Here is a 56,945-nt window from a genome sequence, read left to right as displayed (position 1 = left end):
GGCGTCCAGGCCGGCCGCCAGCAGGCGCAGGCGGGCGTCCTCCTTGCCCAGCGAGCCGACCTCGCGCAGGAACGCCCCCAGCGCCCGGCCCAGTTCCAGCGGGCGGCCCAGCTGGTCGCCCTTCCAGAACGGGAGCCGGCCGGGGACGCCCGGCGCCGGGGAGACCAGGACGCGGTCGCGTGTGATGTCCTCGATGCGCCAGGAGCTGGTGCCGAGCGTGAAGACGTCCCCCACGCGGGACTCGTACACCATCTCCTCGTCGAGCTCGCCGACCCGGCCGCCGCCCTTCTTCGGGTCGGCGCCCGCCAGGAACACCCCGAACAGGCCCCGGTCCGGGATCGTGCCCCCGGAGGTGACGGCGAGCCGCTGGGCGCCGGGGCGGCCGGTGATCGTGCCGGTGACGCGGTCCCACACCACGCGCGGGCGCAGCTCCGCGAACGCGTCGGACGGGTAGCGGCCGGCGAGCATGTCCAGGACGGCCGTGAAGGCCGACTCGGGGAGCGAGGCGAAGGGCGCGGCGCGGCGCACCAGGGCGAGCAGGTCGTCGAACTGCCAGGTGTCCATCGCGGTCATCGCGACGAGCTGCTGGGCCAGGACGTCCAGCGGGTTGGCCGGGACCTTCAGGGACTCGATGGCGCCGGTGCGCATCCGCTCGGTGACGACGGCGGCCTGGACGAGATCGCCGCGGTACTTGGGGAAGACCACGCCCGTGGAGACCGCGCCGACCTGGTGGCCCGCGCGGCCCACGCGCTGCAGTCCGGAGGCCACCGAGGGCGGGGACTCGACCTGGACGACCAGGTCCACCGCGCCCATGTCGATGCCGAGTTCGAGGCTGGAGGTGGCGACCACGGCCGGCAGGCGGCCCGCCTTGAGGTCCTCCTCGACCAGGGCGCGCTGCTCCTTGGAGACCGAGCCGTGGTGGGCGCGGGCGATGACGGGCGGGGCGCCCTGGGCCGCGCCCGAGCCGCCCATGAGCTCGGCGGGGGCGTGGTGCTCGTCGAGGGGGCGGCCGGTGGCCCGTTCGTAGGCGATCTCGTTGAGGCGGTTGCAGAGGCGTTCGGCGAGGCGGCGGGAGTTCGCGAAGACGATCGTGGAGCGGTGGGACTGGACGAGGTCGGCGATCCGCTCCTCGACGTGCGGCCAGATCGACGGACGGTCCGCGCCCTCCGGGCCGTCGGCGACCGGGGAGCCGCCCAGTTCGCCCATGTCCTCCACGGGGACGACGACCGAGAGGTCGAACTCCTTGCCCGACTCCGGCTGGACGATCTCCACCTTGCGGCGGGGGGAGAGGAAGCGGGCGACCTCGTCGACCGGGCGGACCGTGGCCGAGAGGCCGATGCGGCGGGCGGGCCGGGGGAGGAGATCGTCCAGCCGCTCCAGGGAGAGGGCGAGGTGGGCGCCGCGCTTGGTGCCCGCGACCGCGTGCACCTCGTCGAGGATCACCGTCTCCACGCCGGTCAGCGCGTCGCGCGCGGCCGACGTCAGCATCAGGAACAGCGACTCCGGCGTCGTGATCAGGATGTCCGGCGGGCGGGTGGACAGGGCGCGGCGCTCGGCGGCGGGGGTGTCGCCGGAGCGGATGCCGACCTTCACCTCCGGCTCGGGCAGGCCGAGGCGTACCGATTCCTGGCGGATGCCGGTCAGCGGGCTGCGCAGGTTGCGCTCCACGTCGACGGCCAGGGCCTTCAGGGGGGAGACGTACAGGACGCGGCAGCGCTTCCTGGGGTCGGCGGGCGGAGGCGTCGAGGTCAGCTGGTCGAGTGCGGCGAGGAAGGCGGCCAGGGTCTTGCCGGAGCCGGTGGGGGCGACGACGAGCACGTCCGAGCCCTCCCCGATGGCCTGCCACGCGCCCGACTGGGCCGCGGTGGGCGCGGGGAACGCCCCCGTGAACCAGCCGCGGGTCGCGGGGGAGAAGCCGTCCAGGGCTCGGTGCGCGTTGCTGGCCATGTGTCCATCGTGCACCCCGGCACTGACATCGGGGGGCGGGGTGCGCTCCGGCCCCACGGCCGGTGACAATGGCCGTATGGCCGATGCGGGAGGGGAACGCGCTCGGCACTGGCGGTACGCCGGGCTGCCCGGTGTCGATCTGCTGCGGGCCCGGTACATCCGGAAGACGTTCGTGCGGCATACGCACGAGAACTTCGTGATCGCCGCCATCGCCGACGGCGTGGAGGTCTTCCAGCACGGCGGGGAGGACCGGTACGCGGGGGCCGGAGCGCTCGCCCTGGTCAATCCGGACACGCCGCACACCGGGCGGGCCGGGGCGCCCGAGGGATGGCGGTACGGGGCCGTGTACCCGTCGCCCGAGGTCGTGGCCGGGATCGCCGCCGAGACGACCGCCCTGCGGGGCACGCCGGGGTTCGTCAGCCCGGTGGTGGACGATCCGCACACGGTCGCACTGGTGCACCGGGTGCTGCGGGCCGCCGACGAGGGCGACGCGCTGGCCGCCGACACGCTGCTGCGGGTCGCCGTCACCCGGCTGCTGCGGTCGAACGGCGGGGCGCTGCCGCGGCGGGAGGTGCGCACGGCGGGGGCCCGGATCGCGGCACGCGCGCGTGCGGTGCTGGAGGAGCGGATGGCCGGACCGCCGACCCTGGAGGACCTGGCCGGTGAGCTCGGGACCGGCCCGTTCGCGTTGTTGCGCGCGTTCCGGGACGCCTACGGGATGCCGCCCCACACCTGGCTCACGGACGCGCGGGTGCGGCGGGCCCGGCGGCTGCTCGACGGAGGGGCGACGCCCTCTGAGGCCGCCGCCGCCGTGGGGTTCGCCGACCAGCCGCACCTGAACCGGCACTTCGCGCGGATCGTCGGCGTGCCTCCCGGGGCGTACCGGAGGGAGCGCAGGAACGTACAAGACACGCCGGGACGGCTCTCGTAGCCTCCGGTGCGTGACAGAACAGCCAGCTCTCGCGGAGGCAGGGGCGAGACCGGACGGCACCGTCGTCCGGGACGCCCTCGGTGTCGGAGTCGCCGTCGGACTGTCCGGGTTCGCCTTCGGGGTGACCTCGGCCGGCAGCGGGCTCTCGGTGACGCAGACGTGTGCGCTCAGTCTCCTGGTGTTCACCGGGGCGTCCCAGTTCGCGCTGGTGGGGGCGCTCGCGGCCGGAGGCGGTCCGCTCACGGCGGCCGCCGGGGCCTTCTTCCTGGGCGTGCGCAACGCCTTCTACGGGCTGCGCCTGTCGCAGGTGCTGGCCCTCCCGCGCGCGGTGCGGCCGTTCGCCGCCCAGTGGGTCATCGACGAGACGGCCGCCGTCGCCCTCGCGCAGCCCACGCGGCGGAACGCGCGGACCGGGTTCGTCGTGACCGGGCTCAGCCTGTATTTGTTGTGGAACCTGACCACGCTGTTCGGCGCGCTGGGGGCCGAGGCCCTGGGGGACACCGACGCGTGGGGTCTGGACGCGGCGGGGCCCGCCGTCTTCCTGGCGCTGCTCGCGCCGATGCTGAGGACCGGCGTGGAGCGGACGGTCGCCGGGCTCGCCGTCCTGCTGGGGCTCGGCCTGCTGCCCGTCCTGCCCGCCGGGGTGCCGGTGCTGGCGGCCGCGCTCGCGGCGCCGGCCGTGCTCTGGGCACAGGGCCGTCGCCGCGGCACGGCCGGGGGAGAGCGGTGAACGTCTGGATCGCCGTCGCAGTGACCGCTCTCGGGTGCTACGCCGTCAAACTGGCCGGGTTGCTGGTGCCCCCGGGCGTCCTCGAGCGGCCCCTCGTCCGGCGGCTGGCCGCCCTGCTGCCGGTGGCGCTGCTCGCCGCTCTCACGGCCCAGCAGACCTTCGGCGACGGGCAGGAGCTGGTGCTGGACGCGCGGGTCGCGGGAGTCGGTGCCGCCGCTGTCGCACTGGTCCTGCGCGCGCCCTTCCTGGTCGTCGTCGCGGTGGCCGTGGGGGTGACCGCGGGGGTGCGGGCCCTGGCCGGGTGACGACCGGGCGGGCCCGGGTCCGTGACGGTCAGGTGAGGGCGCGGCCGTACGCCCCCAGGGTGCGCAGCGCCTCGATGGTCGCCATGGGGCGCGCCTCCAGCGCGGGAGCCGGGGCCCAGCGGTGCCGGCGGACGGGCCAGCCACCGTCCTGCTGCTGCTGCGAGGCCAGGAAGTCCAGGGAGCGGGACATCTCGTCGTCCGTGAACCACGCGCGCGCCAGCGAGTGCGGTGTCCTGGCGAAGTCGTGCGGGAAGCGATGCCCGTCCGGGGCGTGGCCGGGCGGCACCGGGAACGCGTCGAGGCCGTCCGGGTCCAGGGCGGCGAGCCGGTGCTCGCGCACCAGGCGGCCCAGGCGGTCGGCGGCCGCCTGGGCACGCGGGCGGTCGGGAGCGGAGTCCACGAAGGCGACGGCGGCCTCGATCTCGTACGGGTGCGGCTCCTTCAGGGACTCGACGGCCTGCCAGCAGAAGTCGGTGGCCCGGAACAGCCAGGCGTGCCACACCTCGTTGCGGTGCAGCAGGCCCACCACCGGGCCGGTGGCGAGGAGTTCACCGGGAGGGTCGTCCGTGATCGGGACGAAGGGGGCGGCCGGGTAGCCGCGCTGGCCGGGGTGGACCGCCGGGAGGGCGCCGTCCGCGGTGGACACGGAGGTCAGGTAGCGGCACACGCGCTCCGCGCGCTGACCGCCGCAGCGCCCGACGGCGTCCAGGACGCGCAGGGCGCGCGCGGTGTGCAGGGGCTGACTGACCGGGCCGCGCAGATCGGGTTCCAGCGCGTGACCGTACCCGCCGTCGTCGTTGCGGTAGGCGTCCAGCGCCGTCTCCACGGGGTCGGCGCCGCCGCCCCGGAAGTGGTGCGCGAAGAGGCGCTGCTCCAGCACGCGCGCGGTGAGCCACACGAAGCGTTCGGCGCGGGCGAGCGGGGTGCGCGCCGGGGGCGTGCAGGGGAGGGGGGAAGCTCCTGATTCGGGCATGCGACAGACCGTAGGGCGGAAAGCGGTGCCGGCAGGCGCTCCCGGTCCGGGCCCACCCCCGGGAGCGGGATACTGGGTTCATGCGGTTGACGGTCTTCTGGCAGCGGATGGCGGACCACTTCGGTCCCGGCTACGCCGACACCTTCGCGCGCGATCACGTCATGACGGAACTCGGCGGGCACACGGTGCACCAGGCACTGGACGCGGGCTGGGAGGCCAAGGACGTGTGGCGTGTGGTGTGCGCGGTCATGAACGTGCCGCAGGAGAAGCGCTGACCGGTCACGAAGATCGAGGGGCGGGGGTCCGCCGCCGGTGGCGTGGGCCAGACTTGAGCCGTGGCACCCACTGACGAGCCCGGGCAGGCAGCAGCCCCGCACGCATCCCCGTTCGGTACGACACCGCCCGCCCGGCCCCCGGCCGGCGGCGCCGCCGGCCCGAACGCCCGCATGCCGCGCTGGCTACCGCGCGCGATGGTGCTCGCGCTCGCGCTCATCGCCGTGTTCCAGCTCGGCAGTTGGGCGTTCCACCAGCTCACCGGCCTGCTGATCAACGTCCTCATCGCGTTCTTCCTGGCGCTCGCCGTCGAGCCCGCGGTGAGCTGGATGGCCTCGCGCGGGATGCGCCGGGGGCTGGCCACCTTCCTGGTCTTCATCGGCGTGATGATCGTGGCGGCGGGGTTCGTCACCCTGCTCGGGTCCATGCTGGCGGGCCAGATCATCAAGATGGTCGAGGGCTTCCCGGATTACCTGGACTCCGTCATCAACTGGGTCAACACGCACTTCAAGACCGATCTCAGGCGCGTGGACATCCAGGAGGGCCTGCTGCGCTCCGACTGGCTGCGCACCTACGTGCAGAACAGCGCCACCGGTGTCCTGGACGTGTCCGCCCAGGTCATCGGTGGCCTCTTCCAGCTGCTGACGGTCGCGCTGTTCTCGTTCTACTTCGCCGCGGACGGTCCGCGGCTGCGCCGCACGATCTGCTCCGTGCTGCCGCCCGCCCGGCAGGCCGAGGTGCTGCGCGCCTGGGAGATCGCCGTCGACAAGACCGGCGGCTACCTGTACTCGCGCGGGCTGATGGCCCTGATCTCCGGTGTGGCGCACTACGTGCTGCTGCAGGTCCTGGGGGTGCCGTACGCGCCCGTGCTCGCCGTGTGGGTCGGCCTGGTGTCGCAGTTCATCCCCACCATCGGCACCTATCTCGCGGGCGCCCTGCCCATGCTGATCGCCTTCACGGTCGACCCCTGGTACGCGCTGTGGGTGCTGATCTTCGTCGTCGTCTACCAGCAGTTCGAGAACTACGTGCTGCAACCCAAGCTGACCTCGAAGACCGTCGACATCCACCCCGCGGTCGCCTTCGGTTCGGTCGTCGCGGGCACCGCGCTCCTCGGTGCCGTCGGCGCGCTGATCGCCATTCCCGCCATCGCCACGCTGCAGGCGTTCCTGGGCGCGTACGTGAAGCGGTACGACGTCACGGACGACCCGCGTGTGCACGGCCACCGCAGATCGGGGAACGGTCCGAGCCTCGTCGCGGGCGTGCGGCGGCTGTGGGCACGGCGGCCTGGAGCGGTGCGCTCCGCGGGCGGGGGGTCCGGGGAGAGCCCCTCCTGAGGCGCCGGCCCTCGCGGGAGTCCGTGGGGGCGGGGCGTCACGGCGGGACCGCGACGCCGCCGAGGAGGTGCCTGGTTGGTGCGGCCGGGCGCTCCGCTCGCCCGAGGACATGCCCGGTCGGTGCGGCCTGGCGCTCCGCTCGCCGCGGTGCTGCCGACCGCCCGGGGAACCGGGTGGCGGAGGCCTTCCCGGAGGTGGTGCGGGCGCTCCGGGGTGCCGCGTGGCGCGCTTGACACCAAAATCGAACATCTATTCTTATGGAGGCTCCGGTGAGGCTTCCGATGGGCGTTTCGACACGGTTTCGGTGGAGAAGCGCCCCAGTTATCCACAGGCCGGACGTGCGTCAGGGCGCATTGTCAGTGGCAGGCGTTAGCGTCTTTGACGTGAAGCGATCGACTCAAGCAAATCGGGTGGAACCCATGGCAGGAACCGACCGCGAGAAGGCGCTGGACGCCGCGCTCGCACAGATTGAACGACAATTCGGCAAGGGCGCGGTCATGCGCATGGGCGAGCGGTCGAAGGAGCCCATCGAGGTCATCCCGACCGGGTCGACCGCGCTCGACGTGGCCCTCGGCGTCGGCGGCCTGCCGCGCGGCCGTGTGGTGGAGATCTACGGACCGGAGTCCTCCGGTAAGACGACCCTGACCCTGCACGCGGTGGCGAACGCGCAGAAGGCCGGCGGCCAGGTCGCCTTCGTGGACGCGGAGCACGCCCTCGACCCCGAGTACGCGAAGAAGCTCGGCGTCGACATCGACAACCTGATCCTGTCCCAGCCGGACAACGGCGAGCAGGCTCTGGAGATCGTGGACATGCTGGTCCGCTCCGGCGCCCTCGACCTCATCGTCATCGACTCCGTCGCCGCGCTCGTCCCGCGTGCGGAGATCGAGGGCGAGATGGGCGACAGCCACGTGGGTCTGCAGGCCCGTCTGATGAGCCAGGCCCTGCGGAAGATCACCAGCGCGCTCAACCAGTCGAAGACGACCGCGATCTTCATCAACCAGCTGCGCGAGAAGATCGGCGTGATGTTCGGCTCGCCCGAGACCACGACCGGTGGCCGGGCGCTGAAGTTCTACGCCTCGGTGCGCATCGACATCCGCCGCATCGAGACCCTGAAGGACGGCACGGAGGCGGTCGGCAACCGCACCCGCTGCAAGGTCGTCAAGAACAAGGTCGCGCCGCCCTTCAAGCAGGCCGAGTTCGACATCCTCTACGGCCAGGGCATCAGCCGTGAGGGCGGCCTGATCGACATGGGCGTGGAGCACGGCTTCGTCCGCAAGGCCGGCGCCTGGTACACGTACGAGGGCGACCAGCTCGGCCAGGGCAAGGAGAACGCCCGCAACTTCCTCAAGGACAACCCCGACCTCGCCAACGAGATCGAGAGGAAGATCAAGGAGAAGCTGGGCGTCGGCGTGCGCGCCGAGGAGCCGGCCGCCGAGCCGGGCACGGACACCGCGGTCTCCGCCGCCCCGGCCGACGCCCCGGCGCCGGTGCCCGCCCCGGCAGCGGCCAAGGCCACCAAGTCCAAGGCCGCGGCGGCCAAGAGCTGACCCGTGACACGGCGAAGCGACTGGGCCGAGTACGAGTACACCGGGTCCGGTGCCCCACGGGGGAGGGGCACCGGACCCGGTACGGCCCCGGCCGCGGACGGTGACGAGGCCTGTGGGCACGGCGGCCAGCACGACGCCTGCGCCCCGGACGAGCACTACGACGAGGGCCCGGGCGGCGGCCGGCGTCATGACGGCGGGGCGCGTCGCGCGGACGGCTCACGAGGAGGTGGCTCGCGTGACGGCGGGTCGCGTCGTGGGCGCGGGCGCCGGCGTGCGACCGCCGAGGACGCAGGCTCCCCCTCCTCGTCGAGGGCCGAGCAGGGGGAGTCTGCGGCCGCGGAGGACCCGGTCGAGCAGGCCCGGGCGATCTGCCTGCGTCTGCTCACCGGGACCCCGCGGACGCGGAAGCAGCTCGCGGACGCCCTGCGCAAGCGGCAGATCCCGGACGAGGCCGCCGAAGAGGTGCTGTCCCGGTTCGAAGAGGCCGGCCTGATCGACGACGGCGCCTTCGCCGACGCCTGGGTGGAGTCCCGGCACCACGGCCGGGGACTGGCCCGGCGGGCGCTCGCCCGGGAACTGCGGACCAAGGGCGTCGACTCCACACTGATCGACGCGGCCGTCGCCCAGCTCGACTCCGAGCAGGAGGAGGCGACGGCGCGCGAGCTCGTCGCCCGCAAGCTGCGCTCCACCCGGGGGCTCGACCGCGACAAGCGGATCCGCCGTCTCGCGGGCATGCTCGCCCGCAAGGGCTACCCCGAGGGCCTGGCGCTGCGTGTGGTCCGGCAGGCGCTGGAGGAGGAGGGCGAGGACACGGAGTTCCTCGACGAGGGGTTCTGACCGGCGGATCGGGGCGGATGTCCCTGCCGGACGGCCCGGCACTCCCAGCCGGGCCGGGCTTCGGTCCGAGCTGGTCTCCGCCCGCTGCCCGTGCCCGGCACGGTGGACTGCCGAGGGCCGCTCCTCACGTCCGGAACCCACCGGGAAGCAGCCCCTCCCGTCGGCCGTGCGGCCCGTCACGTCCGCGTCGCCACCGCCGCACCGCCTACGGTGACCCGAGCCGGCCGTCCCGCGGCACCGCCGTCACCGGCAGCCCCGCCGCCCGCCACGCCTGGAAGCCTCCGACCAGATCGGTGGCCCGGTGCAGGCCCAGCCGGTGCAGGGACTCCGCCGCCAGGCTGGAGGCGTAGCCCTCGTTGCAGATCACGACGACGCGCAGGTCGTGGCCGGTGGCCTCGGGGAGGCGGTGGCTGCCCTGCGGATCGAGGCGCCACTCCAGCTCGTTGCGCTCGACGACGAGGGCGCCGGGAATCAGGCCGTCGCGTGCGCGCAGGGCCGCGTACCGGATGTCCACCAACAGCGCCTCACCGCGCCGGGCGGCCTCGTACGCCTCGCCTGCCCCGACCCGCCGGTAGCCGGCGCGGACCCGCTCCAGCAACGCGTCGATACCCACCCGCTCCTCGCTCACTGCCAGTCCTCCGGGCGCTCGACCTGCTCCAGGCGCAGGACCGGGCCGCTGCGGCTGTAGCGGCGGATCTGCGGAAGGGGCGGGTAGTAGGCGTGCACGGAGATCGCGTGCCGGTCGGGGGAGTCGTTGAGCACCTCGTGGACGTGGTGGCGGCCGAAGGCGCGGCCCTGGCCGGCCGGCAGCCGGCGTTCCCGGTCCACGCCCTCGGTGAGTTCCAGGGTCTTCCAGCCGTCGGTGGGCAGCCGCGCGGCGAGCGAGTTCTCCTTGAGCTCACCCGAGGCGGTCACGAAGGCGCCGACGGAGTCGGCGTGGTCGTGCCAGCCGGTGCCCGTGCCGGGCGGCCAGCCGATCAGCCAGGCCTCGCTGCCCCGGGGGCCCTCCAGCCGCACCCAGGTGCGGCCCTCCGGATCGAGCGGAAGCGAGGCGATCAGCTCGGCGTCGGCGGCCGTGCGCCGGACGAATTCCAGGAGGTCGGCCTGGGTGGGAGCGGAGACAGCGGGGGACGCGGAAGGAGACGCGGAAGGGGACGCGGAAGGGGACACAGACATGGATACCGTCCTGAAGAGGGTTCGCGACGGGCACGCGGCGGCCCGGAAGCGGCGCGCGCCGGAAGAAGGGATGCGAATTCAGCAGGACGGGCGACACACGCAGCCCGCATAGCGGACGAGGTCCATATGGACCCTCCGCCACAGGCGCACACAGGTGTCGATCACGATCCGGAGTACACCATGCCGGTGCGAACCGGTCAACTCGCTGTCACTATGCGGACGCACGGTCACAGCGGGCACGCGGGCGGGTCCGGTCAGCGGGAGCCGGCCGAAGCGTCCGCTCCGGTTTCCGCGCCGGCCTGAGCCGCCGGGCCGCCCAGCGTGGCCTGCGCCGCCGCGTACAGGTCGTCGGGGCGCGCCCCGTTCAGCGCGGTGACGAGGTGTCCGTCCGGGCGTACCAGGAGCACCGTGTGCGCGGCGGCCCCCGGGTAACTCTCGGCGACGAGCAGCTCGGCGGGGTGCGGCAGCGCCGCCACCGCGGCGGCGAGCCGGGGCATGATGCCGGCGCTCATCCAGTGCCGGCGCTCCCACACCCCCGTGCCCGGCGCGATCAGCACCGCGAGCAGCGCGCCGCGGCCGAACCGGTCCCGCAGCCGCACGAACGAGCCGTCCTCCGCCGTGACCCGCACGTCGACGACCTGCGCTCCGGGCGGGGTGGCCACGGGGACCTCGCCCTCCGGCCGCCGGGGTGCGAGCGGCGAGCCGGCGTACGTCCCCGGCGCACCCAGCGGGCCCTGTCCCAGGTGGCCGTCGGCGAGCAGGGCGTCGTGGTTGCGGGCCGAGCCGGGGACGTACGCGCGCAGCCCCCCGCCGCCGCGCAGCAGCGGCAGTGCCTGGTCGGCGGCGCGCAGCCGGGCGGCGACGACCGCGCGCCGCTCCGCCTGGTAACTGTCCAGCAGTGCCTCGTGCGGCCCGTGGTGCCAGGCCACGGCCAGCTTCCAGGCGAGGTTGTCGGCGTCCCTGAGCCCTTCGTCGAGCCCGTGCGTGCCCAGCGCGCCGAGCAGGTGCGCCGCGTCCCCGGCGAGGAACACGCGTCCGACCCGCCAGCGGCGCGCCAGCCGGTGGTGGACCGTGTGGACCCCGGTGTCCAGCAGTTCGTACCAGGGGGTCGCCTCGCCGGTCCAGCCGACGAGGGTCTCCCGGATCCGGGCCAGCAGCAGTTCGGGCGTGACCAGGTCCTTGCCCGGCGGCAGCAGCCAGTCCAGACGCCACACGTCGTCCGGGAGGGGACGTGCGGTGATCTCCCCGGCGAAGGGGCCGGAGGTGCGCCACGGCGGCATCCGGTGCAGCAGGGCCTCGTCCTGCCACGGGAGGTCCGTGCGCAGCGCGGCCACGGCGTGACGTTCCACCGCCGTGCGGCCCGGGAAGCGGATGTCCTGGAGCTTGCGGACGGTCGAGCGCGGGCCGTCGCAACCGACCAGGTAGCTGCCGCGCCACCAGGTGCCCCTGGGGCCGCGGGTGTGGGCCGTCACGCCCGAGGACTCCTGCTCCAGGCCGTCCAGACGGCTGTCCACGGCGACCTCGACGAGGGGTTCGCCGGCGGCGGCCGCGCGCAGGGCCTCCGTCAGGACGTGCTGCGCGATGTGCAGGGGAGAGGCCTCGGCGTCGTCGAACGCGATCTCACGCATCACCTGCTTGCGCCGCACCGACCGCCATCCGGCCCAGCGGGCACCGGCCTCGGTCAGCGGCGCACCGGTGAGGCGTGACACGAGGGCCGCGGTGTCCTCGCGCAGGACGACGGTGCGCGCGGGACGCGGCTCGTCCTTGCCCGGCCCTTCGTCCAGGACGACGCACGGCACCTCTTGGCGCGCCAGCGCCAGGGCGAGCGTGAGCCCGACGGGCCCCGCTCCGACGATGATCACCGGGTCCACGGTGCGGCGCCCCCTGCTCGTGGTGACGTCGTGGATGACGAGGGTGAACAGGAAGGTGGAGCAGGGTGCACGATCACAGAACGTATGCAACCTATTGCCGGTGCTTGCGTCAAGCGACGGAGGCAGTGGCGATCATGCCACTGCCTCCGTGTCCTTCGTTCGAGCCGGCCGGGTGTCAGACGGTGCCCTTGGCACCGGTTCCGTGTGTGCCCCCCACCTCGGCCGCGTTGAGCTCGTCGACCTCGCCGGCGCCGACGACCGCGCCCGTGCCGCGCTTGCTGCGGCGCAGCCTGGCCTCCAGCCAGGAGGCGAAGGAGGTGAGGAGGAAGTTCAGCACGATGAAGATGACCGCGACCACGATGAAGCTGGGGATGACGTTCGCGTAGTTGGCCGCGAGGGTGCTGCGCGTGTTCAGCAGCTCGGTGAACCCGAGCATCACGCCGCCCAGCGCGGTGTCCTTCACGATGACGACCAGCTGGCTGACGATGGCCGGCAGCATCGCCGTGACGGCCTGCGGGAGCAGGATGCTCCGCATCGTCTGGCCCTTGCGCAGGCCGATCGCCATGGCGGCCTCCGACTGCCCCTTGGGCAGGGAGAGGATGCCGGCCCGGACGATCTCGGCGAGGACCGAGGCGTTGTAGAGCACCAGGCCGGTGACGACCGCGTACAGGGGCCGGTCCCCGCTGGCGACGTTCGTGGAGCGGTCGTAGAACTCGTTGGCGAACAGCATCAGCAGCAGCACCGGGATCGCCCGGAAGAACTCGACCACCGCGCCGGCCGGGACGCGCACCCAGCGGTGGTCGGACAGCCGGGCGATGCCGAGGACGGCGCCCAGCGGGAGGGCGATCACCATGGCCAGCGCCGCCGCCTTCAGCGTGTTGCCCAGGCCCGGCAGCAGGTACGTCTCCCAGGCCGCGGACGTGGTGAACGGCTCCCACAGGGACCACTTGAGCTGGCCCTTGTCGTCCATCGTCTGCCAGACCCACCACAGCAGCAGGGCGAGCAGGACGAAGAAGACCACCGAGAGGAGCAGGTTGCGCCGCTTGGCCCTCGGGCCGGGGGTGTCGTAAAGGACGGAGCTCATCGCTTCACCGCCAGTCGCTTGCTCAGCCAACCGAGGATCAGGCCGGTGGGCAGGGTCAGTACCACGAACCCGAAGGCGAAGATCGCGCCGATGAGCAGCGTCTGTGCCTCGTTCTCGATCATTTCCTTCATCAGGAGGGCGGCCTCCGCCACGCCGATCGTGGCCGCCACGGTGGTGTTCTTGGTCAGCGCGATCAGCACGTTGGCCAGCGGTCCGATGACCGAGCGGAACGCCTGCGGCAGCACGACCAGCCGCAGGACCTGGCTGAAGCTCAGTCCGATGGCGCGCGCGGCCTCGGCCTGTCCGACGGGCACCGTGTTGATGCCGGAGCGGATCGCCTCGCAGACGAAGGCCGCGGTGTAGGCGGAGAGGCCGAGCACGGCGAGCCTGAAGTACTTGACCTCGAAGTCGTCGGGTGCGCCCATCGTCACGCCGAAGATGTCGGCGAGGCCGAGCGAGGTGAAGACGATGATGACGGTCAGGGGGATGTTCCGGACGATGTTCACGTAGGCGGTGCCGAACCCGCGCATCAACGGAACCGGGCTGACCCGCATGGCCGCCAGCAGGGTGCCCCAGATCAGGGATCCGACGGCCGAGAAGACGGTGAGCTGCACCGTGACCCAGAAGGCGCCCAGCAGGGTCGGGTCGTCATAGTCTGAAAGAAAGTCGAACACGATCTCCCGCGCTTCCGGGTGTGTGACGTACGTGGCGGACGTGGTGCGCCGCCGCCGGAGAAGGGACGGACGGCGGCGCACCTGCGGATCCCCGCTGTGACCGCGGGGATCCTGCGTCGGCGGAGTCCCGCGTTACTGGACGATCTGGCCGATCTTCGGGGCGGGCTCGTTCTTGTAGCCCGCGGGCCCGAAGTTCTCCTCGACGGCCTTCTTCCAGGAGCCGTCGCTGACCATCTTCTCCAGGGCGTCGTTGATCTTGTTCACGGTCTCGGTGTCGCCCTTCTTCACACCGATGCCGTAGTTCTCGTTGCTGAGCTTCAGACCGGCGAGCTTGAACTGGCCCTTGTACTGCTCCTGCGCGGCGTAACCGGCGAGGATGGAGTCGTCGGTGGTCAGTGCGTCCACGGCGCCGCTCTGCAGAGCGGACAGACACTCCGAGTAGCCGCCGCGCTGGTTCAGCTGGGCCTTCGGCGCGAAGTCGTTCTTGACGTTCTGCGCCGAGGTCGAGCCGGTCACCGAGCACAGCTTCTTGTCGTTCAGGTCCGTCGCCTCGGTGATGTCCGAGTCCTTCTTGACCAGCAGGTCCTGGTGCGCCAGCAGGTAGGGACCGGCGAAGTCGACCTTCTGCTTGCGCTCGTCGGTGATGGAGTAGGTCGCCGCGATGAACTTCACGTCGCCGCGGGACAGCGCGTTCTCGCGGTCGGCGCTCTTGGTCTCGACCCACTCGATCTGGTTCGGCTCGTAGCCCAGTTCCTTGGCCACGTACGTCGCCACGTCCACGTCGAAGCCGGAGAAGGAACCGTCCGGCTCCTTCAGGCCCAGACCCGGCTGGTCGTACTTGATGCCGATCTTGATCTTGTCGCCGCCGCCCGAGCCCGAGCCGCCGTTGTCGCCGCCGTCGTCGCCGCCGCAGGCGGTGGCGGTCAGGGCGAGGACGACAGCGGTGGCGGCCGCGGCGGAAACCTTGCGGAGCTTCATGGTGAACATCCTTTGCCGTGAAGAGAAAGCCGTGTTGCGGGTGACGCGAGCCGTCGCGGACGCGACGGGCGCCTCAGTGGTGCAGGATCTTGGACAGGAAGTCCTTGGCGCGGTCGCTGCGCGGGTTGCTGAAGAACTGGTCGGGCGTGGCCTCCTCGACGATGCGGCCGTCCGCCATGAACACCACGCGGTTCGCGGCCGATCGTGCGAAGCCCATCTCGTGGGTGACGACGATCATGGTCATGCCGTCGCGGGCGAGCTGCTGCATGACCTCCAGAACCTCGTTGATCATCTCCGGGTCGAGCGCGGACGTCGGCTCGTCGAAGAGCATGACCTTCGGCTCCATGGCCAGGGCCCGCGCGATGGCGACACGCTGCTGCTGGCCGCCGGAGAGCTGCGCCGGGTACTTGTCGGCCTGCGCGGCCACGCCGACCCGGTCGAGCAGGGCACGGGCCCGCTCCTCGGCCGCCTTCTTGTCCTTCCTGCGGACCTTGACCTGGCCCAGCGTCACGTTCTCGAGCACGGTCTTGTGCGCGAAGAGGTTGAAGGACTGGAAGACCATCCCGACGTCGGCCCGCAGCCGCGCCAGTTCCCTGCCCTCGGCGGGCAGCGGCTTGCCGTCGATGGTGATCGTGCCGGAGTCGATCGTCTCCAGGCGGTTGATGGTGCGGCACAGGGTGGACTTGCCGGACCCGGAAGGTCCGATCACGACGACGACTTCACCGCGGGCGATGGTCAGGTTGATGTCCTGGAGAACGTGCAACGCGCCGAAGTGCTTGTTGACGCTCTTCAGGACGACCAGATCGCCGGTCGCGGCCACGTCTTCCTTGGCCACCGATACTTCGGTCATCGCTCTCAGGCTCCGTCCTCCTCGGTTTCGGAGGACAGTAGTAACCCTCTACGACCTGCGTCATTACTCTTGAGGGGAATCTGAGCATCACGATCCGATAGCAATCGGATACGTGTCGTAGCACTTATGAGCAGGGCTCATATCGGCCGGATAACGGTAGCGGCGCGCAACCGGAACCCTCTTGACGCCGTCCTCGTCCATCAGCGTCACTGCACAAGGTGCACGCGCGCGTGCACGCGTTTTTGTACACAGCCAGATCGTACGGCCGATGAACCGAAGGGGGCCCGGATGAGACTGCTGCTCGTCGAGGACGACAACCATGTCGCAGCAGCTCTGTCGGCGGTTCTGGCGCGGCACGGCTTCGACGTCACCCACGCGCGCAGCGGTGAGGAGGCCCTCCAGGCCCTCGTCCCCGAAGGCGACGGCTTCGGCGTCGTCCTCCTCGACCTGGGCCTGCCCGACCAGGACGGATACGAGGTCTGCGGCAAGATCCGCAAACGCACCAGCACCCCGGTGATCATGGTCACCGCACGCTCCGACGTGCGCTCGCGCATCCACGGCCTCAACCTCGGCGCCGACGACTACGTGGTGAAGCCGTACGACACCGGAGAGCTGCTCGCCCGGATCCACGCCGTCAGCCGGCGCACCGTCCACGAGGACGCTCCGGGCGGCGGCGAGAACGAGCTGCGCCTCGGCCCCGTGCGCATCGAACTGCCGACACGCCAGGTCAGCGTCGACGGGATGGCCGTCCCGCTCACCCGCAAGGAGTTCGACCTGCTCGCCCTGCTGGCCCAGCGACCCGGGGTGGTCTTCCGCCGGGAGCAGATCATCAGCGAGGTGTGGCGCACCAGCTGGGAGGGGACCGGGCGCACCCTGGAGGTGCACGTCGCCTCCCTGCGCGCCAAACTGCGCATGCCCGCCCTCATCGAGACCGTGCGCGGCGTCGGCTACCGGCTCGTCGCCCCCACCGGGTAGCGGGGCAGGGTGCGCACACGCCTCCTCCCGCTGCTCATCGTCCTGATGGCGGCCGTACTGCTCGCGCTCGGCATCCCGCTCGCCGTCAGCCTGGCCGGTGCCCAGCAGCAGAAGGTCGTCGTCGACCGGATCGACGACACGGCACGCTTCGCGGCCCTCGCCCAGTTCGTCACCGACTCGCCCGGCGCCTCCCCGGGGACGGTCGAGGACGAGCGCAGGGCGATCCTGGAGAGCGAGCTGCGCAGCTACCACGAGGTCTACGGCATCCGCGCCGGTGTCTTCTACCGCACCGACGCCCCCATGGCCCAGGCTCCGAGGACCTGGTTCCTGCCCGAGGAGGGCGAGGTGCGCGACGCCTTCGAGGAGTCGCTGCTGAGCCGGCGCAGCCACGACCCCGAGCAGGTCTGGCCCTGGCAGCGGCGCACCCTCGTGGTCGCCTCGCCGGTCATCCGGGACGGGGACGTCGTCGCGGTCGTGGTCACCGACTCGCCCACGGACCAGATGCGCTCCCGCACCCTGCGCGGCTGGCTGGTCATCGGCGCGGGCGAGATCGCCGCGATGCTGCTGGCCGTCGGTGCCGCGCTGCGGCTGACCGGGTGGGTGCTCAGGCCCGTCCGGATCCTGGACGCCACCACGCACGACATCGCCACCGGGCGGCTGAAGTCCCGGGTCGCGGTGGCGAGCGGACCGCCGGAACTCAGAAGGCTGGCCCGGTCGTTCAACGAGATGGCCGACAACGTGGAGAACGTGCTGGAGCAGCAGCGCGCCTTCGTCGCCGACGCCTCGCACCAGCTGCGCAACCCGCTCGCGGCGCTGCTGCTGCGCATCGAGCTGCTCGCCCTCGAACTGCCCGAGGGCAACGAGGAGATCGCCTCGGTCCAGGCCGAGGGCAAACGCCTCGCGCAGGTGCTCGACGACCTGCTCGACCTGGCGCTGGCCGAGCACACCGAGCCCGATCTGAGGGTCACCGACATCGGAGCCCTCACCGCCGAACGCGTCGCGGCCTGGTCCCCGACCGCCCGGGCCAAGGGCGTACGGCTGCTGGGCGACTGCCCGCCCACCACCGCGTGGGCCGACCCGGTCGCCCTGTCCAGCGCGCTGGACGCGGTCATCGACAACGCGGTGAAGTTCACGCCCGGGGGCGGGACCGTCGAGGTCACCGTCGCCTCCGACGGCGGCACCTCCACCGTCGTCGTCACCGACCACGGCCCCGGGCTCACCGACGAGGAACTGGCCCGCGTCGGCGACCGCTTCTGGCGCAGCGGCCGCCACCAGAACGTCAAGGGCTCCGGCCTCGGCCTGTCCATCTCGCGGACGCTGCTCGCGGCGGGCGGCGGCTCGATCGCGTTCGACCACCACGAGCCGCACGGGCTGAAGGTGACGGTGGCGGTGCCGAGGTCGGCGCCGTGATCCGAGACGCCCGCCCCGGGACGCCCGGCCCGCCGCCCGCTGCGGGACGCCCTACGGCTTGACCGAGCGGTAGTAGCGCTGCGCGCCCCTGTGCAGCGGGAGCGGATCGGTGTAGATGGCCGTGCGGACGTCGACCAGCTGGGCGGAGTGGACCTGCTCGCCGATGCGGTCCCTGCTCTTGATCACCACGCGGGTCAGCCACTCGGTGAGCCGCGGATCCACGTCCTCGCGCGTCACCAGCAGGTTGGACACCGCCAGCGTCGGCACGGACTCGCCGTTCTGGACGGTCTTGTACGCAGACTCGGGCATGTTGGTGGCGCGGTAGTACCGCGTGGCACCCCCTTGCTCGTGCAGCTCGGCGACCAGGGCGGCGTCGATCGGCACGAACCGGAAGGCGGACTTCTCGGCGAGCCGCTCCAGGCCGCTCGTGGGCAGCCCGCCCGACCAGAAGAACGCGTCGAGGCCGTGCCCCAGCCGCTTGGGCCCGGTGTCGATGCCGTCCGACGAGGGCGTGATGTCCTTCTCCGGATCGATGCCGGCCGCCCTGAGCACCCTGTTGGCGATCAGCCGCACCCCCGAGTCGGGCAGCCCTATGGCCACGCGCTTGCCCCGCAGGTCCGAGACGGAGCGGACGTCGGAGTCCGGCGGCACGACGAGCTGGACGTAGTCGTCGTAGAGACGGGCGACACCGCGCAGCCGGTCGGCGCCGGGACCGCCGTCGAGCCGGTACGTCTCGACCGCGTCGGCCGCGGCGATGGTGAAGTCGGCCCCGTCGGTGGCCACGCGCCTGACGTTCTCCTGCGAGCCCGCGCTGGTCTGCAGCTTCACCCTCAGGTCGGGCATGTCCTTGTGGAGCTCGGTGCGCAGCAGTTCGCCGTACTTCTGGTAGACCCCCGAGAGGGTGCCCGTACTGAACCTGATCGGCCCGCCCGGCGGCTCCTCGCCCCAGGGCGGCAGCCACCACAGCAGCAGCCCGAGCGCCACGACGGCGGCGGCCGCGCCCTGCACCACCCGGCGTCCGCCGATACGGGACAACACCATGGACATGCGCGAGATCCTGCCAGCTCGTGCGCCGCGCTGACCAGGCAGGGGCGTCGCGGATGCCTCGGGGAGGAGCGTCGCGAGCCGGTGAAGGCGCTGCAGGAGGGGGTGGCTACAGTCGCCGCATGAGCTCCTCGCCCGCCGACCTGGTCCGTGCCTTCCACCTCGCCTTCGGGCTGGACGTCCGCGAGACGCCGGCCGAGGTGCCGCCGGAACTGGCCGCGCACCGCGGCGAGCTGCTCGCCGAGGAGGCCGCGGAGGTCGCCGAGGTGGCGGTCGGCGGCCCGCTCGACAGGCTCGCGCACGAACTGGCCGACGTCGTCTACGTGGCGTACGGCACGGCTCTCGTGCACGGCATCGACCTCGACGAGGTGATCGCCGAGATCCACCGCTCCAACATGACCAAACTGGGCCCCGACGGCCAGGTCGCCCGCCGCGCCGACGGCAAGGTCCTCAAGGGCGAGCACTACGAGGCGCCGGACGTGTCCGGCGTACTGCGGCGGCAGGGGTGGGTACCGGGCGGGGGCGCCTGACAGACGCCGGGCCGGTGCGCAGGTCAAAGAGGACGAGGAAGACCGCGGTGCGAAGAGGCCGCGGTCACCGAGGGCCGCACCTCCAAGGAGAGCGGCGAACTCCTCCTCGTCAGCGCGCGGACCGCCGGGCGCCACCGCGCCGGCTTCCCGCAGGGACCCGGCAGGCGCGACCGCCCGCAACTCGTCCGGCGCGCGATCCGCGCGGGCCTGACCGGACCGTGAGGCCGCGGGCCCGGTCGTCCACGGGCGGCCCGGGCCACTCCCGCGGACCGCCTACCCTTGTCCCCATGAGCAGCATCGACCGGAGCCAGTCAGTGGGCGGCACACGCACGTACGAGGTACGCACCTACGGGTGCCAGATGAACGTCCACGACTCCGAGCGATTGGCCGGACTGCTGGAGGACGCCGGCTACGTGCGCGCCCCCGAGGGCTCGGACGGCGACGCCGACGTCGTCGTCTTCAACACCTGCGCGGTCCGCGAGAACGCCGACAACAAGCTCTACGGCAACCTCGGCCACCTCGCCCCGAAGAAGGCCAGGCGGCCCGGCATGCAGATCGCGGTCGGCGGCTGCCTGGCGCAGAAGGACCGCGACACCATCGTGAAGCGCGCGCCCTGGGTGGACGTCGTCTTCGGCACGCACAACATCGGCAAGCTGCCCGTCCTGCTGGAACGCGCGCGCGTGCAGCAGGAGGCGCAGGTCGAGATCGCCGAGTCGCTGGAGGCGTTCCCGTCCACGCTGCCCACCCGCCGGGAGAGCGCCTACGCGGCCTGGGTCTCCATCTCCGTCGGCTGCAACAACACCTGCACCTTCTGCATCGTCCCGGCGCTGCGCGGCAAGGAGAAGGACCGCCGCCCCGGCGACATCCTCGCCGAGATCGAGGCCCTGGTCGCCGAGGGCGTCTCGGAGGTCACGCTGCTCGGCCAGAACGTCAACGCCTACGGCTCCGACATCGGCGACCGCGAGGCGTTCAGCAAGCTGCTGCGCGCCTGCGGGACCATCGAGGGACTGGAGCGCGTGCGCTTCACCTCCCCGCACCCGCGCGACTTCACCGACGACGTCATCGCCGCCATGGCCGAGACGCCGAACGTGATGCCGCAGCTGCACATGCCGCTCCAGTCCGGCTCGGACGCGGTCCTGAAGGCCATGCGCCGTTCCTACCGCCAGGAGCGGTACCTCACCATCATCCGCAAGGTGCGCGAGGCCATCCCGCACGCGGCGATCACCACCGACATCATCGTGGGCTTCCCCGGCGAGACCGAGGAGGACTTCGAGCAGACGCTGCACGTGGTGCGCGAGGCGCGGTTCGCACAGGCCTTCACCTTCCAGTACTCCAAGCGCCCGGGCACCCCGGCCGCCGAGATGGACGGCCAGATCCCCAAGAAGGTCGTCCAGGAGCGCTACGAGCGTCTGGTCGCCCTCCAGGAGGAGATCTCCTGGGAGGAGAACAAGAAGCAGGTCGGCCGCACCCTGGAGCTGATGGTCGCCGAGGGCGAGGGCCGCAAGGACGACACCACCCACCGCCTCTCCGGCCGCGCCCCCGACAACCGCCTGGTGCACTTCACCAAGCCGGACCAGGAGGTCCGCCCCGGTGACGTGGTGACGGTCGAGGTCACCTACGCCGCCCCGCACCACCTCCTCGCCGAGGGGCCCGTGCTGGACGTGCGGCGCACGCGCGCGGGCGACGCCTGGGAGAAGCGCAACGCCGCCGAGAAGGCCCAGCCGGTGGGCGTGATGCTGGGCCTGCCGAAGATCGGCGCGCCCGAGCCGCTGCCGGCCGTGGCGAGCGGCTGCGGCTGCGACTGACGTCGGACACCGGCGGGAAGGCTTCCCCCATGCCGTACAGCGTGGAGTTCACCGAGCGCGCGGCACGCGTGCGGGACAGCCTGCCCGCCGACCGGCGCGACGTGCTGGAGCGCGGCCTGGCGATACTCGTCACCGACCCGCGCCACAAGCTGTCGCACGCCGTCGGTGACGACGAGTCGACCCGCGGGATAGCCCTCTCGCGCAACCTCTTCGTCGAGTACGTCATCAGTGACGGCAAGCTGGTGGTGCTCGTCCTGACCGTGATCGATCTGACGGACGTACTGATCGAGGACTGAGGGGCGAGCCCACGAGGGGGGACCGCGGGCGGGCCGCGACGGAGGACCGGGGCAGCCCGCGACGGTAGTGGGGGCAGGCAGGGCGCGACGAGGACCGACGGCGAACCGCGGCACCGCTCCGGGTTACCCTGCCGATCATGCTTGTCGCCGCCGCAGTGTGCCCCTGCCCGCCCGTGCTCGTGCCCGAGGTCGCCGCGGGCGCCGCACCCGAGCTGGACGCCGCGCGTGCCGCGTGCACGGACGCGCTGGGCGTGCTCGCCGCGGCCCGGCCCGACCGGCTCGTGGTCGTCGGCCCCGCGCGGGGCACGGGGCCGACGACCTACCCGGAGGGGACGCCGGGCTCGTTCCGCGACTTCGGCGTACACCTCGACGTGCGTCTGGGCGCGGACCGGGGCACGGGGGACCGGCGGCGGCTGCCGTACGCCTTCGCCGTGGCCGCGTGGCTGCTGGAACGGACCGGGTGGGCCGACGCCCCGATCGAGGGACTCGGCGTGGGGGAATCCCTCGCGCCCGAGCGGTGCGAGGAGATCGGCAGGGAGACCGGCGGGCGGGCCGGGCGGGTGGCACTGCTGGTGATGGGCGACGCCAGCGTGTGCCGCACGCTCAAGGCACCGGGGTACCTCGACGAGCGGGCGGCGCCCTTCGACGCGGAGGTGGCGCGCGCGCTCGGTACGGCGGACCTGGCCGCCCTGAGGGCACTGGACACCGGTCTGGCCCGCGAACTCGGGGTGTCCGGCCGGGCCCCCTGGCAGGTCCTCGCGGGCGCCGCCGAGGGCACGGCGCTCAAGGGCACCCTCCTCTACGAGGACGCGCCCTACGGGGTGGGGTACGTCGTGGCCGCCTGGTCCTGACGCCGGGCCCGGCCCCCGCGTCGGGCAAACGGCGGACGGCCGGGGAGCCGTCGTGCTCCGCGGCCGTCCGCCGATGTGCCGTTCAGGAAACGGGCGGTGGCGCGGCCGGAGGCGTGGTGCCGCCCGTGCCCGGCCCGGTGCCGCCCTGGTGCGCGAGTCGCTCCACGGCCTCCTTGGCCCTGCCCGTGCCTTTCCGGATCTTGTCGCTGTACTTGCCCTTGGTCCTTTTGTCGACGGCCTGCGCGGCCCTGTCGAGGCCGTGCCGGATCTTCCCCTCGTGCCGCTGCGCGAGGTGGGAGATCCGGCCCTTCGCCGGGCCCAGCTTGGTCTTCACGCTGTCCAGGAGACCCATGGTTCACCTTCCCGCGGGGCGGTCATGTACGGGCGCCCTCGCCGGCCTCGTTGCCGGCCGCCTTCGCGGTGGACTGCTGCTTCGGGATGTCGACGCCCTCGGTCCCGGTGGCCCCCGTCGCCGCCGGCTCCGCCGCGTCCGGCGCACCGGCCGGCCTCTTCGTCTCCGCAGTCTCCGCAGCCTCCGCCTTCTCGGCCGTGCCGGTCCCGGCTTCCGGCGCGTCGGCCCGGGCCTCGGCGGCCGGCGCCTCCTCCGTGGCCTTCGGCCTACGGAAAAGCCGTGCAAAAATGCCCATATCAGCTCCAACGTTACTCGTGCGGGCGAAATCCCGCGTCAGCCGGTGCGTCCGTTTGCGCCGCCCGGGTCCCCGCCCCGGGATCCGGCGGCGGGGGTCTCGCAGCGGGCAACGACCCCCGGTGTCCGCCGTCACGTAACTCGTTCGAGACCGTGGTGGGAGGTTTGCGAGACTGGGGCGGTGAGCAGCGCACCCCCCGCCCCCCGTGTCATCGCCGTCGTCGGACCGACCGCGGCCGGAAAGTCCGATCTGGGTGTTTTCCTGGCCCGGCAGCTCGGCGGCGAGGTCGTCAACGCCGACTCCATGCAGCTCTACCGAGGGATGGACATCGGCACCGCCAAGCTGACGCCCGAGGAGCGCGGCGGCGTCCCGCACCACCTCCTGGACGTCTGGGACGTGACCGTCACGGCGTCCGTCGCCGAGTACCAGCGGCTCGCCCGGGAGCGGATCGACGCCCTGCTCGCCGAGGGACGCTGGCCGATCCTGGTCGGCGGCTCCGGCCTGTACGTCCGCGGGGCCGTCGACAACCTGGAGTTCCCCGGCACCGACCCCGAGGTGCGGGCCCGGCTGGAGGAGGAGCTCGCGCTGCGCGGCTCCGGGGCGCTGCACGCCCGCCTGGCCGCCGCCGACCCCGAGGCCGCGCGGGCCATCCTGCCGAGCAACGGCCGCCGCATCGTCCGCGCCCTGGAGGTCATCGAGCTCACCGGCAAGCCCTTCACCGCCAACCTCCCCGGGCACGACTCCGTCTACGACACCCTCCAGATCGGCGTCGACGTGGCCCGCCCCGAGCTGGACGAGCGCATCGCGCGCCGGGTGGACCGGATGTGGGAGGCGGGTCTCGTCGAGGAGGTGCGCGCACTGGAGGCGCAAGGGCTGCGCGAGGGGCGTACGGCGTCGCGCGCGCTCGGCTACCAGCAGGTACTCGCGGCGCTCGCCGGGGAGTGCACCCTGGAGGAGGCACGGGCCGAGACCGTGCGTGCCACCAAACGCTTCGCGCGCCGCCAGGATGCGTGGTTCAGGCGCGATCCGCGGGTGCACTGGTTGAGTGGGGCCGCGGCGGACCTCACGGAACTTCCCCGGCTTGCGCTGTCGTTGGTCGAACGACCGGTTACAGCCTGATCACGTCATGGCATCGGGACGCCCAGGCCGACATCCGGGCCTGTCGTGCCGTGCCATCATCGAGCTTCGATCGACCAAGTGGAGTCCTAGTTGGGAGGGCGCGTGGCGATGGAGGCCGGCCCTCGCGACACCGCACGAAGCACTGAACCCGTCGCCCCCGACCGCGGCGAACCGGAGCCGGGCGCGGACGGCCTCATGCCGGACGGCCCGGACGAGACGCAGGGCGGTGTGACCGCCGACGGCCCCGAGCCCGAGGAGATGTTCGCGGGCGGCGAGGAGGTCGAGGTCGAGCTGCGCCCGCAGCGCAGGCTGCGCATCTGGCAGCTCGCTCCCATCGTCGGCCTGGCCGCGGTGGGCTCCCTGATGTTCGCCTTCCCGCTCGCCTTCGACTTCGGCGACAGCGGGGCCGTGATCGCCATGCTGGGACTGCTGATCTGCTCCTGCGCGGCCGGCTGGGGCATGATGGCCGCCCGCCGGGTGGGCTACACCTGGCCGGGCCTGCCGCAGCGCGGCTCGGGCCGCCGCCCGGACTGGCGGGTGGTGCTCGCCTACGCCCTGGTGGTGGTCGTCGTGGTGGTGCTCGCCGTCTGGCGCGTGGCACGTCTGCGCTGACCGGCGCCCGGCCGGGACGGGCTGTCGGACCCACCCCGTACGATCGAGGAATGAGCACGCGGATCGCCTTCCTCAAGGGTCACGGCACCGAGAACGACTTCGTGATCGTCCCGGACCCCGAGAACGCCGTCGACCTGTCCCCGGCCGCCGTCGCCACCCTGTGCGACCGCCGCGCGGGCATCGGCGGTGACGGGCTGCTGCACGTGGTGCGGTCCGCCGCGCACCCCGAGGCCCGGCACATGGCGGCCGAGGCGGAGTGGTTCATGGACTACCGCAACGGCGACGGCTCGATCGCGGAGATGTGCGGCAACGGGGTGCGGGTGTTCGCGCGCTACCTCCAGCGCGCCGGACACGTGTCCGAGGGGGACACCGCGGTGGCCACGCGCGGGGGCGTGAAGACCGTGCACATCGCCAAGCCCGGAGCCGGCGGCTCCGCCGAGGGCGACATCACCGTCGGCATGGGCAAGGCGCTGCTCCCCGAGGGGGACGTGACGGTCGGCGTCGGCGGACGCAGCTGGCCCGCGCGCAACGTGAACATGGGCAACCCGCACGCGGTGGCCTTCGTGGACGACCTGGCGCACGCGGGCGACCTGCTCTCCCCGCCGCGGTTCAGCCCGGCCGCCGCCTACCCGGACGGGGTCAACGTCGAGTTCGTGGCCGACCGCGGCCCGCGGCACGTGGCGATGCGCGTGCACGAGCGCGGCTCCGGCGAGACCCGCTCGTGCGGCACGGGCGCGTGCGCGGTCGCCGTGGCCGCCGCCCGCCGCGACGGCCTCGACCCGGCGGTCACCGGCACCCCCGCGACGTACACCGTGGACGTCCCCGGCGGCACCCTGGTCATCACCGAACGCCCCGACGGCGAGATCGAGATGACCGGCCCCGCGGTGATCGTCGCCGAAGGCGAGATCGACGCGGAGTGGCTGGTACACGCGGCCCGCGGCCAGGTCTGAGGTCCGGCGGACGACGGTATTTCCCCACCACATGGCCAAAAACTGCGGTATGCCGCAGGACATGCGACGTGAAAACGTAAACCTCCGGGCCTTCGCTCGAATGGGTGATCCGTTTCACGCTGGGCGAGAGGCGGTCAGCCGCTCGTGATGGGCTCGGTAGCATCAAGCACCGGCCCGGACGGGGGACCGACACCACCCCTGGAGCCGTGTCCGCCCTGGGGCACCCCGTCCGCCGGTCCACGCAGCCGGAGGTGCCCATGAGTGCGGAGGCCACGAATCCCGCGACCCCAGGCCCGGTGGCAGGCACCGCGTCAGGGCCTGTCACCCCGACCGCGCCGCGCAGGAAGGCCCGCCCCCGGCTCGACCTGCGCCGCCTGGGCCGCGCCGCGCTGCTCGGCGCCGCGAGCCGCGGCCGCCTGCCCGACGCCATCGGCCACGTCGTCGAGGCCCACCGCGCCCACCACCCCGACGCCGACCTCGAACCCCTGCGCCGCGCCTACGTCCTGGCCGAGTCCTCGCACCGCGGCCAGATGCGCAAGAGCGGCGAGCCGTACATCACGCATCCGCTCGCCGTGACGCTGATCCTGGCCGAACTCGGCGCGGAGACCACCACGTTGACGGCCTCGCTGCTGCACGACACCGTCGAGGACACGGACGTGACGCTCGATCAGGTCGGCGAGCAGTTCGGCGAGGAGGTGCGCTACCTCGTCGACGGCGTCACCAAGCTGGAGAAGGTCGACTACGGAGCCGCCGCCGAGCCCGAGACCTTCCGCAAGATGCTCGTCGCCGCCGGCAACGACGTCCGCGTGATGTCGATCAAACTCGCCGACCGGCTGCACAACATGCGCACCCTCGGCGTGATGCGTCCGGAGAAACAGGAACGCATCGCCAAGGTGACCCGGGACGTCCTCATCCCGCTCGCCGAACGCCTCGGCGTGCAGGCGCTCAAGACCGAGCTGGAGGACCTCGTCTTCGCGATCCTGCATCCCGAGGAGTACGAGCGCACCCGGGAGCTGATCGCCGAGAACGCCGGCCGCGCGGACGACCCGCTCGCCGAGGCCGCCGACGAGGTGCGCACGGTCCTCAAGGAGGCCGACATCCCGGCCGACGTCATGATCCGGCCGCGCCACTTCGTCTCCGTGCACCGCGTCTCCCGCAAGCGCGGCAGGCTGCGCGGCGCCGACTTCGGCCGCCTGCTGGTGCTCGTCAGCGAGGACGCCGACTGCTACGCGGTCCTCGGCGAACTGCACACCTGCATGACGCCCGTCGTCTCGGAGTTCAAGGACTTCATCGCCGTACCGAAGTTCAACCTGTACCAGTCGCTGCACACCGCCGTGGCGCGCAGGGGCGACGGCCAGGTGGTCGAGGTCCTGATCCGCACCCACCAGATGCACAAGGTCGCCGAGGCCGGCGTCGTCGCCCTGGGCAACCCGTACGCGCCCGCGCCCGACGACCCGGCGGACGGCGAGCGCGCCGACCCCACCCGGCCCGGCTGGCTCTCCCGGCTGCTCGAATGGCAGCGCGCCGCACCCGACCCCGACACGTTCTGGTCCACGCTGCGCGAGGACCTCGCCCAGGACCGGGAGATCGCCGTCTTCCGGCCCGACGGCGGCACGCTCGGCCTGCCCGAGGGCGCCACCTGCGTGGACGCCGCGTACGCGCAGTACGGCGAGGACGCGCACGCGTGTATCGGCGCCCGCGTCAACGGCCGGCTGGCAACCCTGAGCACCGTCCTGAAGGACGGCGACACCGTCCAGCTCCTCATGGGCCAGGACCCCGCCTCCGGGCCCTCCAGGGAGTGGCTGGAGCACGCCCACACGCCCGCCGCCCGGATCGCCATCCAACGCTGGCTGACGACCCATCCGGCGCAGGGTGAGACCCCCGAGGACGAGGTCCCCGAGGGGGAGGAACCCGCCTCCGCCCGCCGGCCGGCCGTCGAGGCGTCCGCCCCGGGGGCCGCACCCGCCCGCCCCGCCCCCGAGAACGTCCTCGTCGACCGGCCCGGCGCGACCGTGCGGCTCGCCGGCTGCTGCACGCCCGTACCGCCCGACGAGGTCACCGGCTTCGCCGTGCGCGGGGGAGTGGTCACCGTGCACCGCGTCGAGTGCTCCACGGTGGCGCGCATGAAGGACGCGGGGCGCGCGCAGGTCGGCGTGCGCTGGGGCGACACCGCCGAATGCCGGGTCGCACTGGTCGCCGAGTCGTTCGTCCGGCCCCATCTGCTCGCCGACCTCACCGAGGCGATGGCCCTGGAGGGCGCCGAGATCGTCTCCGCGACGGTGGAACCGCCCACCCGGCAGCAGGTGCGCCACACGTACACCGTCCAGCTACCGGACGCCGCCCACCTGCCCGCCCTCATGCGCGCCATGCGCAACGTGGCCGGTGTGTACGACGTGAGCCGGGCCCAGCCGCAGCCGGGCGCCTGACCCGGCACCCGGCGCAGGACCCGGTCCCCGGTTCGGGTGGGCCCGGCGCGCGTCGCCGCCGTGACGCACGCACGCGCTGGTAGCCGTGGGGCCATGCTGCTGACCCCTCACTCCCCGGCCCCTCGTGCCCAGGCCCCCCGCGCCCGCCGCCGCAGGGTGGTCGCGGCGCTGCTGGCCTCCGCCGTCTCCGTCTGCCTCGTCGCCGCGAGCGCCCCGGCGGTCCCGCTCGGCGTCGGCGACCGCCTCTTCCCCTACCTGGGCAACCCCGGATACGACGTGGCGTCGTACGATCTCGCCCTCACCTACCGCGGCACCAACACCCAGCCCCTCCAGGCCGTCACCACCATCGACGCCCGGACGACGGCCGGCCTGGACCGCGTCAACCTCGACTTCGCCCACGGCACGGTCCACTCGGTCGAGGTCGACGGCGAACCCGCCTCCTTCGGCAGCGCCGGCGAGGACCTGGTGATCACCCCGCGGAAGCCGCTGCCCGAGGGCCGGCGGATGCGGATCACGGTGCGGCACACCAGCGACCCCGTCCCGCCGAAGGACCGCGAAGGGGGCTGGGTGCGCACCGCCGACGGCCTCGCCATGGCCAACCAGGCCGACGCCGCCCACCTGGTGTTCCCGTGCAACGACCACCCCTTCGACAAGGCGCTCTTCACCATCCGGGTCACCGCGCCCGACGGCCACACCGCCGTCGCCAACGGCCTGGCGACCGACGTGCGCAGGGCCGGCGGAACGACCACCTGGACCTACCGGACACGGCACCCCATGGCCACCGAGCTCACCCAGGTGTCCATCGGCCGCTCCACCGTCCTGCACCGCACCGGCCCCCACGGGCTGCCCGTCCGGGACGTCGTGCCCACCGGGCACCGCGCCGCGCTCGAACCCTGGCTGGAGAAGACGCCCGACCAGATCGCCTGGATGGAGGAGAAGGCCGGCCGCTACCCCTTCGAGACGTACGGCCTGCTCGTGGCCGACGCCTCCACCGGCTTCGAACTCGAGACGCAGACGCTCTCCCTCTTCGAGCGGGAGCTGTTCACCGACCCGTCCCACCCCCGGTGGTACGTCGAGTCGATCATGGTCCACGAACTGGCCCACCAGTGGTTCGGCAACAGCGTCAGCCCCCGCACCTGGTCCGACCTGTGGCTCAACGAGGGGCACGCCACCTGGTACGAGGCCCTGTACGCGGAGGAGAAGGCGGGCAAGCCGCTGCACGAGCGCATGAGGGCCGCCTACGCCGCCTCCGACCGCTGGCGCGCGGCCGGCGGACCGCCCGCGGCCCCCAAGGCGCCGAAGCCCGGCCAGAAGATCGGCCTCTTCCGGCCGAACGTGTACGACGGTGCCGCGCTCGTGCTGTACGCCCTGCGCCAGGAGATCGGCCGCCCGGCCTTCGAGCGCCTGGAGCGGGCCTGGGTCGCCCTGCACCGGGACGGCACCGCCACGACCGGGGACTTCGTCCGGCTCGCCTCCGACATCACCGGGCGTGACCTGGACGGATTCCTCCGGCCCTGGCTGTACGGCGACAAGACCCCGCCCATGCCCGGCCACCCGGACTGGAAGCCGGCCGCCCCCGGGAAGGCGGCCGTGCGATAACACGATGACGAGACGTGCCGTGCCGTGCGACCATCGTCGGGTCGGCGCGGCACGGGATACGGGAATCTCCCGGGGTACTCGTGCGTTGTGCAGGGTGACGGATCGGCTCCGGCGTCACGGACCAGATCCACAACCGCGTTCCGCTCCGTCGCCGTACAACGGTTTCCCATCTACGTTAAGGATCCAATGACCTCCTCTTCTTCCCCTTCCCAGGACACCAAGCGCCTCGCGCACGCCTACCCCGAAGGTCTTCGGGCCGATGCCCTGATGGAAGAGGACGTCGCCTGGAGCCACGAGATCGACGGAGAGCGGGACGGCGACCAGTTCGACCGCTCCGAGCGTGCGGCCCTGCGCCGCGTGGCAGGCCTCTCCACCGAGCTCGAGGACGTCACCGAGGTCGAGTACCGCCAGCTCCGTCTGGAGCGGGTCGTGCTCGTCGGGGTGTGGACCTCGGGAACCGTGCAGGACGCGGAGAACTCCCTCGCGGAGCTCGCCGCCCTCGCGGAGACGGCGGGCGCCCTCGTCCTCGACGGCGTGATCCAGCGCCGCGACAAGCCCGACGCGGCCACCTACATCGGCTCCGGCAAGGCCGAGGAGCTGCGCGACATCGTCCTCGAAACGGGCGCGGACACCGTCATCTGCGACGGTGAGCTCAGCCCCGGCCAGCTGATCCACCTCGAAGACGTCGTCAAGGTCAAGGTCATCGACCGTACGGCCCTGATCCTGGACATCTTCGCCCAGCACGCCAAGTCCCGAGAGGGCAAGGCGCAGGTCGCGCTCGCGCAGATGCAGTACATGCTGCCGAGGCTGCGCGGCTGGGGCCAGTCGCTGTCCCGGCAGATGGGCGGCGGCAAGGGCGGCGGCCTCGCCACCCGTGGTCCCGGTGAGACCAAGATCGAGACGGACCGGCGGCGGATCCGCGAGAAGATGGCGAAGATGCGCCGGGAGATCGCGGAGATGAAGACCGGCCGCGACATCAAGCGCCAGGAGCGGCGCCGCCACAAGGTGCCCTCCGTCGCCATCGCGGGTTACACCAACGCGGGTAAGTCCTCGCTGCTCAACCGCCTCACGGGCGCGGGCGTACTGGTCGAGAACGCCCTGTTCGCGACCCTCGACCCGACCGTGCGCCGGGCCGAGACCCCGAGCGGCCGGCTGTACACCCTGGCCGACACGGTCGGGTTCGTGCGCCACCTGCCGCACCACCTGGTCGAGGCGTTCCGCTCCACCATGGAGGAGGTCGGGGAAGCCGACCTGATCCTGCACGTGGTGGACGGCTCGCACCCGGTTCCGGAGGAGCAGCTGGCCGCCGTGCGCGAGGTGATCCGGGACGTCGGCGCCACCGACGTGCCCGAGATCGTCGTGATCAACAAGGCCGACCTCGCCGATCCGCTGACGCTCCAGCGGCTGCTGCGGGTGGAGAAGCACTCGATCGCGGTCTCGGCCCGCACGGGCCAGGGCATCGACGAGCTGCTCGCGCTCATCGACAGCGAGCTGCCCCGCCCCTCGGTCGAGATCGAGGCGCTCGTGCCGTACACCCACGGCAAGCTGGTCGCCCGCGCCCACGACGAGGGCGAGGTGATCTCCGAGGAGCACACCCCGGAGGGCACCCTGCTCAAGGTGCGGGTGCACGAGGAACTGGCGGCGGAACTCACGCCGTACGCTCCGGCACCGGCCGCCTGAGCCGTCGCTCCCCAAGCGGCCCGAAGGCCCGCTCCCGTGACACCGGGAGCGGGCCTTCGTCTTCGGCGCGTGTGCGCGGACCGCCGGGCCGGCCCACCGGCCGCCGTGGGTCTCGCTCATGTTCCGGTACAGCGCCTCGGCGTCCCGGCCCCCGCTGATGGGTGCCGGTGTGATGCCGGGTGCGCGGGTGGATGCCCGCAGGGCGTCGCGGAAGGCACCTGCCGACTGCCGGGTGTGTGCCCACCGGCCGGACCATGAGGCGGGCCGGCCGGTACGCGTGCGCCGGTCACCGGCCGGCGCACGCGCCCACGGTCACCGGCCGGCGAACTTCCGGCTGACGGCGTCGTACACGTCCTTGGCCTGCGCGCCCAGGCGCGGGCCGGCCAGCCAGCCCGACGTCACCGGGCCGATCGAGGTGTTGGAGACCAGCGCCGGCCTGCCGTCCGAGCCGGCCGCGACCCAGCCGCCGCCGGACGAACCGGCGGTCATGCTGCAGCCGATGCGGTACATCGTCGGGTCGGACGCGTTGAGCGACAGCCGTCCGGGCCGGCCCTGGCACCGGTGGAGCGTCTCACCGTCGTACGGCGGCGCGGCCGGGTAGCCGATCGCGGTGACGCTCTCCACCTGCGGCACCGGCGGGGCCTCGAAGTCCACCGGCAGGGCCGAACCGACCGTCTCCTCCAGCGACTTGCCGCCGCTGCCCTTCTCCGGCGTCACGTGGATGACCGCGAAGTCGTACGCGGCGCCGTCCCCGCCCGTCGCGCCGCCCCGCTCGATCCACTGGTCGGACGTCTGCGCCCAGTCACCCCACCAGACACCGTAGGGGGCGATCTCCTCCGGAGTGGCGTTCTGCTGTTCCCCGGCCGGCGTGCCCGCGTCGTTGTACGACGGCACGAACGCGATGTTGCGGTACCAGCCGCCCTTCTTCCCGGCGTGCACGCAGTGCCCCGCCGTCCACACCAGGTTGGACCTGCCGGGGTTGGCCGGGTCCTTCACGACCGTCGCCGAGCAGACCATCGTGCCCTCGGGGGAGTCGAAGAACACCTTGCCGGCGGTGGGCGCGTTGGCGTGGTAGGACGGCGGGACGGCCTGGGCCTGGACCGGCTGCGGCGTCGGATCGGTGACCCCCTGGTCACCGGAGAGGTCGCTGTCGTCGACGCCCTGGTCGGCCGGTTCCTCGGCCCCCCGCATCCGGTCCGGGTCCCAGAGCCCTTCGATGATCGGGTTGACGAACTCGTTGGCCTCGCGCAGCCAGTCGTCCCTGTCCCAGTTCTTCCAGGCGCCGTTCCGCCACTTGTCGATGTCGATCCCGTGCTCCCTCAGCCGGTCCTTGAGGTCCTCCGGGATCCGGATCCTGCCGTCCTGGGAGGCGGCGGTGGGGGAGGCCTCGCCGCCCGCCTCGGCGTCGCCCGACCCGCAGGCGGTGGCGGTGAGCGCGAGCGTGGCGGCGAGCGCGACGGCGGCCAGCGCGGGGGAGGTTCCGCGGCGCGCCGTCCTCCCCCGGCGAGTGGTGGACGACGGCCGTATGGGACGCATGATGTGACTCCCCCTGGTGTGGGCGAACGTGGTGCTTGCACCGTGGTCCCGGGCCGGCCCCGCACGGAGCCCGGACCGGTCGCACGGCATCGGGAACGGCACCACACCCTATGCGCTCGCCGTGGGGGACATCCGACGGAACGGCAACGGTTCCGTCACGGCAAGGATCTTGAAACAACCCGTAACCCCGTGAGCGGTCCGCGGTTGGTAGCGGTGGGGTCTGCTGTCGGCGGGCGATCCCCTGTGCCCTGAACCATGCGAGATGTCGGGCCGGCTCACTCCGGACAGTGGGAAGGGCCGTGGGAGGACGGGGAGTCGTGGGCGAATCCGCGTACGGGGGGTACGCCTCCGAGGAGGGCGCGGCGGGGCGTACGGACGACGGAGCCGTCCCGGGGGAGACCGCTGCGGGACCCGCGCCCGAGGTGCGGCGTACGCCCGCGAAGGCCGCCCCGCCGCCCGCCGCCGGCGGGGCGGGAGCCGGGGCCGCAGCGGCGCACGAGGGGATCCTGCGGCGCCAGTCCGCGCGGGAGTCCGCCGCCCGCACCTACGCCCGGGCCCTGCCGATCGTGCCGGTGCGGGCACGCGGACTGACCATCGAGGGCGCGGACGGCCGCCGTTATCTGGACTGCCTCTCGGGCGCCGGGACGCTCGCCCTCGGCCACAACCACCCGGTCGTGCTGGAGGCGATCCGCAAGGTCATCGACTCCGGCGCACCGCTGCACGTCCCCGACCTGGCGACCCCCGTCGAGGACGCCTTCGTCACGGAGCTTTTCCGCACCCTGCCGCCCGGGCTCGCCGACCGCGCCCGCGTCCGGTTCTGCGGACCGGCCGGCACCGACGCGGTGGAGGCCGCCTTCGAACTCGTCCGGGCCGCGACCGGGCGGACCGGGATGATCGCGTTCACGGGCGCCCACCACGGGACGACCGCCGGGGCGCTCGACGCCTCCGGCGGCGCCCACGGCGTACGGGTCGCCCGCCTGCCCTACCCGCAGGACTACCGCTGCCCGTTCGGCGTCGGAGGCGCACGCGGGGCCGAACTCGCCGCCCGCTGGACCGAGTCCCTCCTCGACGACCCCGGGTCGGGGGTCCCGCTGCCGGCCGGGATGATCGTCGAACCCGTGCAGGGCGAGGGCGGGGTCATCCCCGCGCCCGACGGCTGGCTGCGGCGCATGCGGCAGATCACGGCCGCCCGGTCCGTCCCGCTGATCGCGGACGAGACCCAGACGGGAGTCGGGAGGACCGGCGCCTTCTGGGCCGTGGAGCACAGCGGTGTCACACCCGACGTGATGGTGCTGTCCAAGGCCGTCGGAGGAAGCCTGCCGCTGGCCGTCGTGGTCTACCGCGACGACCTCGACGTGGGGGAACCCGGCGCCCGCGCCGGCACCTTCCGCGGCAACCAGCTCGCCATGGCCGCGGGCACGGCGACGCTCGCCTACGTCCGCGAGAACCGTCTCGCCGAACGCGCGGCCGTCCTGGGCTCCCGGATGCTGTCCCACCTGCGAGAACTCGGCAAGGAGTTCCCCTGTGTGGGAGACGTGCGGGGGCGTGGGCTGATGATCGGGGTCGAACTGGTCGATCCGGAGGGGGAGGCCGCGGACCGCAGGCGGGCGGCCGGCTCCCCGGCCGCCCGCGCGCACGCCGCGGCCCCCGGGGGCGGGGCGCGGACCGCCGCAGCCGCCGCCCCGGCCGACGGACCGGCGGCCCCCGGGACCGACGGGGCCGGCGGCGCCCGTACGGGGCCGCAGGCCGGGCCGGACGCCGCGCGCGAGCCTCTCCCCGCCGCTGCCCGGCTCGCCGCAGCCGTCCAGCAGGAGTGTCTGCGACGCGGCCTCATCGTCGAACTCGGCGGGCGCCACGCGAGCGTCGTACGGCTCCTCCCACCGCTGACCATCACCGACGAGCAGGCGGCCGCGGTGCTGGACCGGCTGGCCGACGCGGTGCGGGCGGCGGCCCGCGGGCACACCGGCCGCGAACAGCCGCAACAACCGCTTCGCCCCCGCCGCGCATCCCCGCACCGCGGCAGCCGCACCGGGCGAGCGGGATGAACGGCGGCCGACGTGCGCCCGCGCCGTGGGCGCCTCACGAACGCGGCGGCGCATGCCCACCTCCGCGGCCCCTCTCCGCCCCCGCTTTCCCCCTGCGGCCCCTCCGCGCCCCTGCCCGCTCCGCGGCCCGTCCCGGCGCCTTCTCCGTGGCGCCCCCGGCAGGCCGGACGCCCACCACGAGGACGTCATGACTCCGGCCCGCCACCGCGTGGCCCCACCACCCTTCGAGGAACCGTCTTGACCAGCACCCCCGCACCCGACGACCGCGCCCCCACACAGCCCCGCCGATCCGGGGACGCACAGGAGCCCGACCGGCCGGCGGGCCCAGCGGTCCCCCGGCAGGGGGCCACCACAGCGGACGCCGAACGCATGCCGGCCACCGCCACCGACCTGCTGGACCACCCCGACCCGCACATCGCGGCCCAGGCAGCGGCCGTGGAGAACCTGTTGCGCTGCTGGGTGCGCGAGACCGGCACCCCCGCCCCCGACGACGGCCTCCTCCGCATCCCCCTCCCCGCCAGCGGCACGGCCCTCCTCGCCCCCGTCCACTACTGGTCACCGACGGGCTGGCACCGCTTCGGCCTCCCCCGCCTGGCCGACGCCCCCGGCCAAGCCCCGCCGGCCGACGCCGTCACCGTCGCCGCCCTGCTCGCCCGGGAGGCGCTCGTGGGGCGGGGCGCTCCGGGGGAGGCAGGGGCCGCGCGGCCGGCGGCCGGTTCACAGCCGTCCGCCGTACCGGCACCCGGCCACGACTCCGACCCCGTCGCCGGCCGCCGGCCCGCCCCGGTCGCGACCGTCCCCGTGACCGGTGGAGCCGTCGACCTCGTCGCGCGTGTCGCGGACTCCGCCCGCCGCGTCGCGGCCTTCCTCGGCGACCGCCGGGACCGACCGGCCGACGTCCCCGACCTCTTCCTCGCCGCGGAGCAGGCACTCGTCCTCGGACACCCGCTGCACCCCACCCCCAAGAGCCGCGAGGGTCTCTCCGAGGCCGAAGCCCGCTCGTACTCGCCCGAGTCGCGCGGCTCCTTCCCCCTGCATTGGATGGCCGCCTCCTCCTCGGTCCTCGCCGCCGACTCCGCCTGGACCGAACGCGGACGGCCCGTCCCCGCCGGCCGGCTCACCGCACGCCTCGCGGGAGCCGGGCTGCCGCTGCCGGACGGGTACACGGCCCTGCCGCTGCACCCCTGGCAGGCACGCGAGCTCCGGCACCGCCCCGGGACCGCAGCGCTGCTGGACCGCGGGCTGCTGCGCGACCTCGGCGCCCACGGTGCCCCCTGGCACCCCACCTCCTCCGTACGAACCGTCCACCGGACCGGCGCCCCCGCCATGCTCAAACTGTCGCTGGGCCTGCGCATCACCAACTCCCGCCGCGAGAACCTCCGCAAGGAACTCCACCGCGGCGTCGAGGTCCACCGTCTGCTGCGCACCGGTCTGTCCCGGCAGTGGCGGGCCGCGCACCCGGGCTTCGACATCGTCCGCGATCCGGCCTGGCTCGCCGTCGACGGGCCGGACGGCGAGCCCGTGCCCGGACTCGACGTGATGATCCGGCACAACCCGTTCGGCCCCTCGGACGACGTCTCCTGCCTCGCCGGATTCGTCTCGCCGCGCCCCCGCGCCCGACCGGACGCGGCCGACAGCGGCCCGGCACACCGCCCGGCCCTGCGGTCCCGTCTGGCGGAGGTCGTCACGCGTCTCGCCGTCCGGACCGGCCGCCCCCGCTCAGCCGTCGCCGTCGAGTGGTTCCTGCGCCACCTCCAGCAGGTCGTACGGCCCGTGCTGTGGCTGGACGGCGAGGCAGGGATCGCCCTGGAGGCCCACCAGCAGAACACGCTGCTCCTGCTGGACGCCGACGGCTGGCCCGCCGGCGGCCGCTACCGCGACAACCAGGGCTACTACTTCCGTGAGTCCCGGCGTGCGGAACTCGACGCCCGGCTGCCCGGCATCGGCGAGCACAGCGACACCTTCGTCTGCGACGAGGTCACCGACGAGCGCTTCGCCTACTACCTCGCGATCAACCATGTGCTCGGCCTCATCGGGGCGTTCGGCTCCCAGCGCCTCGCCGACGAGCGCCTGCTCCTGGCCGCCCTCCGGCGCTTCCTCGGCGACGCCGCCTCCGGCCCGGCCCGGCTGCGCACCTCGCTGCCCGCCCGCCTGCTCGACTCACCCGTGCTGCGCTGCAAGGCCAACCTGCTGACCCGGCTGCACGGCCTCGACGAACTCGTCGGCCCGGTCGACACCCAGTCCGTCTACGTCACCATCGCCAACCCCCTGCACTCCTGACCTTCCCGCCCGCACCCACCGCCCCCGAGCGCTTCCCGAGAGGAGCGTCGCCGTGCCTCCCACCGACGCGAGCGCCGACACCGGCACCACCCCTCCCGCCACCGTCCTCGCCCCGGACACCGGGACCGGCGTGGATGCCGCCATGACGGACCGCGGCCCGGCCCCGAGCACCGGTGAGGCCACCGGCCGGACCGGGACCGGCACGGACACCGGGCGCGCGGCACGCGCGGACGGCGAGGACGCGCTGGACCTGCGCCTGCCGGACGCACCCGCCGCGCTGTTCACGCAGGCCGGGGCCGGAACCGACGGGGCGCGGAGGAACGGGTCCGCCGCGGAGTGGCCCGCCTGCGCCGCCCGCACCTGCGCCGGCCCGGCCGGCGGCGACCTGCTCGACCGTGTCGCCGGCTGGGGCCCGGCCGACACCCCCGCGGGTGTCTTCCGCCTCGTTCCCGTACGCCTGGAGCGAGACCTCCCGCTCGTCGGCCGCTGGATGAACGACCCCGCCGTCGCGGCGTTCTGGGAGCTGTCGGGGCCGCAGGACGTGACGGAGGACCACCTGCGGGCCCAGCTCGCCGGTGACGGACGCAGCGTCCCCTGCATCGGCGTGCTGGACGGCGCACCGATGAGCTACTGGGAGATCTACCGGGCGGACCTCGACCCGCTGGCCCGCCACTATCCCGCCCGGCCCCACGACACCGGAGTCCACCTCCTCCTCGGCGCCGCCGGCGACCGCGGCCGCGGCCTCGGCGGCACACTGCTCGGATCCGTCGCCGACCTGGTGCTGCGCAGACGGCCCGCCTGCGCCCGCGTCGTCGCGGAACCCGACCTCCGCAACACCCCCTGCGTCGCCGCCTTCCTCAAGGCCGGTTTCCGGTTCTCCGCCGAGGTCGCCCTGCCCGCCAAACGAGCCGCCCTCATGGTCCGGGACCGGTCCCTGCGCACCCTGCCGTAAGGCCGTGTCACACCGTCCCCGCATCCGGTACGCCACGCGCGCCCCGCCGCTCCGCACGGCGCCACCGGGCCCGGACGGCCGGCGCCCGGCCGACGGAACCGGATCCGCCCGCCCGGTCCGACACCCGATCCGCCCCGCAGCCGAGGAGCCCCACGTCTTGATCACACCGCTCTTCCCCTCCTTGATCACCCGTTTGTCAGCGCCGGGCCGTAGGGTGGTCGCGCTATGACGAAGCCCTCACTCCACGAACTCCTGCACGCCGCCGTCACCGCCGTCGGCGGTACGGAGCGCCCCGGCCAGGTGGCCATGGCCGAAGCCGTCGCGGAAGCCATCGACGACGGTTCCCACCTGCTGGTCCAGGCCGGCACCGGCACCGGAAAGTCGATGGGCTACCTGGTGCCCGCGCTCGCGCACGGAGAACGCGTCGTCGTGGCGACCGCCACGCTGGCCCTGCAGCGCCAGCTCGTGGAGCGTGACCTGCCGCGCACGGTGGAGGCACTGCATCCGCTGCTGCGCCGCCGCCCGGAGTTCGCGATGCTCAAGGGCAGGTCGAACTACCTGTGCCTGCACCGCCTGCACGAGGGCGTCCCGCAGGACGAGGAGGAGGGCCTGTTCGACCAGTTCGAGGCGGCCGCCCCCACCAGCAAGCTCGGCCAGGACCTGCTGCGGCTGCGTGACTGGGCGGACGAGACGGAGACCGGCGACCGTGACGACCTCACGCCCGGGGTCTCCGACCGCGCCTGGTCGCAGGTGTCGGTGTCGTCGCGGGAGTGCCTGGGGGCCTCGAAGTGCGCCTACGGCGCCGAGTGCTTCGCGGAGACGGCCCGCGAGCGCGCGAAACTCGCGGAGGTCGTCGTCACCAACCACGCGTTGCTCGCCATCGACGCCATCGAGGGCGCCCCGGTCCTGCCGCAGCACGAGGTGCTCATCGTCGACGAGGCGCACGAACTGGTCTCCCGGGTCACCGGCGTCGCCACCGGCGAGCTCACCCCCGGCCAGGTCAACCGCGCGGTGCGCCGCGCCGCGAAGCTGGTCGACGAGAAGGCCGCCGACCAGCTCCAGACCGCCGCCGAGGGTTTCGAGCGGCTGATGGAGCTGGCCCTGCCCGGCCGTCTGGAAGAGATCCCCGAGGACCTCGGCTACGCGCTCATGGCCCTGCGCGACGCCTGCCGCACGGTCATCTCCGCGATCGGCGCCACCCGGGACAAGTCCGTCCAGGACGAGGACGCGGTCCGCAAGCAGGCGCTGGCCTCCGTGGAGAGCGTCCACGACGTGGCGGAGCGGATCACGAACGGCTCCGAGTGGGACGTCGTCTGGTACGAGCGGCACGACCGCTTCGGCGCCTCCCTGCGCGTCGCCCCGATGTCCGTCTCGGGCCTGTTGCGCGAGAAGCTCTTCGCGGACCGCTCCGTCATCCTGACCTCCGCGACGCTCAAGCTGGGCGGCGACTTCAACGGCGTCGGCGCCTCCCTGGGCCTCGCTCCCGAAGGAACCGAGGGCGAGGACGTTCCCCAGTGGAAGGGCATCGACGTCGGCTCGCCCTTCGACTACCGCAAGCAGGGCATCCTGTACGTCGCCAAGCACCTGGCGCGCCCCGCGCGCGACGGCGACCGCGCGGACATGCTCGACGAGCTCACGGAGCTGATCCAGGCGGCCGGCGGCCGCACCCTCGGCCTCTTCTCCTCGATGCGGGCGGCCCAGCTGGCCGCCGAGGAGCTGCGCTCCCGCATCCCGGAGTTCCCGATCCTCCTGCAGGGCGAGGAGACCCTCGGAGAGCTGATCAAGAACTTCGCGGCCGATCCGAAGACCTGCCTGTTCGGCACGTTGTCCCTCTGGCAGGGCGTCGACGTGCCCGGTCCCAGCTGCCAGCTGGTCGTGATGGACAAGATCCCTTTCCCGCGCCCGGACGATCCGCTGATGAGCGCCCGCCAGAAGGCCGTGGAGGAGGCGGGCGGCAACGGCTTCATGGCGGTCGCCGCCACGCACGCGGCACTGCTCATGGCCCAGGGGGCCGGCCGTCTGGTGCGGGCGTCGGGCGACCGTGGTGTGGTCGCCGTACTGGACCAGCGGCTGGCGACGGCCCGGTACGGCAGCTACCTCAAGGCGTCACTGCCCGACTTCTGGTACACCACGGACCGTAATCAGGTCAGGAAGTCGCTGGCGGCGATCGACGCGGCGGCGAAGCAGGCCGAAGCGCAGTGATCGCGACGGAGCAGGCGGCGGCGCGGTGATCGCGGGGGCGGCCCGTCACGACGTCGTGACGGGCCGCCCCCGCGATCGAAGCCCGGCCGGAACCGATGCGCCTTTCGGGCGCGGACAGCACAGGGCCCCGGAACCGGCGCAGGGGTCCCGGGGCCCGGTCAAGGGGCAGGGCGGGGAGGTTCCGCCCGTTGTTGCCACGGCTCACTCTCGGCCCGCTCGCCGCGGTGCTCAGACGCGGCGCAGGACGGCCACCACCTTGCCGAGGATGGTCGCGTCGTCGCCGGGGATCGGCTCGTAGGCCGAGTTGTGCGGGAGGAGCCAGACGTGGCCGTCCTCGCGCTTGAAGCGCTTGACGGTGGCCTCGCCGTCGAGCATCGCCGCGACGATGTCGCCGTTCTCGGCGACGGGCTGGCGACGGACCGTGACCCAGTCGCCGTCGCAGATCGCGGCTTCGATCATCGAGTCGCCGACGACCTTCAGCACGAACAGCTCACCGTCGCCGACGAGCTGCCGGGGGAGGGGGAAGACGTCCTCGACGGACTCCTCCGCGAGGATCGGGCCACCGGCGGCGATCCGGCCGACCAGCGGGACGTACGACGCGGCGGGCTTGCCCGCGGTGTCCGTGGGCTGCACGGAGGCGGCCTGGTCGGAGCCGCGCACCTCGTAGGCGCGCGGGCGGTGCGGGTCGCGGCGCAGGAAGCCCTTGCGCTCCAGCGCCATCAGCTGGTGCGCGACGGAGGAGGTGCTGGAGAGGCCGACCGCCTGGCCGATCTCCCGCATCGACGGCGGGTAGCCGCGTCGCTGTACGGAGTCCCTGATGACCTCGATCACGCGGCGCTGGCGGTCGGTGAGCCCGGAGCTGTCGGCCCGGATACCGGGAGGTCGCCCGGGCAGGGAGCGCTTGGGTCCCTCGGGGTTGGCGGCTTCGTTCATCGCATGCACCGGCTCGAGTCGGCCCTGGAGGCGGTCCTGGGCAGTGATGGTGGCACTGTCTGCGGTGGTGGTCACGTCGGCCCCTCTCGATGGTCTCCCTGCTGCACAACGGTAGTTGCTTTCGAAAGGTTGCGCCAAACACACGTTCGAGTGAAAAAACGCGAATTACCTGACGTGGCCGTGTGTTCTGGTGTACCGCTTCCCGCGCTTTTCGGCGGACAAAAGAGCCTTTTGTTGTACTCTTCACCGCCGGGGTGGCGACCTCGTGGGCCGCGGCCCCAGTCTGCCATCCGGAGCCCCGTCCTTCGTGGACCGGCCCGCGTGTGCGCGGGAGTCGCACCTCCCCTCCGTGCGGTGCTCACGGCATCTTCGCAAGGCGCGCTCCGCCGCGCGGCGGAGCGCGTCCGCCGCGGCATGCCCCGTGCGGGGGCTGGCATGGGTGCGCCCGGGCGGGGCATACGTGCGCTGCCGTGACACCTGTGGCCGGACGGCCCCGTGTCACCCATGGGTATCGGCGCGACACGCGCGTACCGCCTGCATGTATGAGCCAACACCCACATCTAGTGGTTGGATTGCGGCAACGGCCCAGAAGTTGTGGTCCCCCCGGTCTTCGGACTCACGGTGATCGCCTATGCTTGGGGCTGCTTCGTGGGACCCGAGAGGTCCGGCGAGGCTGTTGAGTCTGCTGTGAGGAGGGTTGGAGTCGATGCACTGCCCCTTCTGCAGGCACCCCGACAGCCGTGTCGTCGACAGTCGTACGACCGACGACGGCACGTCGATCCGCCGGCGCCGCCAGTGTCCGGACTGCTCCCGTCGTTTCACGACCGTGGAGACGTGTTCGCTCATGGTGGTCAAGCGGTCCGGAGTCACCGAGCCCTTCAGCCGCACCAAGGTCATCAACGGCGTGCGCAAGGCATGCCAGGGACGGCCTGTCACCGAGGACGCGCTCGCCCTGCTCGGCCAGCGGGTCGAGGAGGCGGTGCGGGCCACCGGGAGTGCCGAGGTGGCCGCCCACGACGTCGGGCTGGCCATACTCGGCCCCTTGCAGGAGCTCGACCTCGTCGCCTACCTGCGGTTCGCCTCCGTCTACCGGGCGTTCGACTCGCTCGAGGACTTCGAGGCCGCGATCGCGGAGCTCAGGCAGGCGGGGCGCTGCGCCGACGGTGACGGGGCGCGCGAAGGCGCTGTGGCGGGGAGCCGGGAGGACGAGCGCGGGCCGGGAGGGACCGCGGCGGTCCCCGGGCCCGCGGGCGCCGCCGACTGACCGGCGGGCCGGACCCGGGCGGCGCAGCCAGGATCCGGCCGGTCGGCGGCGACGAGAAGACCTGTTGCGGGCGGAGTGAGTGGGTGCCCGCAACACCAGACAGAACACCGTGCCACGGAATAAACGGGGCACTTCAGGGCGTTTTCGCCCGTATCAGGGAGGCGGCATGACAGAGACGGCGAGCGGTCCGGCACGGAGTTCCCGCGCCAAGGGCACCAAGGCGGGCAAGGGACTGCGTATCGAGCGCATCCACACCACCCCTGGGGTTCACCCCTACGACGAGGTGGCCTGGGAGCGCCGTGACGTCGTCATGACCAACTGGCGCGACGGCTCGGTCAACTTCGAGCAGCGCGGCGTGGAGTTCCCCGACTTCTGGTCGGTGAACTCGGTCAACATCGTCACCAGCAAGTACTTCCGCGGTGCCGTCGGCACTCCGCAGCGCGAGACCAGCCTCAAGCAGCTGATCGACCGCATCGTGAAGACATACCGGAAGGCCGGTGAGGACCACAGGTACTTCGCCTCCCCCGCCGACGCCGAGATCTTCGAGCACGAGCTGGCGTACGCCCTCCTGCACCAGATCTTCAGCTTCAACAGCCCCGTCTGGTTCAACGTCGGCACGGCCCAGCCCCAGCAGGTCTCCGCCTGCTTCATCCTGTCCGTCGACGACTCCATGGAGTCGATCCTCGACTGGTACAAGGAAGAGGGCATGATCTTCAAGGGCGGCTCCGGCGCCGGCCTGAACCTCTCCCGGATCCGCTCCTCCAAGGAGCTGCTGTCCTCCGGCGGCAACGCCTCCGGCCCGGTCTCCTTCATGCGGGGCGCCGACGCCTCCGCCGGAACGATCAAGTCCGGTGGCGCCACCCGCCGTGCCGCCAAGATGGTCGTCCTCGACGTGGACCACCCGGACATCGAGGACTTCATCGAGACCAAGGTCAAGGAAGAGGAGAAGATCCGCGTCCTGCGCGACGCGGGCTTCGACATGGACCTGGGCGGCGACGACATCACGTCCGTCCAGTACCAGAACGCCAACAACTCGGTCCGTGTGAACGACGAGTTCATGAAGGCGGTCGAGGCCGGCGGCAAGTTCGGCCTGCGTGCCCGCATGACCGGCGAGGTCATCGAGGAGGTCGACGCCAAGCAGCTCTTCCGCAAGATCGCCGAGGCCGCCTGGGCCTGCGCCGACCCGGGCATCCAGTACGACGACACCATCAACAACTGGCACACCTGCCCCGAGTCCGGCCGGATCACCGCGTCGAACCCGTGCAGCGAGTACATGCACCTGGACAACACGTCCTGCAACCTGGCCTCGCTGAACCTGATGAAGTTCCTGAAGGACGACGGCAAGGGCAACCAGTCCTTCGAGACCGAGCGCTTCCAGAAGGTCGTCGAGCTGGTCATCACCGCGATGGACATCTCGATCTGCTTCGCGGACTTCCCGACCCAGAAGATCGGTGAGAACACCCGCGCCTTCCGCCAGCTCGGCATCGGCTACGCCAACCTCGGCGCCCTGCTGATGGCCACCGGCCACGCCTACGACTCCGACGGCGGCCGCGCCCTCGCCGGCGCCATCACCTCCCTGATGACCGGCACGGCCTACCGCCGCTCGGCCGAGCTGGCCGCGGTCGTCGGCCCGTACGACGGCTACGCCCGCAACGCCGACGCCCACCAGCGCGTCATGAAGCAGCACGCCGACGCCAACGGCACCGCCGTGCGCATGGACGACCTGGACACCCCGGTGTGGGCCGCCGCCACCGAGGCCTGGCAGGACGTGCTGCGTCTCGGCGAGAGGAACGGTTTCCGTAACGCCCAGGCGTCCGTGCTCGCCCCGACCGGCACCATCGGCCTCGCCATGGGCTGCGACACCACCGGTGTCGAGCCCGACCTGGCGCTGGTCAAGTTCAAGAAGCTGGTCGGCGGCGGCTCGATGCAGATCGTCAACGGCACCGTCCCGCAGGCCCTGCGCCGCCTGGGCTACCAGGAGGAGCAGATCGAGGCGATCGTCGCCCACATCGCCGAGCACGGCAACGTGATCGACGCCCCCGGCCTCAAGCCCGAGCACTACGAGGTGTTCGACTGCGCCATGGGCGAGCGCGCCATCTCCCCGATGGGCCACGTCCGCATGATGGCCGCGATCCAGCCGTGGATCTCCGGTGCCATCTCCAAGACGGTCAACATGCCGGAGACGGCGACCGTCGAAGAGGTGGAGGAGATCTACTTCGAGGCCTGGAAGATGGGCGTCAAGGCGCTCGCCATCTACCGCGACAACTGCAAGGTCGGCCAGCCCCTCTCCGCCAAGAAGAAGGAAAAGGAAGAGGAGAAGAAGACCGAGGAGCGGCCCGCCGCGGCCGAGCCCAAGGTCGAGAAGGTCGTCGAGTACCGCCCCGTGCGCAAGCGCCTCCCGAAGGGACGTCCCGGCATCACCACGTCCTTCACCGTCGGCGGTGCCGAGGGTTACATGACCGCCAACTCCTACCCGGACGACGGTCTCGGCGAGGTCTTCCTGAAGATGTCCAAGCAGGGCTCGACCCTCGCGGGCATGATGGACGCCTTCTCCATCGCGGTCTCCGTCGGCCTCCAGTACGGCGTGCCGCTGGAGACGTACGTCTCGAAGTTCACCAACATGCGCTTCGAGCCGGCCGGCATGACGGACGACCCGGACGTGCGGATGGCGCAGTCGATCGTCGACTACATCTTCCGCCGCCTGGCGCTGGACTTCCTGCCCTTCGAGACGCGCTCCGCGCTCGGCATCCACTCCGCCGAGGAGCGCCAGCGCCACCTGGAGACCGGTTCGTACGAGCCGTCCGAGGACGAGGTCGACGTCGAGGGCCTGGCCCAGTCGGCGCCGCGCGCCCAGGAGCTGAAGGCGGTCGCCACGCCGAAGGCCGAGTCCGAGGCGGCCAAGCCCGCCCCGAAGCAGGCCCACACCAGCGCCGAGCTGGTGGAGATGCAGCTGGGCATCCAGGCCGACGCCCCGCTGTGCTTCTCCTGCGGCACGAAGATGCAGCGTGCCGGTTCCTGCTACATCTGCGAGGGCTGCGGCTCGACCAGCGGCTGCAGCTGAGGCCGGGTGGCGCCGCGGCGTGCGGCGCCACCACCGAGCGCCGACGGCGTGACGAGAGGGGCATCGGCCGAAGGCCGATGCCCCTCTCGCGCTGTGCGGCCGCCGGAGTCACACGGACCAGGCAGGCCGTGAGCCCCCGTCCCGGACGGCACGGCGGCCGGGGACCGCTGCCCCGTCCCTCCCGGACGCCGTCACGGACTCACCGGCGTGCCGCGCCCATGGTCCTCGCGAAGTTCTCCGGGTCGCCCTCGAAGCCGTGGACGCCGGAGCGGAACTCCCACGGGCCGGATCCGTCCCGGACGAACTCCGCGACCGTGGCGGCCGTGGCTCCCAGGGCACCGCCGAAGTCGTCCTCGGCCAGGACCGTGTACCCCTCACGGATGCGCAGCCCGGGGTTGGCCACGCCGACGAAGGTCCGCGGCCCGGAGCGCTGCTGGATGACCACACCGACCACCACGCGCGCGTAGCGGCCGTCGAGCCGGTCGAGTTCGAGCACCATGACCTCGTCGTAACCGAAGCCCTGTCCGTCCCTGCTGTCCCGGCTGAGCGTGATGGTGCCGTCCGGGGACCGGCTGTCGAAGTGCACCACATAGGCCGGGTCGCCGTACGGATCGCTCGCCAGATACGTCGCGGCGACGAGATCGAGATCGGTGGGCGGCTGCCCCGCCGGGCTCGGGTCCCACCTCACGGCGACCTCGACCTTGCGGATCCCCTTGCTGAGGCCGTTCACTGCGTTCCCCTTCCCCGTACCCGTCCTGCCGGTCCACCCCAACTGCGGTCCGGTCATGGCCGGTTGTCCATCCTGCCACGCGCGCCTGCACATGCGCGGGGGAGTTGTCCTCCCGAGCACGACCGGTGCCGAGCCCGGTGGCCTTACCATGGCGCGGTGCTGGTCAAGTGGATTCGCTGCACCGTGGTGGACCGCCGTGGTTTCGAGCGGGGGCAGCGAAAGTGGGCGGGGCTTCCGGGGGAGCCGGGTTTTCGCGGGCAGGGCGGTGGCTGGAGCCGGGGACGGCCGGACGTGGCCCACATCTTCGCCTTCTGGGAGAGCCGCGCTTTCTACGACTCCTTCATGGCGCGCTCCCACGACCGGCTCGCGGCGGCCCAGTCGGGCACCTTCAAGGACGCCCAGGTCAGGCTCTTCGACCACCGCTTCGACGTGAAGACCGGCTTCGAGCCGAAGTTCACGGACGCCGACCTGCTGCGGGTGGCGCTCTGCCGTGTGCACGAGGAGCGGGCCGAGCACTTCGTGCTGATGCAGGAGAAGGTCTGGAACCCGGCGATGGCCGGCTCGCCGGGCATGGTCCGCGGGCTGTTCGGCGAGGCCCCCGGCAACGAGTTCCTGGTCCTGTCGATGTGGCGGTCGGCCGCCGAGCACGGCAAGTACCGCACCGAGCGCGTGGAGCGGCTGGCACTGCGTGCCCAGATCGAGGCCGACGTCGCGGCCCTCACGGGAGACATCGTGGAGCTGGAACCCGGCTGGACGGTGTGATCCCGCGCGGTGGACGGCCCGACCCGGGGCGCAGGACACCCGACCCGTGGTGCAGGACATGGGTACCCGTGCCGTGGGAGTCCGGCCCGAGTGCCCGGCGGGCCGTCGTCCGATCTAGGGTTTTGGCATGGCACGACCACGGCGCATCGTCCTTGTCCGGCACGGCGAGTCAACCGGCAACGTCGACGACTCCGTGTACGAACGTGAGCCCGACCACGCGCTGGCCCTGACCGAGCGGGGCCGGCGGCAGGCGGAGGAGACGGGCAAGGAGCTGCGCGAGCTGTTCGGCCGGGAGCGCGTCAGCGTGTACGTCTCCCCCTACCGCCGCACGCACGAGACGCTGCGCGCCTTCCACCTCGACCCCGAGCTCATCCGGGTCCGCGAGGAGCCGCGGCTGCGCGAGCAGGACTGGGGCAACTGGCAGGACCGGGAGGACGTGCGCCTCCAGAAGGCGTACCGGAACGCGTACGGCCACTTCTTCTACCGCTTCGCCCAGGGCGAGTCCGGCGCCGACGTCTACGACCGGGTCGGCGGCTTCCTGGAGAGCCTGTTCCGCAGCTTCGAGGCCCCCGACCACCCGCCGAACGTCCTCATAGTGACCCACGGTCTGGCGATGCGGCTGTTCTGCATGCGCTGGTTCCACTGGACGGTGGCGGAATTCGAGTCGCTGTCGAACCCCGGGAACGGCGAGATGCGGATGCTCGTTCTGGGGGACGACGGGAAGTACACGCTGGACCGTCCCTTCGAGCGGTGGCGGGACCCGGAACCGTACGGGATCACCGGATAGAGTGGCAGGGCGATGACCGCTGACTCCTCTCCCGGCGGGCGCCTGGCCCGCGCCCTGGACAGCCTGCGCGGACTGTCGGTCGGGGACGCGCTGGGCGCACAGTTCTTCGTGCCGGTGAACTACCCGCTCCTCAAGCGCCGCGAGCTGCCGCCCGGGCCCTGGCAGTGGACCGACGACACGGAGATGGCCTGCTCCGTCGTCGCCGTCCTGGCCGCCCACCACCGCATCGACCAGGATGCCCTGGCGCAGTCGTTCGCCGAGCACCACGACGTCGACCGGGGCTACGGGCCGGCGGTCAACCGCCTGCTGCGGCTCGTCCGCGAGGGCGGCGACTGGCGGGAACTGGCCGCCGCCCTGTTCGACGGACAGGGATCCTGGGGCAACGGCGCCGCGATGCGCATCGCCCCCCTGGGCGCCTGGTACGCGGACGACCCGGAGCAGGCCACCCACCAGGCGGAGATCTCGGCGTACCCCACTCATCAGCACCGCGAGGCGGTGGTCGGTGCCATGGCCGTCGCCGCGGCCGCCGCGTTCACCGCCGCCCCCGGCGGGCCGCCCGGCGCCGAGGCGCTTCTCGATGGGGTGATCGGGCTGGTGCCCGCGAGGAGCGCGGTCGGTGCGGGGCTGCGGCGGGCCCGGGACATGCTCGACTACGGTGACGCCGCGACCGTCGCGGCCGTGCTGGGCTCCGGGCGGCGCACGACGGCCCACGACACGGTGCCCTTCGCGCTCTGGTCGGCCGCGCGGGCCCTCGGCGACTACGGGCAGGGGTTCTGGACGACCGCCCAAGCCGGTGGGGACGTGGACACGATCTGCGCCATTGTGGGCGGAGTGATCGCCTCCGGGAAGGCGGGGGCCCCGCCTGCCGAGTGGGTGCGGCGCACGGAGGCACTGCCGGGATGGGTGCCGACGCCGGCCTGAGCGTCAGAACTCTCCGTGCACCTCGGGAACTCTGCGTGACCGGCCGCTCGTTGTCATGCCATCCGCCGTGTGAGCCGTGCGGCCCCGAACGCGTGTGCGCCATAGGGGTCGGGCGGGGGCGGCACGTCCGGCAGCGCGAGGAGGCGACGGGTTCCGTGATCATGGAGGTTCCACTCGCTGTTCTGCTCGTCCTGGGGGGCGTGGTGGCGTGCCTCGCACCGAGCAGGGGGACGGCCGGAGCACCGCCCGCGCCGCCCGCGCCGTTCTCCCCGTCCGCGCCGTCCGCGCCGGGGGCGCCGGCCGGCCGTCCGCCCCCGCGGGCGACGGGCTCGTCCGGCCGGTGCCGGCAGGCCCTCGTGGCGCCTGTCGACGAGCGGTCCGGGTCCGCCCGTCGCGGACGTCCGTCAGCCGATCCCCGGTCCGGCCGTGCCGGCGAGCGCCTCCAGGTCGCTCTTGCGGACCCGGATCACCAGCCACGCCGTGGCCAGGGCGAGTACGGCCATCGCGGCAGCCGGCACGAAGGCCGCCGATATGCCCTGCGCGAGCACCTCGTGCCCCCAGGGGGCGGGCAGCTCGTGGGTCCTGGCGAATTCCGCCTTCTGCTCCGCCGAGCCGTCGGTCATGAACTTCGGCAGCTGCTTCTCCGCCTCCTCCCTGCTGGCCGTGCCGAACACCGTCGTCAGGATGGACAGGCCCAGCGATCCGCCCACCTGCTGCGTGGCGTTGAGCAGCCCGGAGGCCGCGCCCGCCTCGTGCTGGGAGACACCGGAGACCGCGGTGAGGGTCAGCGTGACGAAGTTCAGGCCCATGCCGAAGCCGAAGAGCAGCATCGGACCGAGGATCCCGCCGGCGTACGAGCTGTCGGAGCTGAGCAGGGTCTGCCAAGACAGTCCGAGCACCACGAGTGTCGAGCCCACGAGCATGAACGGCTTGGGCCCCAGCACCGGCAGGAACCTCTGCGACAGGCCCGCGCCGAGAGCGATCACGACCGTCACGGGGAGGAACGCGAGTCCCGCGTCGATCGGGCTGTACCCCAGCACGTTCTGCACGAAGAGGACGATGTAGAAGAACATTCCGAACATCGCCGCGGCCAGGCTCAGCATGATCACGTACGTGCCGGACCGGTTGCGGTCGGCGAACATCCGCAGCGGAGTGATCGGCTCCTTGGCCCGGGACTCGATGAACGCGAAGGCCGCCAGCAGGATCACCGCGGCACCGAAGGACCCGATGGTCAGACTGTCCCGCCAGCCCTCGTCCGCCGCGCGGATGAAGCCGTACACGAGGGACGCCATGCCGGCCGTGGACGTCACCGCGCCCGCTATGTCGAAGCGGCCGGTGTGCCGTTCGGACTCGCCGATGTACAGCGGGGTGAGCACGGCGATCAGCACACCGATCGGCACGTTGACGAAGAGCACCCAGCGCCAGTCGAGCCACTCGGTGAGCATGCCGCCCGCGAGCAGGCCGATGGCGCCGCCGCCCGCGGACACCGCGGCGAAGACGCCGAAGGCCCGGTTCCGTTCCGGGCCCTCGGGAAACGTGGTGGTGATGAGCGCCAGCGAGGTGGGCGACGCGATGGCCCCTCCCGCGCCCTGCAGGACGCGTGCGGCCAGCAGCTGCCAGGGCTCCTGGGCGAGACCGCCGAGGAGCGAGGCGGCGGTGAACAGCAGGATGCCGGCCATGAAGACCCGGCGGCGGCCGAGGATGTCGCCGGCCCGCCCGCCGAGAAGCAGCAGGCCGCCGAAGGTGAGCGTGTAGGAGCTGACGACCCAGGTGAGGTCGGTCGTGCTGAAGTCGAGCGCGTCTTGAATGTGCGGGAGCGCGATGTTCACAATCGTCGCGTCGAGTACCACCATGAGCTGGCAGGCCGCGATGACGGTGAGCGCGATGCCGGGGTGCCCCTCCCGGCGGGCCGCTCCTGGCTTCCGGTTTTCGATCAGTTGAGAGGTTGTCACTATGGGTCCCCACGAGTGTCTTAGTGAACGCTTGCGTTCACTGTCGCGTCAACGGTAGTGAGTCCCCAATAGTGAACGCAAGCGTTCACTTAATGAATCGTCGCTCCGCGGTGCGTCCCCCCTTCGCCGCCGCGTGGCGCGCTCCCGTCCCCGCAATCCCCGCTTCCTCTGCTTGTTGGAGACATCGATGGCAACTTCGCGCTGGACGGCCGCCCCCGCTCGGACGGCCTCTCCCCGCCGGCGCGGCGCTGTGCTCGAACGCGCGATCCTCGACGCCGCGTTGGAGCAGTTGAGTACGGTCGGCTGGAGAGGGCTCACGATGGAGGGGGTCGCCGCCGGTGCCCGGACCGGCAAGGCCGCGGTCTACAGGCGCTGGCCCTCCAAGGAGGACCTGGTCGCGGACGCGCTGCAGGCCGGACTGCCGCGTCTGGAAAAGGCGCCCGACCTGGGCAGCGTGCGCCAGGACCTGCTCGCGCTGTGCCGGCAGGCGCGTGACGCGATGTACTCCCGGCCCGGGTTCGCCCTCCGTGCGGTGATTCACGAATGCGACCCGACGCAGGCGGAGCGCTTCCGTGCCGTCATCTTCGAAGGCGTGGTGGAGCCGACCGTCAAGCTGCTCCGCGAGGTGATCACCCGCGGAATCCGGCGTGGTGAGGTCAGGTCGGACGCGGACAACGGATATGTCCTCGACGCCGTCCCGGCGATGATGATGTACCGCGCGAAGGTGTGCGGGAGTGAATGGAGCGATGTGGATCTCGAGGAGATGATCGACCAGCTCATGCTGCCGCTGCTGCGCCCGAGGGGCGTCTGACCCGGTCCTGCGGGAAACCCTGGTCCGGCTCGGGGAAACCGGAGTGTCGCGGGCGGTTCCGGGCGGCGTACCCTAAGGGCGCCATGCCGTACGAACCGCCTACTCACACCGTCGAGCGCTCCTTGCGCGCCGCGACCGGAGCGAAGATCGTTGCAGGTGTCGACGAGGTGGGGCGCGGTGCGTGGGCCGGACCCGTCACCGTCTGCGCGGCGGTCACCGGACTGCGCCGGCCTCCCGCGGGTCTCACCGACTCCAAACTGCTCAGCGTCAAACGGCGCACCGAGCTCGCCGAGGAACTGCGGACGTGGGTGACGTCGTTCGCCCTGGGGCACGCCTCCCCGAAGGAGATCGACGACCTGGGCATGACGGCCGCACTGCGCCTGGCCGCGGTGCGTGCCCTGGAGGCTCTGCCGGTCCGTCCCGACGCCGTGATACTGGACGGCAAGCACGACTATCTCGGGGCGCCCTGGAAGGTTCGTACGGTGATCAAGGGCGACCGGTCCTGCGTGGCGGTCGCGGCGGCGTCGGTGATCGCCAAGGTCCAGCGCGACAAAATGATGGCCGAACTGGGTATCGACCATGCAGACTTCGGTTTTGCGGACAACGCCGGGTATCCGTCGCCCGTGCACAAGGCCGCACTGGCGGAACGGGGACCCACCCCGCACCACCGGTTGTCGTGGGCGTATCTTGATGCGCTGCCCCAGTGGCGGCACCTCAAGAGGGCCCGCAGCTGGACGGAAGGAAGTGTTCCGGAAATCGAGGGTCAGCTCGGCTTCGATTTCTGACGGTTCCGCGCGCACACATGTGCCACCCGCCGATGCGAGCCGCACCGACGTTTGATAAACATCAGCCCATGCCTCTCATTCCCGAGGAGCCTCAGATTCACGAGAGTGCCCAGGGTCCCCGCGCCACTCCGGCCAGCGGCCGTACCGCGCCGACCCCTCGCCCCGTACCCGGCCCCCGCCCCGCGGCTCCGTCGCGCCCCGGTCGTCCGGGTCCTCTCCGGCCCGTGCCGCCGGTGCAACGCACGCCGCGTGACGCGGCCGCAGTCAAGCCCGGACCGTCGAGCCCGGCTGCCCCTGCCGCCTCCGCTTCGGCCACCCCGCAGATCCAGCTGATCCCGGCCTCGGCCCAGGGGGCGCTCGACGCCGCCGAGGAGGCCGTGGACCTGCTTCTGGAATCGGGCCGCGCCCCCGGCGAGGTGCTGGTGATCACCACCGGCGACCTCCATCCGTGGGCCGCTCACGAACTGTCCTTCGGCGAGGCCTCCTACTGGGCCCAGCACGACGCCGGCGACGACGTCTTCTACGCGGACGCCGCCGTCGCGGACCGGGCTGCCTCACGGCCCGTCGTCGTGGTCGCCGTCAACGGAGGTTCGGAGGCCACGGCCGCCGCCGCGCTGTCCCTGGCCCACTCGCGGGCCGGCGCCCTGCTGATCGTCTGCGGCGATCCGCAGCGGATCAACGCGGTGCTGGGCGCGGGCGTCTGAGCCGTCACCGTGGCGTCCGGAAGGGCGCCGGGGGGAGTCGGGCGTTCCTGTGGTGGCGTCTGCACGGTTGGGCACGGTGGGGGGTTCGTCGTGCCCGGACGACCGCGGGCCGGTCGCTGCGCGTGCCTCGGCCTGGTCCGTGAGCGTGTTCGGTGGCGACAAGCGGCGCCGCGAGCGCGTGCGGGCCGCGGCCCGCCAGGGCCTGCCGCACGTCTGGTGGTGAGCGCGCCGGTCCTCGTGCGCCCGGCCGTGTCCGACGGAACCGCCCGGGTGGGTTGCCGGTTCGTGCGGGGTGGGGGCCTGCCGGGTGTCCGGGAGGGTTCGGCCGTCGTGCGGGAGCGTCGTCCCAGGCACGACAGGAGCGTGCCGCCGGGGCGGGACGGCCGGTCGCGCCTTCTCAGCGCGCCGCCGCGCGGCGCAGGATCTCCGACGCGGCGCCGCCGGTGCGGGGCAGCGGGGGAGGCGCTTCGGACGTGGCGAACGGTTCCCGGGAGGAGGTCGCGTTGGGGCGGCGCCCACCGCGGCCTTCGCCGAGGACCTGCCAGCCGTCACGGGTCAGCGTGATGTAGGCCCCGCAGCGCAGTCCGTGCAGCGTGCAGGCGTCCCGCAGGCCCCACATCCACGCGCCGTCCTCCTCCGTCCAACTCCCGTCGCCCTCGCGGCAGTAGAGCAGCACGGCCGTGCGCACCGGCGTGCGGCGCCGCAGGTCGTGCGGGATGACCCGGCGGAGCTGGGCCAACAGCACGTTGCGGAACATCCAGCCGTCGGCCGGTGCCGGCCGGCGGATGAAGGAGGCGCTCGCCCGCAGCCGGTCGTCCGGGTCGAGCACGGCCACGACCGCGGTCGCCGGCTGGGGATGGTGCCGCGCATGCAGACCGCTGACGACCTCCCGGGGGTTGCGCAACAGCGGGATCCCGGCGGCGGCCCACTCCGCCGGTTCGAGCATGCGGTTGGCGGAAGTGGCGGACGTCGACAACGATGCCGCCGAGGACGGAGCGAATCCGAAGGTCACGGTTCTCCCTTCGGCTACGCGCCCACACAGCGGGCGGGGTCGGATTCGGGGGAGCGCGCACCGCAGCGAAGCCCTGCCAGGTCGGCGGACGAGCCGTGCGGGAGCGGACTTCAATTCTTCCTGTCGAACTTGATTGCGGCAACGAGCAATTGGGGCAGCCGACCGCTATCGGATGATGCGCGGCTTATATCCCCACCCAGTGCGTCGCCGGGCGACCCGCGGGGCGTTCGAGCACGACACGTTCGTACGCCACAGGGGTGCGCGGTGTCCAGAGGTGTGCGGCAGACGTGCGCGGGGACGGACCTGCGGCCGGGCCGCCGGGTGAGGAGGGCGCGGCCGGGAGGCGAGGGCGTCGGCGACGATGAGGGAAGGGGGGTGCCGGAGCGTGCGGCCGCGCGCCCGGCCCGCCCGCGGGGGAGCTGCCGCACCGCTCGGCCCATCGGCGAGGGAGCAGCCGCGGGCCGGAACGCCGTCAGCCCTGTACGGCCAGGACCAGCGGCAACACCCCCTGTGCGCCGGCACGCCGGAGCATGCGGGCCGCGACCGCGAGGGTCCAGCCGGTCTCCGTGTAGTCGTCCACGAGGAGTACCGGGCCCTGGGCCCCGGCGAGAGCGGAGGCGAGAGCCGGCGGCACGGTCAGCGCCCCGTCGAGTGCCTTCAGACGCTGGGCGCTGTTGCTCCGGAGGACCGGGGGCGCGTCACCCGCGTACTCCACGGCCCCCAGGAGCGGCAGCCGGCCGACCTTCGCGATGTGCGCCCCCAGCGAGTGGACGAGCCGGGGCCGGGAGCGCGAGGCGACGGTGACCACGCCCACCGGGCGCGCCGGGGCGTCCGCCGCCGCAAAAGCCCAGCCGCCGGGCCCCTTGGCCCAGTCGGCGAGCACGTCCACCACTGCCTTGGCCACGTCGTCCGGCACGGGCCCGTCCGGTGCCTGGGGCGCGAGCATGGGCCGCAGCCGGTTGCCCCAGCCGATGTCCGACAGGCGCCCCAGGGCCCGTCCCGGTGAAGCCTGTTCCCCGGCCGGAATGCGCCCCTTGAGGTTCACGCCGATCGCCGGAAGCCCGGTCGGCCACATCTTGCGGGGCTCCACCTCCACGCCTGCCCGGCCCAGGTCCACGAGTGCGGCGGCGACGGCTTCCTCGGAGGCGTCGGCGGTGAAGCGCGGGCCCGCGCAGTTGTCACAGCGGCCGCAGGGCTTGGCACCCTCGTCGTCCAGCTGGCGCTGCAGGAACTCCATCCGGCAGTCCGTCGTCGCCGCGTACTCGCGCATGGCCTGCTGCTCGGCCTTGCGCTGCCGCGCCACCCAGGCGTACCGCTCCTCGTCGTACGTCCACGGTTGTCCGGTGGCGATCCAGCCGCCCTTGACCCGTTTGACCGCCCCGTCCACGTCGAGGACCTTCAGCATGGTCTCCAGACGGGAGCGGCGCAGCTCCACCAGAGGCTCCAGGGCGGGCAACGACACGGGACCGTCCGCGCGCGCGAGGACGTCCAGGGTGCGGCGCACCAGGTCTTCGGAGGGGAAGGCCAGCGACGCGAAGTACTCCCAGATGGCCTCGTCCTCCTTGCCCGGCAGCAGCAGCACCTCGGCGTGCTCCACACCGCGTCCGGCCCGCCCGACCTGCTGGTAGTAGGCGATGGGGGAGGAGGGCGAGCCGAGGTGCACCACGAAACCCAGGTCGGGCTTGTCGAAGCCCATGCCGAGCGCCGAGGTGGCGACCAGGGCCTTCACCTTGTTGGCGAGCAGGTCCTCCTCGGCCTGCTGCCGGTCGGCGTTCTCGGTCTTGCCCGTGTACGAGGCGACCGTGTGCCCGCGCTGCCGCAGGAACGCCGTGACCTCCTCGGCGGCGGCCACGGTGAGCGTGTAGACGATCCCCGAGCCGGGGAGCTCGCCGAGGTGGTCGGCGAGCCAGGCCATCCGGTGCGCCGCGTCCGGCAGCCGCAGCACGCTCAGGCTCAGGCTCTCCCGGTCCAGCGGCCCGCGCAGCACCAGGGCGTCGGACGTGCCACCGGTGCCGAGCTGCTCCGCGACGTCGGCGCTCACGCGCGCGTTGGCGGTGGCGGTGGTCGCCAGCACGGGCACGTCGGGCGGGAGATCACCGAGCATGGTGCGCAGCCGCCGGTAGTCCGGGCGGAAGTCGTGGCCCCAGTCGGAGATGCAGTGGGCCTCGTCCACCACCAGAAGACCGGTGGCGGCGGCGAGCCTGGGCAGTACCCGGTCACGGAAGTCCGGGTTGTTCAGCCGCTCCGGGCTCACCAGCAGGACGTCGACCTCGCCCGCGGCGATCTCCTCCTGGACGGTGTCCCAGTCCTCGGTGTTGGAGGAGTTGATGGTCCGGGCGCGGATGCCGGCCCGGGCCGCGGCATCGACCTGGTTGCGCATCAGCGCGAGCAGCGGGGAGACGATCACGGTGGGGCCACTGCCCTGCGCCCGCAGCAGCGAGGTCGCCACGAAGTACACGGCGGACTTGCCCCAGCCGGTGCGCTGGACGACCAGGGCCCGGCGTCTGTCGGCGACCAGCGCCTCGATCGCCCGCCACTGGTCCTCGCGCAGCCGCGCCGCGCCCGAGGCGTCTCCGACGAGACGGGCGAGGACCTTGTCGGCGGCCGTCCGCAGTTCCGCGTTGCTCGTGTGCTCCATGCGTCCCATACAACAGGACGGCACTGACAGTCACCGACGTCACCGCCCGGATCACCGGGAGCGGCATCGCTGTCCGGACCGCGAGCCGCGGCATCACCGTCCGGGCGAGCGAGCCC

At 72.7% G+C, this 56,945-nt stretch carries 50 protein-coding genes (1 of these 50 only partly in view); 31 read left to right on the top strand and 19 right to left on the bottom strand.

Features of this window, described 5'->3' with window-relative positions:
• On the bottom strand, positions 1-1,947 hold the start of the coding sequence (locus tag AB0L29_RS22150) for an ATP-dependent helicase (protein WP_365829430.1). The gene continues 3,060 nt to the left of window position 1, outside the view; the window shows 1,947 of its 5,007 coding nt (coding positions 1-1,947); it begins with the start codon at positions 1,945-1,947; the stop codon falls past the left edge of the window.
• 76 nt (positions 1,948-2,023) lie between these two features.
• On the opposite strand from AB0L29_RS22150, the gene AB0L29_RS22145 reads away from it, so the two are divergent.
• Genes AB0L29_RS22145 through AB0L29_RS22135 form a run of 3 tightly spaced genes read left to right on the top strand, consistent with a single transcriptional unit; the run spans position 2,024 to position 3,913 of the window.
• On the top strand, positions 2,024-2,878 hold the full coding sequence (locus tag AB0L29_RS22145) for an AraC family transcriptional regulator (protein ID WP_365829429.1): 855 nt from the start codon (positions 2,024-2,026) through the stop codon (positions 2,876-2,878).
• 10 nt (positions 2,879-2,888) lie between these two features.
• Complete coding sequence (locus AB0L29_RS22140; RefSeq protein WP_365829428.1) at positions 2,889-3,608, top strand: AzlC family ABC transporter permease; 720 nt, start codon at positions 2,889-2,891, stop codon at positions 3,606-3,608.
• Complete coding sequence (locus AB0L29_RS22135; protein ID WP_365829427.1) at positions 3,605-3,913, top strand: AzlD domain-containing protein; 309 nt, start codon at positions 3,605-3,607, stop codon at positions 3,911-3,913. Before AB0L29_RS22140 ends, AB0L29_RS22135 begins: the two co-directional genes overlap by 4 nt.
• A gap of 28 nt (positions 3,914-3,941) precedes the next feature.
• On the opposite strand, the gene AB0L29_RS22130 is transcribed toward AB0L29_RS22135, so the two are convergent.
• Positions 3,942-4,886 carry a hypothetical protein gene (locus AB0L29_RS22130; protein WP_365829426.1) on the bottom strand — a complete coding sequence of 315 codons (945 nt, stop codon included), beginning with the start codon at positions 4,884-4,886 and terminating at the stop codon, positions 3,942-3,944.
• An 80-nt stretch (positions 4,887-4,966) separates the two neighbouring features.
• Between AB0L29_RS22130 and AB0L29_RS22125 the strand changes: the two genes are divergently transcribed.
• From AB0L29_RS22125 to recX, 4 genes are all read left to right on the top strand, one after another.
• Positions 4,967-5,161 (top strand): DUF3046 domain-containing protein, encoded by a 195-nt coding sequence (locus AB0L29_RS22125; protein WP_365829425.1) that lies wholly within the window; start codon positions 4,967-4,969, stop codon positions 5,159-5,161.
• A 60-nt stretch (positions 5,162-5,221) separates the two neighbouring features.
• Positions 5,222-6,493 (top strand): AI-2E family transporter, encoded by a 1,272-nt coding sequence (locus tag AB0L29_RS22120; RefSeq protein ID WP_365829424.1) that lies wholly within the window; start codon positions 5,222-5,224, stop codon positions 6,491-6,493.
• A gap of 419 nt (positions 6,494-6,912) precedes the next feature.
• Entirely contained in the window at positions 6,913-8,040 is a 1,128-nt protein-coding gene (gene recA, locus AB0L29_RS22115) for a recombinase RecA (RefSeq protein ID WP_365829422.1), read from the top strand.
• A gap of 3 nt (positions 8,041-8,043) precedes the next feature.
• Entirely contained in the window at positions 8,044-8,877 is an 834-nt protein-coding gene (recX, locus tag AB0L29_RS22110) for a recombination regulator RecX (protein WP_365829421.1), read from the top strand.
• A gap of 205 nt (positions 8,878-9,082) precedes the next feature.
• Here recX and AB0L29_RS22105 read toward each other — a convergent pair whose 3' ends face one another.
• The 8 genes from AB0L29_RS22105 to AB0L29_RS22070 form a co-directional block, all read right to left on the bottom strand.
• The gene (locus AB0L29_RS22105) at positions 9,083-9,511 is read right to left on the bottom strand and encodes a rhodanese-like domain-containing protein (protein WP_365829451.1); all 429 of its coding nucleotides are present in this window, start codon (positions 9,509-9,511) and stop codon (positions 9,083-9,085) included.
• Complete coding sequence (locus AB0L29_RS22100; RefSeq protein ID WP_365829420.1) at positions 9,502-10,053, bottom strand: cysteine dioxygenase; 552 nt, start codon at positions 10,051-10,053, stop codon at positions 9,502-9,504. Before AB0L29_RS22100 ends, AB0L29_RS22105 begins: the two co-directional genes overlap by 10 nt.
• Positions 10,054-10,131: 78 nt before the next feature.
• Positions 10,132-10,203: a putative leader peptide gene (locus AB0L29_RS22095; protein WP_309544753.1), complete on the bottom strand. Its 72-nt coding sequence runs from the start codon at positions 10,201-10,203 to the stop codon at positions 10,132-10,134.
• Positions 10,204-10,307: 104 nt separating this feature from the next.
• A complete protein-coding gene (locus tag AB0L29_RS22090; protein WP_365829450.1) occupies positions 10,308-11,924 on the bottom strand; it encodes an FAD-dependent monooxygenase in 1,617 nt (538 codons plus the stop codon).
• A 175-nt stretch (positions 11,925-12,099) separates the two neighbouring features.
• Positions 12,100-13,008, bottom strand: coding sequence for an amino acid ABC transporter permease (locus AB0L29_RS22085; protein WP_365829419.1), 909 nt, complete (start codon positions 13,006-13,008; stop codon positions 12,100-12,102).
• On the bottom strand, positions 13,005-13,682 hold the full coding sequence (locus AB0L29_RS22080; RefSeq protein ID WP_365829418.1) for an amino acid ABC transporter permease: 678 nt from the start codon (positions 13,680-13,682) through the stop codon (positions 13,005-13,007). The genes AB0L29_RS22085 and AB0L29_RS22080 overlap by 4 nt, the downstream gene beginning before the upstream one ends.
• Positions 13,683-13,814: 132 nt before the next feature.
• Positions 13,815-14,660, bottom strand: a complete 846-nt coding sequence (locus AB0L29_RS22075) for a glutamate ABC transporter substrate-binding protein (protein WP_365829417.1) — start codon at positions 14,658-14,660, stop codon at positions 13,815-13,817.
• Positions 14,661-14,733: 73 nt separating this feature from the next.
• Positions 14,734-15,510, bottom strand: coding sequence for an amino acid ABC transporter ATP-binding protein (locus AB0L29_RS22070; protein WP_365829416.1), 777 nt, complete (start codon positions 15,508-15,510; stop codon positions 14,734-14,736).
• Positions 15,511-15,798: 288 nt separating this feature from the next.
• Here AB0L29_RS22070 and AB0L29_RS22065 point away from each other — a divergent pair, with 288 nt between their 5' ends.
• The gene (locus tag AB0L29_RS22065; RefSeq protein ID WP_365829415.1) at positions 15,799-16,485 is read left to right on the top strand and encodes a response regulator transcription factor; all 687 of its coding nucleotides are present in this window, start codon (positions 15,799-15,801) and stop codon (positions 16,483-16,485) included.
• 9 nt (positions 16,486-16,494) lie between these two features.
• Positions 16,495-17,895 carry a HAMP domain-containing sensor histidine kinase gene (locus tag AB0L29_RS22060; RefSeq protein ID WP_365829414.1) on the top strand — a complete coding sequence of 467 codons (1,401 nt, stop codon included), beginning with the start codon at positions 16,495-16,497 and terminating at the stop codon, positions 17,893-17,895.
• A gap of 51 nt (positions 17,896-17,946) precedes the next feature.
• On the opposite strand, the gene AB0L29_RS22055 is transcribed toward AB0L29_RS22060, so the two are convergent.
• The gene (locus AB0L29_RS22055; protein WP_365829413.1) at positions 17,947-18,942 is read right to left on the bottom strand and encodes a TAXI family TRAP transporter solute-binding subunit; all 996 of its coding nucleotides are present in this window, start codon (positions 18,940-18,942) and stop codon (positions 17,947-17,949) included.
• Between the two features lie 119 nt (positions 18,943-19,061).
• Between AB0L29_RS22055 and AB0L29_RS22050 the strand changes: the two genes are divergently transcribed.
• From AB0L29_RS22050 to AB0L29_RS22035, 4 genes are all read left to right on the top strand, one after another.
• On the top strand, positions 19,062-19,469 hold the full coding sequence (locus tag AB0L29_RS22050; RefSeq protein WP_365829412.1) for a MazG nucleotide pyrophosphohydrolase domain-containing protein: 408 nt from the start codon (positions 19,062-19,064) through the stop codon (positions 19,467-19,469).
• Positions 19,470-19,756: 287 nt separating this feature from the next.
• Entirely contained in the window at positions 19,757-21,274 is a 1,518-nt protein-coding gene (gene miaB / locus AB0L29_RS22045) for a tRNA (N6-isopentenyl adenosine(37)-C2)-methylthiotransferase MiaB (protein ID WP_365829411.1), read from the top strand.
• A 29-nt stretch (positions 21,275-21,303) separates the two neighbouring features.
• Entirely contained in the window at positions 21,304-21,570 is a 267-nt protein-coding gene (locus AB0L29_RS22040) for a hypothetical protein (protein ID WP_365829410.1), read from the top strand.
• A gap of 137 nt (positions 21,571-21,707) precedes the next feature.
• Entirely contained in the window at positions 21,708-22,421 is a 714-nt protein-coding gene (locus AB0L29_RS22035; RefSeq protein ID WP_365829409.1) for a class III extradiol dioxygenase subunit B-like domain-containing protein, read from the top strand.
• 82 nt (positions 22,422-22,503) lie between these two features.
• On the opposite strand, the gene AB0L29_RS22030 is transcribed toward AB0L29_RS22035, so the two are convergent.
• Together AB0L29_RS22030 and AB0L29_RS22025 are read right to left on the bottom strand one after the other, a co-directional pair.
• The gene (locus tag AB0L29_RS22030) at positions 22,504-22,773 is read right to left on the bottom strand and encodes an antitoxin (protein ID WP_365829408.1); all 270 of its coding nucleotides are present in this window, start codon (positions 22,771-22,773) and stop codon (positions 22,504-22,506) included.
• A gap of 22 nt (positions 22,774-22,795) precedes the next feature.
• Positions 22,796-23,068 carry a hypothetical protein gene (locus AB0L29_RS22025; RefSeq protein WP_365829407.1) on the bottom strand — a complete coding sequence of 91 codons (273 nt, stop codon included), beginning with the start codon at positions 23,066-23,068 and terminating at the stop codon, positions 22,796-22,798.
• Between the two features lie 180 nt (positions 23,069-23,248).
• Here AB0L29_RS22025 and miaA point away from each other — a divergent pair, with 180 nt between their 5' ends.
• The 6 genes from miaA to hflX all read left to right on the top strand — a co-directional run bounded on the left by miaA (position 23,249) and on the right by hflX (position 31,454).
• Entirely contained in the window at positions 23,249-24,187 is a 939-nt protein-coding gene (miaA, locus tag AB0L29_RS22020; protein ID WP_365829406.1) for a tRNA (adenosine(37)-N6)-dimethylallyltransferase MiaA, read from the top strand.
• Positions 24,188-24,295: 108 nt separating this feature from the next.
• Complete coding sequence (locus AB0L29_RS22015) at positions 24,296-24,799, top strand: hypothetical protein (protein ID WP_365829449.1); 504 nt, start codon at positions 24,296-24,298, stop codon at positions 24,797-24,799.
• A 50-nt stretch (positions 24,800-24,849) separates the two neighbouring features.
• Complete coding sequence (dapF, locus tag AB0L29_RS22010) at positions 24,850-25,749, top strand: diaminopimelate epimerase (RefSeq protein WP_365829405.1); 900 nt, start codon at positions 24,850-24,852, stop codon at positions 25,747-25,749.
• A 257-nt stretch (positions 25,750-26,006) separates the two neighbouring features.
• The gene (locus AB0L29_RS22005) at positions 26,007-28,175 is read left to right on the top strand and encodes an HD domain-containing protein (RefSeq protein ID WP_365829404.1); all 2,169 of its coding nucleotides are present in this window, start codon (positions 26,007-26,009) and stop codon (positions 28,173-28,175) included.
• Positions 28,176-28,268: 93 nt separating this feature from the next.
• A complete protein-coding gene (locus tag AB0L29_RS22000) occupies positions 28,269-29,774 on the top strand; it encodes a M1 family metallopeptidase (protein WP_365829403.1) in 1,506 nt (501 codons plus the stop codon).
• A gap of 186 nt (positions 29,775-29,960) precedes the next feature.
• Positions 29,961-31,454 (top strand): GTPase HflX, encoded by a 1,494-nt coding sequence (hflX, locus tag AB0L29_RS21995; protein WP_365829402.1) that lies wholly within the window; start codon positions 29,961-29,963, stop codon positions 31,452-31,454.
• A 312-nt stretch (positions 31,455-31,766) separates the two neighbouring features.
• Here hflX and AB0L29_RS21990 read toward each other — a convergent pair whose 3' ends face one another.
• On the bottom strand, positions 31,767-32,990 hold the full coding sequence (locus AB0L29_RS21990) for a trypsin-like peptidase domain-containing protein (RefSeq protein ID WP_365829401.1): 1,224 nt from the start codon (positions 32,988-32,990) through the stop codon (positions 31,767-31,769).
• A gap of 503 nt (positions 32,991-33,493) precedes the next feature.
• Here AB0L29_RS21990 and AB0L29_RS21985 point away from each other — a divergent pair.
• The 4 genes from AB0L29_RS21985 (at position 33,494) to AB0L29_RS21970 (ending at position 40,469) form a co-directional block, all read left to right on the top strand.
• Positions 33,494-35,035, top strand: a complete 1,542-nt coding sequence (locus AB0L29_RS21985; RefSeq protein ID WP_365829448.1) for a diaminobutyrate--2-oxoglutarate transaminase family protein — start codon at positions 33,494-33,496, stop codon at positions 35,033-35,035.
• A gap of 369 nt (positions 35,036-35,404) precedes the next feature.
• Positions 35,405-37,315, top strand: a complete 1,911-nt coding sequence (locus AB0L29_RS21980) for an IucA/IucC family protein (RefSeq protein ID WP_365829400.1) — start codon at positions 35,405-35,407, stop codon at positions 37,313-37,315.
• A 52-nt stretch (positions 37,316-37,367) separates the two neighbouring features.
• Positions 37,368-38,267, top strand: a complete 900-nt coding sequence (locus tag AB0L29_RS21975) for a GNAT family N-acetyltransferase (RefSeq protein ID WP_365829399.1) — start codon at positions 37,368-37,370, stop codon at positions 38,265-38,267.
• 225 nt (positions 38,268-38,492) lie between these two features.
• The gene (locus tag AB0L29_RS21970; RefSeq protein ID WP_365829398.1) at positions 38,493-40,469 is read left to right on the top strand and encodes an ATP-dependent DNA helicase; all 1,977 of its coding nucleotides are present in this window, start codon (positions 38,493-38,495) and stop codon (positions 40,467-40,469) included.
• A 228-nt stretch (positions 40,470-40,697) separates the two neighbouring features.
• On the opposite strand, the gene lexA is transcribed toward AB0L29_RS21970, so the two are convergent.
• The gene (lexA, locus tag AB0L29_RS21965) at positions 40,698-41,477 is read right to left on the bottom strand and encodes a transcriptional repressor LexA (RefSeq protein ID WP_365829397.1); all 780 of its coding nucleotides are present in this window, start codon (positions 41,475-41,477) and stop codon (positions 40,698-40,700) included.
• Positions 41,478-42,108: 631 nt separating this feature from the next.
• On the opposite strand from lexA, the gene nrdR reads away from it, so the two are divergent.
• On the top strand, positions 42,109-42,666 hold the full coding sequence (gene nrdR, locus AB0L29_RS21960) for a transcriptional regulator NrdR (RefSeq protein ID WP_365829396.1): 558 nt from the start codon (positions 42,109-42,111) through the stop codon (positions 42,664-42,666).
• Positions 42,667-42,832: 166 nt separating this feature from the next.
• Positions 42,833-45,727, top strand: coding sequence for a vitamin B12-dependent ribonucleotide reductase (locus AB0L29_RS21955; RefSeq protein ID WP_365829395.1), 2,895 nt, complete (start codon positions 42,833-42,835; stop codon positions 45,725-45,727).
• Positions 45,728-45,926: 199 nt separating this feature from the next.
• On the opposite strand, the gene AB0L29_RS21950 is transcribed toward AB0L29_RS21955, so the two are convergent.
• A complete protein-coding gene (locus AB0L29_RS21950) occupies positions 45,927-46,457 on the bottom strand; it encodes a TerD family protein (protein WP_365829394.1) in 531 nt (176 codons plus the stop codon).
• A gap of 156 nt (positions 46,458-46,613) precedes the next feature.
• On the opposite strand from AB0L29_RS21950, the gene AB0L29_RS21945 reads away from it, so the two are divergent.
• The 3 genes from AB0L29_RS21945 (at position 46,614) to AB0L29_RS21935 (ending at position 48,927) form a co-directional block, all read left to right on the top strand.
• A complete protein-coding gene (locus AB0L29_RS21945; RefSeq protein ID WP_365829393.1) occupies positions 46,614-47,219 on the top strand; it encodes a YdbC family protein in 606 nt (201 codons plus the stop codon).
• A gap of 127 nt (positions 47,220-47,346) precedes the next feature.
• Complete coding sequence (locus AB0L29_RS21940; RefSeq protein WP_365829392.1) at positions 47,347-48,006, top strand: phosphoglycerate mutase family protein; 660 nt, start codon at positions 47,347-47,349, stop codon at positions 48,004-48,006.
• Positions 48,007-48,018: 12 nt separating this feature from the next.
• Entirely contained in the window at positions 48,019-48,927 is a 909-nt protein-coding gene (locus AB0L29_RS21935) for an ADP-ribosylglycohydrolase family protein (RefSeq protein ID WP_365829391.1), read from the top strand.
• A 404-nt stretch (positions 48,928-49,331) separates the two neighbouring features.
• On the opposite strand, the gene AB0L29_RS21930 is transcribed toward AB0L29_RS21935, so the two are convergent.
• Positions 49,332-50,879 carry an MFS transporter gene (locus AB0L29_RS21930; RefSeq protein ID WP_365829390.1) on the bottom strand — a complete coding sequence of 516 codons (1,548 nt, stop codon included), beginning with the start codon at positions 50,877-50,879 and terminating at the stop codon, positions 49,332-49,334.
• 187 nt (positions 50,880-51,066) lie between these two features.
• Between AB0L29_RS21930 and AB0L29_RS21925 the strand changes: the two genes are divergently transcribed.
• The 3 genes from AB0L29_RS21925 (at position 51,067) to AB0L29_RS21915 (ending at position 53,179) form a co-directional block, all read left to right on the top strand.
• The gene (locus AB0L29_RS21925; protein ID WP_365829389.1) at positions 51,067-51,690 is read left to right on the top strand and encodes a TetR/AcrR family transcriptional regulator; all 624 of its coding nucleotides are present in this window, start codon (positions 51,067-51,069) and stop codon (positions 51,688-51,690) included.
• A gap of 83 nt (positions 51,691-51,773) precedes the next feature.
• Positions 51,774-52,475: a ribonuclease HII gene (locus AB0L29_RS21920; protein ID WP_365829388.1), complete on the top strand. Its 702-nt coding sequence runs from the start codon at positions 51,774-51,776 to the stop codon at positions 52,473-52,475.
• Positions 52,476-52,543: 68 nt separating this feature from the next.
• Positions 52,544-53,179 (top strand): hypothetical protein, encoded by a 636-nt coding sequence (locus AB0L29_RS21915; RefSeq protein WP_365829387.1) that lies wholly within the window; start codon positions 52,544-52,546, stop codon positions 53,177-53,179.
• A gap of 397 nt (positions 53,180-53,576) precedes the next feature.
• Here AB0L29_RS21915 and AB0L29_RS21910 read toward each other — a convergent pair whose 3' ends face one another.
• Together AB0L29_RS21910 and AB0L29_RS21905 are read right to left on the bottom strand one after the other, a co-directional pair.
• Positions 53,577-54,191 (bottom strand): hypothetical protein, encoded by a 615-nt coding sequence (locus AB0L29_RS21910; protein ID WP_365829386.1) that lies wholly within the window; start codon positions 54,189-54,191, stop codon positions 53,577-53,579.
• Between the two features lie 472 nt (positions 54,192-54,663).
• Positions 54,664-56,829, bottom strand: coding sequence for a RecQ family ATP-dependent DNA helicase (locus AB0L29_RS21905; protein ID WP_365829385.1), 2,166 nt, complete (start codon positions 56,827-56,829; stop codon positions 54,664-54,666).
• Between the last annotated feature and the right edge of the window lie 116 nt (positions 56,830-56,945).

The organism is Streptomyces sp. NPDC052701 (assembly GCF_040678355.1).
Taxonomy (GTDB): Bacteria; Actinomycetota; Actinomycetes; order Streptomycetales; family Streptomycetaceae; genus Streptomyces.
This window is presented reverse-complemented; position numbering and strand designations above follow the sequence as displayed.

Bases quoted from the DNA above. Each gene is read 5' to 3' on its own strand.
- AB0L29_RS21990 (WP_365829401.1), bottom strand. From the start codon at position 32,990: ATGCGTCCCATACGGCCGTCGTCCACCACTCGCCGGGGGAGGACGGCG.
- AB0L29_RS21915 (WP_365829387.1), top strand. From the start codon at position 52,544: ATGCCTCTCATTCCCGAGGAGCCTCAGATTCACGAGAGTGCCCAGGGT.
- AB0L29_RS21935 (WP_365829391.1), top strand. From the start codon at position 48,019: ATGACCGCTGACTCCTCTCCCGGCGGGCGCCTGGCCCGCGCCCTGGAC.
- dapF (WP_365829405.1), top strand. From the start codon at position 24,850: ATGAGCACGCGGATCGCCTTCCTCAAGGGTCACGGCACCGAGAACGAC.
- AB0L29_RS21920 (WP_365829388.1), top strand. From the start codon at position 51,774: ATGCCGTACGAACCGCCTACTCACACCGTCGAGCGCTCCTTGCGCGCC.
- AB0L29_RS22030 (WP_365829408.1), bottom strand. From the start codon at position 22,773: ATGGGTCTCCTGGACAGCGTGAAGACCAAGCTGGGCCCGGCGAAGGGC.
- AB0L29_RS22035 (WP_365829409.1), top strand. From the start codon at position 21,708: ATGCTTGTCGCCGCCGCAGTGTGCCCCTGCCCGCCCGTGCTCGTGCCC.
- AB0L29_RS22145 (WP_365829429.1), top strand. From the start codon at position 2,024: ATGGCCGATGCGGGAGGGGAACGCGCTCGGCACTGGCGGTACGCCGGG.
- AB0L29_RS22125 (WP_365829425.1), top strand. From the start codon at position 4,967: ATGCGGTTGACGGTCTTCTGGCAGCGGATGGCGGACCACTTCGGTCCC.
- AB0L29_RS21980 (WP_365829400.1), top strand. From the start codon at position 35,405: ATGCCGGCCACCGCCACCGACCTGCTGGACCACCCCGACCCGCACATC.
- AB0L29_RS22025 (WP_365829407.1), bottom strand. From the start codon at position 23,068: ATGGGCATTTTTGCACGGCTTTTCCGTAGGCCGAAGGCCACGGAGGAG.
- nrdR (WP_365829396.1), top strand. From the start codon at position 42,109: ATGCACTGCCCCTTCTGCAGGCACCCCGACAGCCGTGTCGTCGACAGT.
- recA (WP_365829422.1), top strand. From the start codon at position 6,913: ATGGCAGGAACCGACCGCGAGAAGGCGCTGGACGCCGCGCTCGCACAG.
- AB0L29_RS22000 (WP_365829403.1), top strand. From the start codon at position 28,269: ATGCTGCTGACCCCTCACTCCCCGGCCCCTCGTGCCCAGGCCCCCCGC.
- miaB (WP_365829411.1), top strand. From the start codon at position 19,757: ATGAGCAGCATCGACCGGAGCCAGTCAGTGGGCGGCACACGCACGTAC.
- AB0L29_RS22040 (WP_365829410.1), top strand. From the start codon at position 21,304: ATGCCGTACAGCGTGGAGTTCACCGAGCGCGCGGCACGCGTGCGGGAC.
- AB0L29_RS22005 (WP_365829404.1), top strand. From the start codon at position 26,007: ATGAGTGCGGAGGCCACGAATCCCGCGACCCCAGGCCCGGTGGCAGGC.
- AB0L29_RS21955 (WP_365829395.1), top strand. From the start codon at position 42,833: ATGACAGAGACGGCGAGCGGTCCGGCACGGAGTTCCCGCGCCAAGGGC.
- AB0L29_RS21925 (WP_365829389.1), top strand. From the start codon at position 51,067: ATGGCAACTTCGCGCTGGACGGCCGCCCCCGCTCGGACGGCCTCTCCC.
- AB0L29_RS22070 (WP_365829416.1), bottom strand. From the start codon at position 15,510: ATGACCGAAGTATCGGTGGCCAAGGAAGACGTGGCCGCGACCGGCGAT.
- AB0L29_RS22100 (WP_365829420.1), bottom strand. From the start codon at position 10,053: ATGTCTGTGTCCCCTTCCGCGTCCCCTTCCGCGTCTCCTTCCGCGTCC.
- AB0L29_RS21940 (WP_365829392.1), top strand. From the start codon at position 47,347: ATGGCACGACCACGGCGCATCGTCCTTGTCCGGCACGGCGAGTCAACC.
- AB0L29_RS22065 (WP_365829415.1), top strand. From the start codon at position 15,799: ATGAGACTGCTGCTCGTCGAGGACGACAACCATGTCGCAGCAGCTCTG.
- AB0L29_RS21970 (WP_365829398.1), top strand. From the start codon at position 38,493: ATGACGAAGCCCTCACTCCACGAACTCCTGCACGCCGCCGTCACCGCC.
- AB0L29_RS21905 (WP_365829385.1), bottom strand. From the start codon at position 56,829: ATGGAGCACACGAGCAACGCGGAACTGCGGACGGCCGCCGACAAGGTC.
- AB0L29_RS22050 (WP_365829412.1), top strand. From the start codon at position 19,062: ATGAGCTCCTCGCCCGCCGACCTGGTCCGTGCCTTCCACCTCGCCTTC.
- AB0L29_RS22075 (WP_365829417.1), bottom strand. From the start codon at position 14,660: ATGAAGCTCCGCAAGGTTTCCGCCGCGGCCGCCACCGCTGTCGTCCTC.
- AB0L29_RS22015 (WP_365829449.1), top strand. From the start codon at position 24,296: ATGGAGGCCGGCCCTCGCGACACCGCACGAAGCACTGAACCCGTCGCC.
- AB0L29_RS22055 (WP_365829413.1), bottom strand. From the start codon at position 18,942: ATGTCCATGGTGTTGTCCCGTATCGGCGGACGCCGGGTGGTGCAGGGC.
- AB0L29_RS22085 (WP_365829419.1), bottom strand. From the start codon at position 13,008: ATGAGCTCCGTCCTTTACGACACCCCCGGCCCGAGGGCCAAGCGGCGC.
- hflX (WP_365829402.1), top strand. From the start codon at position 29,961: ATGACCTCCTCTTCTTCCCCTTCCCAGGACACCAAGCGCCTCGCGCAC.
- AB0L29_RS22130 (WP_365829426.1), bottom strand. From the start codon at position 4,886: ATGCCCGAATCAGGAGCTTCCCCCCTCCCCTGCACGCCCCCGGCGCGC.